Here is a 57,671-nt window from a genome sequence, read left to right as displayed (position 1 = left end):
CGCATCGGAGTCATGTTGTCTCGCTTTGCCTACGAGAACCGGAGTACAGATCACGAAAATTTCGCCTATTGATTTCCAGCCCGCTGGTTTCAACGATGAGATTCGTGCTGGAAGCGGACTGCTCATATTGACAACTCATCGGACAAACCTTCAACTTCCGCTACCAAGGCGAAAATGACCTCCCGCATTCTCAAATGCCACCGAAGGTGAAACTGACGGCGACAAATTGCGGGTTGTCGCCCTTGAAGAAGGCCTCTGCCCGGTGGATTTAAGTCGTATTAGCATTTAAAAGTTCGCGGGACCGAGATCGTACCAGCCCCGGCCTCCGCGAACGTAAACCCTGGCGGCCGCAGCGCATATTTTCTCACGGTTCGCGTCAAATGCGTTCAGCAAACTCGGCTCATCCAACTGGATGCCGGGTTGGATCCGCGTGAGCGCATCTTGGCTGATAAAAAATGACGCCTCGATCGCGCTATCGTGCCCCCAAAACCGGACAACGCGCCGCGTCGGATCATAGGAACGGCTGTGGTTTGGAAAATCAATCACCTGGGCGAGCTCGTTTTGCCGAACAACTTCAATCGGGACTAAGGCGCCCGTCGGCTGAAGCAGACGCGCTGCGGAAGCAACAATCTGCTGCGGCCCCCGTTCCAGAAGATCAACCAGCGCGGCCACCCTGCGTGCGGCGCGACGACTGACGCTGAAGACGTTCTTGGCCTAACGTAAATCCGTACACCGACGGCGTCGGCACTCGAAATCTTAAATACTGAGTCAGCAGGCTGATTGAATCCCCTAGGGCGTTGGGGGTTTGTCCGCTGGTTGGGGCCAGCTTTTTGAGTCGGTCGTAATCCAGCGGTTAGCTTCTTCCTCGGTCGCGAAATTCCCGACATGCGAGACGGGGCCATATCCAGTACTTACGGCGACGGTCCAACGACCATCCTTGATCATTTTCGAGTGAAATTTGGGCTTCTCGCTCATCGCTAGAATACATGCCTGCAGTAGAATGGTTCAGTCCCGCCCTTCGCCGGGCGCGGCCGGCCTGGCTGGGGGAAATGTTGTGGCCGACCGACCGTGCAAGTCGCGGCATCGGCGGACACGGCGACCCACAAACCAATCGGGCTTTCAAGGCAAGGTTCCATACCGTTTCAACCGCGAAACAGTCGCTTCCATTGTCCGACGTCAAACAGATGTTTTTAGAAATGAAAGGTGTTGTCGGGTGATTGGGAAAAGCTTCCCCGCTTTCCCAAAATGATAGCAAACTGGCGCATAAATACCGTCCGCAAATAGGTATATTAAACATGTCGGAAGTTATGGAGCGCATTGTCGGCGCATTGGTTCGATTGATTGCCACGACGTTGCACGATGTGGACACGCGCGTTGCGGATAGCGCGACACCGCCAGGCACCGTTGGTCTCGCCAAACTGCACAAGCCGCTCGATGTTGCACCGGGTCAGCAATCCCGCCATTGCCACAGGCCCCCTGCTAGTTCACGTTGATCGACCAGCAGAAGTCGCGAGACACGCGTTGTAGTGCGCCAGCTCAATGCGCTCAAAGAACATCCGGGACCACGCGAGAAAGGCGCTTTTGGAACGCAATGGGAGCGAATGGATTGGTCTACTGAAGGAGACCTAAATGGCAGAGAGCGATGACGTCCCCGAAGGTGGCAAAAAAGTCCCTTCAAGACCCCACGACACCGGTAGTCAGGCGAATGAAACCGTTGATGGGTTAGATGCCGAGACTGAGGCGTTACGACGCGCCACCGAAGACGCGCCCGTTGGCCCCGGCAAGATTGAGAAAACGGCAGTTTTTGATCGGGCTGATTTAGCGCCTAAAATTTGAGGCCCGTCATGCCGATTGAAAGGCACTCAAACGAAGCACCCCTGGGGGAAAGTGGTCCGTCTGTGCTTGCGCTGCTGACGACCCCCTTGGATCCCGAGATTGTGCGTTTCACTCTCGAACAAAAGATTGAGGGATATCGACAGCAGATTGCGGAGTCTGAGCTTGCACTGATCAAACAACGGAACCGGCGCGACGATCTGCTTAGACGATTGGCTGAGGAAGAAGCTAAGAACAAGATTGAGTTGCCTCTAACGTGAAAGGCCGCCCACTGAGGCTGCCTCACTCCACCGGTTGGCGGCAAAGTCTGTGGTTCAGGTCGAAATGAAATCATGGCGATGGCAGTTTCATCGCTGCCGCCAGTCCGATCATTCCCATGAGCGCAAACAGCAGCATTCTATTTTGGTGGCTGTAGGTCGCACGAGTTAACCCACTGGTCAATATGGGATGCGGTGTCCGCGATACGCGCCTCTACAGTAAGGCGTCTTGCTCCGGACCTGGTTGAAGTCTGGAGGCCTGTGCCTTCAATTGGTCGGAGAAGATTTTGAGCCGATCATTGAGGGAAAGAGCTTGTTTGAAATGACGCCGTAACTGCATGGCGTGCTCCTTTCCATTCCGGAGGAAGGCGGGAGCGCTACCGGCGTTCTCATCACAGACAAAAGCCACGTACCGGGCTGTGATGAACCTAATGTCCGCCTCCCGATATAAGAAAGCGAGTTCCAGGCGAAATTTAAAAATTCAAACCGGCAACCCGTCGTAGTAGGACACTGAGGCTGTCCAAGATTTTAGTATTTAATCGCTCGCGGGTGGTTAGGCTGAGAGGCCTGCGTCCCCTATGCCCCATTCAGCAGGCACACGGCCCCGGTCTAGTCCGCCGGGGCCGTTTCTTTTGACAGCGGGAAGCAGATGAGGACAGCGCTATGGACGGTATTTGTCCGGCTACCGCCTCCTGTGGAAAAAACTCTAGGTTGATCTTGCCGGAGGAGGGATTTTATCACGCACAAATTTAACCGGCCATAGGGGTCGCCGCGAGGTGGCCCCTTTTGATTTGCGAAAAGGGTCTTTGATGACCAAGTCTGTTACAATTTCTGGTCCGGTGCCATGGTCCGCCATGTCAGTGAGGCCGATAGTATCATTCAATATGAGATCGCCGAGGTAGGGAGTGAAGCGCTCTTCCTGGAACTGCGAACGCTGAGAGCCCGTGGTCAGCAGGCAGCCAATTCCCTGCCGCATGATCGCCGGGATTGGTATGATTGATGGTGATTAAGTCAGCACTTCTGACAGGAGCATCAAATGGCTCTCTTAAGACGAGAACTGCATCGTCAGGTAAAAGGCCCTGAGGTCACCCATCTGGATTGTTGCACGCTAGTTTTCGATACCGACGCGAAGAATTTATATGTCGAGCGCGAAGTGGCACATTTAGATGTGACTGTTGAGGGCGCGCTTGAGATCCAAACGGGGACGATGGATATTGCAGATTACCTCAAGCAAGGCGGCCAAACTGCTGGGCACCGCGAGCTATGGCGGTTGCTGAGGACGCTTTTCAAAGAGACCGTCGACAACGATCAGCTGATCCACTAGCCCCTCAACGCCTTGCCAGCGTTTTGGGCTTTCTCAGCCACATCCGCTTGGCCTTTGCCGCAGCACGCTTTTTGAGCTCGACCTTGATCTTTTCGATCAGGGTTGGCTCTGACGTCTGAATTTTAAGGGTGGAGTTCATCGCGCCGCCCTCAGAAAACTGCGTTCAGCAGGCTATTCCGATTCCGGAAGAGGGCAATTTAAAAAGCGCTGCTTGGTCAGTTTCGAAACTCGGTACGCCTGGCGGCTCGTAAGTCCGATCAGACAAAGACGGTCTCCGCCCGACATTAAACCTAATCAGCAAGCTTAATCCGCAGGTTTTCTTGAGGCGCACCATTGCCGCGCTACCGTCATCTCACTGGCCACTAATTTTTGGAGGTGATCTATGCGAGACAAAATTATTAGGGCTTTTCCGCAACGAGACGCAGGACGGACTTCTCAGCGCGCCGCTAAACCAATCGCAACGGAATACGAAAAGGCGCAGGAAGCCTTCCGGAAAAAATTACGAACGATTGAAGGCTGAGCGCTTTGCTAGGGACGCAACGAAGTCCGACGACAAATAACGCGTTTAGCCCCGGCGACGGATGGGGTTTAATTCGCCCTTCGGCATCCCCACATATAGTCCATGACACAATGGCAACCTCCCAAGCGCGAACCTGCAAAGACCAAGGCCGAGCTGCGCGAGATGCTGGCCGAAGCTGTCCGCAATTCTCAGGCTGAGAATAAGCGCCTGCAAAAGGCCAAGAAAGTTAAGGCGGTCTAACTCATATCTGAGTGCAAGAACCTTCGGCTGACCGACCCCGAGGTGCCCCAGCCGGGGTTCCGACACAAGCGGCCTCGGCACGCCGCCCGCGCGGGGCCGTTTTTCTCGTGCGCATGATCACATGCAAAAGCCGCCAAGGTGTTGACCCTCGACGGCTCGTGCCGTTGCATTTGCGTAGAGGTACTGTGTCGAGCGGTGGTCGAACGCAGCCCGTGCTCGCTCTTATTTGGACGCAGGCGACCTTCAATGAGGCCGTTAGGTGCGTTGCCAGTCTCGGGTCAACGATCCCCGATCGTTGTGACATGTGACTGGCGGCGATGCTCTTCAAGCCAGCACTGCTGCCCCATTCGATGAATTGGCAAAAGCAGGCTTTCAATTGCGCGCCCTTCGATCATCATCAGCAATCAAGCTCAGCAACTGCACCATGAAACAATGGTCAAAAAAATACCCGCCAGAGCGACGGGCACTTTTTTAAAAAGTTAGTTTTCGTTTATCGGGCTGGCTGAAGCTTTAGCAGCGCCTCTTGTAAGGCATCGAGAGTCGAAGGTGAGAAGAAGCTTCGCCATCCTCCTCGGCTTCTTCCGCGAAGATAGCCAGCAGCCTACCCGAACAACATCACAGAACTGGCGGCAATAGCGTGCTCGTTGGTTTTGCTGTCGATTCGAACATCGGATACGCACGAGTAGTTTGGCCTGGTAGAGAGAGTGGGACTCCCATCCCCCTCGCCTCGAATACGCAAATTCCGCGGAAAAACAAGGATTCCTTAAAAGCCCGGCCGCATTTTGTGACCACCGCTGTGTACCACCGGACGAGCCGATTCGGCCGTTAAACTCGACCGATTTCGAGGCGATTGAAGATTGGCATCCCGGGCCTAGTCACAGGCGTCCAACCGTCTCGACGATCGCGCGAAATTCCACGGGCTCCTGCAGCAGCTCGCCAAGGGGACGCCGGCAAGGCTGGCTGCCCGAACGGGGCCCCTGATGTCTCGACCGGTAGGCGGTACGCACTCTGTTGATCGCCTGCCAACGCATGCCCACCGTCATATGGTGGCCGCGCATACGAATCTGGCGCAATCGTGATTGACCGATGATTTGCTCGGTTCCTCCTGGCGTGCGAAAAGGGCTCATGGATCCGCGAAAGATCTTTAGCTGGCTAATCACCCTCTCGGTGGCGGCGGGGATTGTTGTCGCGCCCTTATCGGTGCCAGCGATGGCTGCGCCGCAGTCTATGACGGTTACCGATGACATGCAGTCGATGTCGGAGGACATGCCGTGCTGCCCCAATCAGCAGGATCAGAAGGCGAAGGACTGCGGATCCTGTCCCCTGGTTGCGCTCTGCATGCTGACGATCACACTGCCGGACCGTGACGCCTCCGGCGGGATGGTAGATCGCTATTTCTACCGCAGCGTCTTCGCCTTGCCGGACGACTTGCTGATCGACGGACTCGGCGAACATCCTCCGGACCAACCACCTCGAACCATCGTCTGACCGGCGCCTCAACGCCGGATCGTTGACGCACGGCCGTTGATGCCGGGCGCGTCATTGCATGCCGCTTCGGCGGTCCATCAGACGTTTCGAGGAACAGACATCATGAAGACTACCACTGCTGCGGGCGCGTTCGCCGCCGCACTCATCGGCCTTTCGATCGGGGGCGCGCCAAAGCCCGCGCGCGCCGACATCAAGGACTACGAATTCCAACTCGTTGAGCCAACCGTCCAGGCTGGCGCCGACAAGATCATCACCGTCCGGCTGGTCAACAAGAAGACGGGCAAGCCGGTGCCGGATGCCGTCATTTTCGCTTCCCGTCTCGACATGGCGCCTGAGGGCATGCAGGAGATGGTAACGAAGGTTACGCTCATGCCGGGGACGGAGCCGGGCACTTATCGGTTCAAGGCCACCTTCAGCATGGCCGGCCGGTGGCAGTTGTCGCTCGGCGCCAAGGTGCAGGGTGAGATCGGTACCGTCGAAAACAAATTCGTTATCACGGCGCAGAAATGAAACGCGCCGTCATCATTGGCACCGTCGCTGCGGTTTGCGCAGCGGCGGGAGCCGCCTTTATCGCGGGCGCGCTTCCGCGAGCCAGGACTTCGTTTAGTCCTTCAGCGATTTCGTTCGCGGTAGCCGCTGAAGCCGGCGCGACGGTTTACTATCAGGACGCGGACGGAAAACCGTTCTACTCGCTTACACCGAAGAAGACGCCGGATGGCCGCGACTGGCGCGCCGTGCCGGCGAGGGCCGATGTGAGTTTCGACGAACCCGAAGAACCACCAACCGAAAACAAGAGTGCAGCGGCGAAGACCGAACGCAGAATCAAATACTACCGCAATCCCATGGGCCTGCCGGACACCTCGCCGGTGCCAAAGAAGGACTCGATGGGGATGGACTACATCCCGGTCTACGAGGGCGAAGACAGTGACGACGGGTCAGTGAAGCTCTCACCGGGAAAGATTCAGCGCACCGGCGCGAAATCCGAGCCAGTCGTGCGGCGAGCCATCAGGTCGGTGATCCGGGCGCCAGGGACCGTCCAGTTGGACGAACGGCGCGTCTCGGTGGTCGCCCTGCGTTTCGAGGGGTTCGTCGAAAGCGTCGCCAACGTCACGACCGGCGATCACGTCCACAAGGGCCAGCCTCTGATGAACGTCTACAGTCCTGCACTTTCCAGTGCTGCGGCCGAATATCTTTCCGCACTCAACGCAGGCGCCACCGGAAAGGAGCTGAAGGGTGCGCGCAGGAGATTGGAAAATCTCGCCACACCGGAGCCAGCCATCAGGGAACTCGAACGGACGCGCGATATCTCGCTCTCGATTCCTTGGCTCGCGCCGCAGGATGGTGAAATCCTGGAGCGCAACGCGGTGAACGGGATGCGGGCCGCACCGGGCGATGTTCTGTTCAGGATCGCCGATCACCAACTCGTCTGGGTCCTCCTCGACGTCGCCGAGCGCGATCTCGCCCAGGTCACCATCGGCGCGAAAGTGACCATCAGGCCGCGCCCGCTGCCCGGCCGCATGTTCACCGGGAAGGTTTCTCTGATTTATCCGCATTTGAACGCCCAGACTCGGACCGCACGCATCCGGATTGAGGTGCCCAACCCTGATGAGGTGCTGCGGCCGGAGATGTACGTGGATGCTGAGATTGAGACCGGAACGCCGGATCCAGTGTTGGCTGTGCCCGAAAGCGCCGTGCTCGACAGCGGCATGCGTCAGGTCGTCCTGGTCGACAAGGGCGAAGGCCGCTTCGAGCCGCACGAGGTCAAGGTCGGCCGCGGTGGCGGCGGCTATGTCGAGATCACGCAAGGCCTTTCCGAAGGCGAAGCCGTCGTGACTTCGGCGAATTTCCTGATCGACGCCGAAAGCAATCTGAAGGCGGCATTGAAGGGGTTTGCCGAGGCGAACGGTCCGCAAGCGAATGAACCGGTCGGCGGCACGGAGGCACGCCCATGATCGCTCGCGTCATCGCCTGGTCGGCCCGCAACCTGCTGCTGGTGCTGTTTGGCACCGGCTTCGCGGCGGCAGCCGGCGTCTACGCGCTGGTTCACCTGCCGCTTGATGCCATTCCCGATCTCTCCGACACCCAGGTCATCATCTACACGGAGTATCCGGGCCAGGCACCTCAGGTGATCGAGGATCAGGTCACGTATCCTCTGACCACGGCAATGCTCACTGTCCCGAAATCAAAGGTAGTACGCGGCTTCTCGTTTTTCGGCGTCTCGTTCGTCTATGTGATCTTCGAGGACGGGACCGACATCTATTGGGCGCGCTCGCGCGTCCTCGAATTCCTCAATGCCGCGAGTTCTCGGTTGCCGGCCGGCGTGACCCCGACGATCGGCCCCGACGCGACCGGCGTTGGATGGGTCTACCAGTATGCGGTGATGTCGAAGGAGCTGAACCTCGCCGACACAAGGACCATTCAGGACTGGAATCTGAAATTCGCGCTCGCCAAGGCCGAAGGGGTTGCAGAGGTCGCCAGCGTCGGCGGGTTCGTCAAGCAATACAACGTGATCCTCGACCCGCAGCGGATGCGCGATCTCGGGATCACCATGCAGAAGATGCGCGATGCGATCCGCGCCAGCAACGCCGATGTTGGCGGCCGCACCGTCGAGCTGTCGGAGTTCGAGTACGTCATCCGCGGCAAGGGTTACATCAAGAGCATCAATGATCTCGGCAACATCGTGCTGAAGAACGATGGCGGCACGCCGGTTCTGCTGAAAGACGTGGCGCGCGTCGAGCTCGGTCCGGACGAGCGGCGCGGCATCACCGAGCTCAATGGCGAAGGAGAAGTCGCCAGCGGCATCGTGTTGCAGCGCTTCGGAATGAACGCGCTTGATGTCATCAACAACGTCAAGAAGCGATTCAAGGAGATCGCGACTAGCCTGCCTAAGTCGGTCGAAATCGTGCCGGTTTATGACCGGTCGAACCTGATCTATGCCGCCATCGATACGCTCAAGCACACCTTGGTCGAGGAAAGCCTCGTGGTTGCTTTGGTCTGCATCATATTCCTGCTGCACGTCCGCAGCGCGATGGTCGCTATCCTGATGCTGCCGGTGGGCGCGCTGATGGCGTTCGGTGCGATGAAACTGTTCGGTATCGGCTCCAAGATCATGAGCCTCGGCGGCATCGCGATTGCGATCGGCGCCATGGTGGACGCTGCGATCGTCATGATCGAGAACGCGCACAAGCATATGGAGCGCGCCGAACCTGGCCGATCGCGAATTGCGATCCTGATCGACGCGGCCTCGGAGGTCGGGCCGGCGCTGTTCTTCAGCCTGCTGATCATCACCGTCTCGTTCATGCCGATCTTCACCCTGGAATCGCAGGAGGGGAGGCTGTTCGGTCCGCTCACCTTTACAAAAACCTTCTCGATGGCCGCAGCCGCGTTGTTGTCGGTAACGCTGGTGCCTGCGCTGATGGTGATCTTCGTTCGTGGCAGGATCATTCCCGAGCACAGGAATCCGATCAATCGGTTGCTGATCTGGATCTACCGGCCGATGATCAGAGCCGTGTTGCGCGCCAAAACGCTGGTGGTCTTGCTCGCGATGGCCGCGCTTGCCGTGACGATCTGGCCCGCAAAGCAGCTTGGCACCGAATTCATGCCGAACCTGAACGAGGGCACGCTGCTCTATATGCCGACGACCCTGCCGGGCATATCGGTCACGAAGGCGGCCGAACTGCTGCAGACGCAGGACCGGATCATCAAGTCGTTTCCGGAAGTCGCATCGGTCTTTGGCAAGGCCGGGCGCGCCCAGACGGCAAACGATCCGGCGCCCATGGAGATGTCCGAGACGGTCATCAACCTCAAGCCGAAGGAGCAGTGGCGGCCCGGCGTCACCATCGACAGCCTGACCGCCGAGATGGACAAGGCGCTGCAATTCCCCGGCGTCTCTAATGCCTGGACGATGCCGATCAAGGCCCGCATCGATATGCTGTCGACCGGCATCCGGACGCCCGTGGGCGTCAAGGTGATCGGCACCGATCTCGCCGAGATCGACAGGCTCGGCAAGCAGATCGAACAGGTGCTGCGCGCGGTGCCGGGGACTTCGTCCGCCTACGCCGAGCGCGCCATCGGAGGCTACTATCTCGAAATCACCCCGGACCGATTGGCGCTCGCGCGCTACGGCATCATGGTCCAGGACGTGCAGGACACGATTGCAACTGCCCTCGGAGGACAGACAGTCACGACGACGGTCGAAGGCCGCCAGCGCTTCACGGTCAATATGCGCTATCCCCGTGACCTCAGGGACAATCCCAAGAAGATCGCAAGCGACATCCTTGTGCCCATGCCGGCGGGAGGGGCCGTCCCGCTCGGAGAAGTTGCGACGGTCCAACTGACGCGCGGGCCGACCTCAATCCGGACGGAAAACGGGCAGCTTGCGGGATATATCTATGTCGATATCCGCGATCGCGATCTCGGTGGCTACGTCGCTGACGCACAGCGCGCGGTCCAGGCCAGCATCCAGTTCCCGCCCGGCTACTACGTGGTCTGGAGTGGACAGTACGAATATCTGGAACGGGCCGCGGCGCGGCTGAAGATGGTCGTGCCGGCGACGCTGCTGATCATCTTCCTGCTGCTGTATCTCAACTTCCGCACCGTCACCGAAACTCTGATTGTGATGCTGTCGCTGCCGTTCGCGCTGGTTGGCGGGCTATGGCTGATGTGGTGGCTCGGCTTCAACCTTTCGGTCGCGGTCGCGGTTGGCTTCATCGCGCTGGCCGGCGTCGCCGCCGAAACCGGCGTCGTGATGCTGATCTATCTCAATCACGCGTTGGCCAAGATCAGAGCGAAGCGAGAGGAGGAGGGTCGGACCTTGACCCGCTCTGACATCTACGACGCCATCATGGAAGGCGCGGTGGAGCGTGTGCGGCCAAAGATGATGACCGTCGTTGCCATCATGGCCGCTCTATTGCCGATCATGTGGAGCACGGGCGCCGGCTCGGAAATCATGCAGCGGATCGCTGTGCCGATGATCGGCGGAATGGTCTCGTCGGCGCTTCTGACGCTGATCGTGATTCCGGCAATCTTCGGGCTGGTAAAAGGCTTTGGGTTGCCTCCTGTGGACAAGACAGACGCGCCGATGAAGACGAAGACGATCGTGACGAACTTGCGAATCCCGGAGTCTGCCGAATGAAGTGTATGGCCAGAAATGCTGCGGACGATTGAAAGGGCAGCCTGGTCGTAGCGATCGTCATTGCCGCTCTGTTTCTGCAGTCGTCCTTCTCAATCATAAAGGACGCACGAGATGACTTGAGTGAGGCCGCGCGGGCCCCCGGGGAGTGAGCGGCCATGACAAGACAGCACGCCGCATCGGCATTTTAGGAGCTTACTTGCCGACGGCTATGTCGCCCGGCCGCCAACGCGCCAAGCAGATCGTTGAAGCCGGATGCGGCGCGTGAGTCCCCTTCTGACACAATAGAAATGGGCCACGTGCGTTCGGAAGTCGGGTGGCGAAGACAAAGCGGAAATCCAAGTTACAAGTCGTCAGTTCAGCTTTGGAGCCAAAGCGGCAGCAACGAATTTCGCGGTAGGCCTACGATTCAGCTATCTCATTGGCCCGAATTAGCCTTTGCAAGTAGGACACAATTTGACGCTTTTCACGTCTGAGCGGCCTGAAGAACAATTGGTGGGCTGCCGCCAAGCGAGCGATGGCTGCAAAGGCTTTCTTGCGACCGCGCGGGGTGAGCTGGACCTCGCTTGTGCGCAAATCCTCGTTCGAGTTTCGGCGGGAGACTAGCCGCTTACGCTCCAATGCCCGCACCGTCTGAGAGGTAGTCATACGGTCGACCTTAGTCGCTCTCGATAGCAGCGCCTGCGTAACAGGCAAGCCTTCTTCACTGAGGCGTAATACGTTCGCAAGGATTACTGCTTGCGTGCTCGGCAAGTTCAGGTCCCGCAGCGCCAGCGTGAGTTGGCGCTGCCACAACTTTGACACCTGCCATAGCAAGAAGCCGGCTATCGTCTCCGTCTCTTTGCCCAGCTTTAATTTGACGCGATCCATCGCTTGTAAGTATACTTACATTATTCCCAGCGGGGAAGGCTACCGGGTCGAGTAACGCCTATGAATGTTGCCTTCTGGCTCATAGCCGGCATAATCACATGATTGGTCGAGGAAACGCTGCGTGGTTTGGGGCCGTCGCGATCATCTTGATCCTGTTTGGCCTGCTCTTCGTTTTCTGGGGGCTGAGCGTATTTGCCGCGCTCATGCCGCGCGATGTGCTGCTGCCATGGGAGAGTGCTTTGTACGGCTCCATCATGGTTGGCTGGGGCGTGACCCTCCTTTTGACGGGCCGCATTGCGTTTCAGCGAGACGATGCGCAACTGAAGCGAGCGCTACTCACCGGGCTCGCAGCTTGGCTCGCCGTCGAAGCGGCGGCCTCCGCTTGGTTTGGCGTGTGGTTCAATGTCGGAGTTGACATTGCCGTCTTGCTTCTTTTCAGTGTTCCTCTATTGAGGAACTAGCGGCACGAGTCTCAGAGGCTATGTCGCATATTGGCGCTGACATCGCCGGCGCCGCATCGCGGTCGGGCCTTGCTTCGAGCGGGCGCATCGGATGGGCCATCATGGCGTCGAGCGGTGCGTCGTCGGACAGCGACGGATCGGCGAGACCGAGTTCGGCATAGGGCGTACCCTTCTCGCGCAGCAGGGCCCGGATCGTAATGCCCATCTTCGCAGTCCGACTCTTCAGGGTGTCTCGCGTCGGCGGCGTCTTGAGGTACTCGATAACGGTCGGCTCCTGTCCGGACTGCCGGATCATGGCCAGCGTGTTGCGCGAGTCGGGGTTGTGGTAGATCGTGACCGTCATCGTCGTGCCTCCATCGCCGGGCTCCGGCTGTCCGCGCCGGCTTCGTACCAACCTCTCGTCGCCTTCACGATCCGGACGACCGACAACATTACCGGAACTTCGACGAGCACGCCGACGACGGTCGCCAGCGCCGCTCCGGAATCGAGACCGAACAGGCTGATGGCGGCCGCGACCGCGAGCTCGAAAAAATTGCTGGCGCCGATCAAGGCCGCCGGGGCAGCGACGCACCAGCCGACGCCGAACCGGCGGCTGAGCCAGTAGGCGAGACCGGCGTTGAGGTAGACCTGAATCAGTATCGGGACGGCAAGGATCGCGATCACGACCGGCTGCCGGACGATCTGCTCGCCCTGGAAGCCGAACAGCAGAACGAGGGTCGCCAGCAGCGCGACGAGGGAGACCGGCTGCAGCACGCGCAGCGTGCGATCGAACGCACCGGCGCGAAGCAGCGAGGCCCGCCAGACCTGCGCCACCACGACCGGGACCACGATATAGAGCAGCACCGACAGCAGCAGCGTCCCCCAAGGCACGGTGATCGAGGCGACGCCGAGCAGCAAGCCAACCAGAGGCGCGAACAGGAACACCATGATGACGTCGTTCAGCGCGACCTGGCTGAGCGTGTAATGGGGTTCGCCTTCGCAGAGGTTCGACCAAACGAAGACCATGGCAGTGCACGGCGCCGCCGCCAGCAGGATAAGGCCTGCGACGTAGGACGGGATCTGGGAGGACGGCAGGAACGGCGCGAAGACGTGGCCGACGAAGAACGAGCCGAGGAGTGCCATCGAGAAGGGCTTGACTGCCCAGTTGATGAAGAGCGTGACTCCGACGCCTCGCCAGTGCTCCCGTACCTTGCCGAGCGAGGTGAAGTCGATCTTCAGCAGCATCGGCACGATCATCGCCCAGATCAGCACCGCCACGGGCAAGTTGACCTTCGCAATTTCGGCGGCCGCGATCGTGCCGAATACGCCCGGCATGACGTGACCGAGCGCGACGCCGGCGACGATGCAAAGCGCGACCCACAGGGTCAGATATCTCTCGAAGATGCTCATGGTCGACCTCGGGCGTTCAGGCGCGGCTGCGTTGCTTCCGCGTCGGCGGACAACACGGCTGCAGGCTCTCAATCAGTAGTGCGCAGACCTCCGGGCGTCCCCCGCAGCAGTCCTGGAGCAGGTAGAGCGCGACCTTCTGGAATTTGGCGAGATCGGCGCGATAGACGATCGAACGACTATGGCGTTCGGACGAGACGAGACCGGCTCGCGAGAGAATCGAGAGGTGCGCCGACAGCGTGTTCTGCGGCACCTCGAGCGCGCGGGCGAGGTCGCCGGCGGCGAGGCCCTCGGGTTCGTGTTTCACCAGCGTCCGGAACGCTTGGAGACGGGTTGGCTGCGCCAACGCGGCGAGCGCCATTACGGTCTGTTCGATTTCCATATATCCAGAGTTATGGAAATATTGAGCCGACGTCAAGTTGGCGTTTATTTCGAATAATCTAGAAATATCGTTTGACACGCCGCCGGGGGCACGGCAGGATTGCGCGCATGAAACTCGTAGATGCATCGGCCCGTCTCGAAGCGCTGGGCAACCCGACCCGATTGAAGATCTATCGCGCGCTCGTTCGCGCGGGCCGTGCCGGCCTGCCGGTCGGGCGGCTGCAGGAGAAGCTGAAGATTCCGGCGTCCACCCTGTCACACCACGTGAAGGGCTTGGTCGCGGTCGGACTTGTCTCGCAGTCCCGCGAAGCGACGACGCTTCTCTGCCGGGCCGAGTACGCGACAATGCAAGGGTTGGTGGACTTTCTCGTCGCCGAATGCTGCGCCGACGAGAACGAGTGCAAGGAGGCCGCCCGACCGGCGGCCTGATCTTTTTGTGGACTATTTCGGTGATTCCAGAAGGATGGGAGAAACGATATGAGCACGGCGAAGAAGGTGGCGATCATCGGCGGCGGTCCGGTCGGTCTGGCCGCGGCGGCGCACGTCATGGAACGCGGGATGACGCCGGTCGTGCTCGAGGCCGGTCCGGAGGCGGGCCACTCGATCCGGCAGTGGCGGCACGTGCAGTTGTTCTCGCCCTGGGAATACAACGTCGACAAGGCCGCCGCGCGGTTGCTGGCGCCGACCGGCTGGAATTCCCCGGACCCGGCCATCTACCCGACTGGTGCCGAGCTTCTCGAACGCTACGTCGAACCGCTGTCGACCAAGACCGCGCTGCGCGACGTGATCCGGACCAACAGCCGCGTGACCGCCGTGGGGCGTGCCGGTTTCGACAAGGCCAAGACGAAGGGTCGCGAGGCAGCGCCCTTCGAGATCCGTTACCAGAACGGTAAGGGTCCGGAGACGCTACGCGCCGAGGCAGTCATCGACGCGTCCGGAACGTGGAATTCGCCGAACCCGGCCGGCGACGGCGGCCTGCCGGCGATCGGCGAGCGCGAAGCCGCAGCGCGGTTCGCCTACGGCATGCCGGACGTGCTCGGCAGGGATCGGGCACGCTACGCTGGCAAGACCGTAGCGGTCCTTGGCGCCGGACATTCGGCGATCGGGACCCTCACGGATCTGACCACCTTGGCGCAGCAGGCGCCCGGCACGCGGCCGGTCTGGCTGCTGCGGGGAATGGACCCCGCGAAGGCGTTCGGTGGCGGCGCAAACGACAAGCTCGCCGCCCGTGGCGAACTCGGCGCTCATTTCGCTTCGCTCGTCGCGGCCGGCCAGGTTCAGGTCGAGGCCGGCTTCCCGGTCGCCGCCATCTCCGAAGCCGACGGAAAGGTCCGGATCGCGACCTCGTCCGGGTGCTGCGGGCGCAGCGTCCTCGTCGACGAACTGATCGTCGCGACGGGCTTCCGTCCGGACCTGTCGTTCCTGGGCGAGATCCGCCTTCGCCTAGATCCCGCGATCGAGGCGCCGGTCGCGCTGGCGCCATTGATCGATCCGAACGAACACTCCTGCGGCACGGTCCGCCCGCACGGGGCGCGCGAACTCGCTCAGGACGATCCTGGCTTCTACCTCGCCGGCATCAAGTCGTACGGTCGCGCCCCGACCTTCCTGATGATCACGGGCTACGAGCAGGTCCGCTCGATCGCGGCCGATATCGCCGGCGACAAGGAAGCCGCCGCCCGCGTCGAACTCCAGCTTCCGGAGACCGGCGTCTGCACGCGCAGCGGCGTCGAGGGCGCCAGTGCGTCCGGATGCTGCGGCGGACCGGTGCCGGCGAACGTCGACGCCTGCTGCGCCGACGACGCTTCCGCCAAGGCGACGGGCAAGACCGGTTGCGGTTGCGGCTGATGGACCGCGACCGTCTCCGCGTCGTCGCGGCACTTGGCACCGCCCAGACGCTGGCATGGGGATCGAGCTATTATCTACCGGCGATCCTCGCCGGTCCGATCGCGAACGACCTCGGCATCTCGTCGAACTGGTTCTTCGCCGCGTTTTCGGCGTCGCTCGTCATCTCCGGACTGCTGGGCCCCAAGGTCGGGCGGCAGATCGACCGCGTCGGGGGACGTCAAGTGCTTTGCGCATCCAACCTGCTGCTCGCGGCGGGACTTGCGCTGCTCGGCGCGTCTTCGTCGCTCTGGATGATGGCTGGAGCCTGGATACTGCTCGGCGTCGGGATGGGGTTTGGACTCTACGACGCGGCGTTCGGCGCAATCGGCCGCATCTACGGCAGCGACTCACGCGGCGCGATCACCGGGATCACGTTGATCGCCGGCTTCGCGAGCACCGTGGGCTGGCCCTTGAGTTCGTTCGGCTTGGCGACCGTCGGCTGGCGGGAGACTTGCTTCGTCTGGGCGGCGGCCCACATCGTGATCGGACTGCCGTTGAACCTGATGCTGCCTCGAACAGAGCGCGCCGCATTGGCCGAAGGGCCGAAGGTCAGGCCGCACATTCCGATCGACCGCACGATGATTCTGCTGTCGTTCGCGTTCGCCGCGGCGTGGACAGTGACGTCGGCGATGGCTGCGCATCTGCCGCGCATCGTGGAGGCGTTCGGCGCGACCCCGGCACAAGCCGTGTTCGCGGGCATGATGATCGGTCCTTCCCAGGTCGCCGCCCGCGTGCTGGAGGCGAGCGTGCTCGGCCGCTTCCATCCGCTGATGTCGACGCGGCTCGCATGCCTGACGCATCCGATCGGCGCGGCCGTGATCGGCATCTTCGGCGGTGGAGCAGCGGCGACCTTCACGCTGCTGCACGGCGCTGGCAATGGCATTCTGACCATCGCCCGCGGCACGCTGCCGCTTGCGATCTTCGGTCCCGAAAACTACGCCTACCGATTGGGGCTTATCGGTGCGCCCTCCAGGATCGCTCAGGCTCTGGCGCCGCTTCTGATCGGGCTGCTGATCGATCCGTTGGGCAGGGCCGTCGTCGCCGTCACCGCGGCCCTCAGTCTTTCCGCGCTTATCGCCTTGATGCTGCTGCAGGTGCGCGCCCGTTCGGTCGAGACGGCCGCCGCCGAGTAAGGCGTTTCGATCGCAAATCGGCGCGTTTCATGACCGTCAGATCGGCAGCCCGAGTTGCGGCTCCTCTTGGTCGTCGCCTTGCAATGACGAAAGAGATACGCCCAAGAGACGCACCGGCTTTGGAACCGGCATCTCGCTTTGAAGCAGTGCGATCGCCAGGCGTTCGAGGTCGCCGCGACTCGATACCGCAACGGGGACTGACCTGCTGCGCGTGATGATCTCGAAGTCGTTGAATTTCACCTTCAGCGTCAAAGTTCGTCCGCGAGACCCCTTGTCCTCGCAGTGCCGCCAGACCTTGTCGATCAGCGGCTGCAGTTCGGCGGCCATAGCGGCGAAGTCGGTAAGGTCGCTGGAGAACGTGTTCTCGGCGCCGACGGATTTCCGGATGCGGTTAGCGCGGACCTCGCGGTCGTCGACGCCCCTCGAGATCCAGTAGTAGTACGCGCCGGCCTTGCCGAAGTTGGCTTGCATGAACTCCAGCGTCTGATTGCGCATGTCGAGGCCGGTGTGCATGCCGAGCGAATTCATCTTCGCGCTCGTCGCTGGGCCGATGCCGTGGAATTTGCCGACGGGCAGCGCTTCGACGAACGCCGGCCCCATCTCCGGCGTGATGACGTACTGACCGTTCGGCTTGCGATGGTCGGACGCGAGCTTGGCGAGAAACTTGTTGTAGGAGATGCCGGCGGAGGCGTTCAGACCGGTCACCTCCTTGATCTTGGCGCGGATCGCGAGCGCGACGTCGCGGGCCAGCGGAATGTTCTGCAGATTTTCGGTGACGTCGAGATAGGCCTCATCCAACGAGAGGGGTTCGATGATCGGCGTGTGTTCGGCGAAGATCTCGCGGATCTGTTGCGAGACCGCCTTGTAGACCTCGAAGCGCGGTTTCACGAAGATGAGGTCCGGGCACTGCCGCTTGGCCGTCACTGACGGCATGGCCGAGCGGACGCCGAATTTCCGCGCTTCGTAGCTCGCGGCCGCCACGACGCCGCGTTCGCGGGATCCGCCGACGGCGACCGGCTTGCCACGGAGACCCGGATTGTCCCGCTGCTCGACGGAGGCATAGAACGCGTCCATGTCGACGTGGATGATTTTGCGCAATTCAGGCTTTCTTGGATTCTAACCCATTGAAACCATTGATAGCGACGTCATCCCTGCAGCAGGGCTCGGCCCCCCTGGTTGGGTGGTCACGGCGCCGACCCAACGGGGTCTTCCTTGACGCCGCGGGCGACGATCCGGAGCGACCCGTCCGGCAGCGACCGCTGCAGCTTCAGGGCCTCGTCCGGAGGCGCGGTCATCCAGGTCTCGACTTCGTCCTGCGTCGTCAGGATCACCGGCATCGCCTTCGGGTGGATGGCGCCGACTTCGGCGTTCGGCTCCGTCGTCAGGAACGCGTAGAGGTCGTTGTTTGTCTCACCTTCCTTGACCTTCCGAACCGACGTCCAGTTGGTCCAGATGCCGGCGAAGCAAGCGAGCGGACGAGTCTCGTCGAGCGCGAACCAGATGTCGCCGCCCTCGGCCTTGTTGAACTCGCTGAACGAGTTGAACGGCACCACGCAGCGGTTCTCGACGCCGAGCCAGCGCGTCCAGTGCTTGCTCTTCACGTTGCGGATGTTGGTCGTGCCGCCATCCGGCTCCATCCGGAGCAGTTGCTTGAAGTCGACTGGTTTCCCCTTCGCTTCCTGTTTTGCGGCGCGCTTCTTGGTCGCTTCCATCAGGGCTTGTTGCGCGGATGGCATTCCCCACCGCGCCGTTGCGAGTTCGCGGCCTTCGGCACCGGTCCGGACGATCGGCGCCTTGTAGTCCGGAAACACGCCGGGCATCGGCGCGAGGTTGCCGACGTACCGGTTGACCACGCGGAACAGCGCGATGATGGCGGCCTGGTTGGTCGTGATCGAATAGAGGTTGCACACGTCGGCTCCTCGATGTCGTCTAACGCCACATTCCCCGCATGCGGGCACCGATGTCCACCTTGGGCCCTTGGCCAGCCGAACGCGCGGCGACGCCGGCGGGGACAATGGGCCAGGCCGCGCGCTCGAACAGGCCGAGCAGCTTCTCGGGTATGAAGCGTGTCCTCGAAGCATAGAGGTGACGATCGCCCTGTGCGTGCTGGCCGTGGACGAAAAAGCGTTGCGGCACGACTAGATGCAGGTCGTCCTTGGCGCGCGTCATGGCGACATAGAGCAGGCGCCTCTCCTCCTCGATCTCCGCGGAGGTGCCGGCGCCAAGGTCGGAAGGCATGCAGCCGTCCACGGCGTTGAGCAGATAGACCGACTTCCACTCCTGACCCTTCGCGGAGTGGATCGTGGACAGGATCAAGTAGTCCTCGTCGAGCAGCGGCACGCCGGCCTGATCGCTGGTCGCGTCGGGCGGATCCAGGGTAAGTTCGGTCAGGAAACGCTCGCGCGAAGGGTATCCGGAGGCGATCTGCTCGAGTTGGAGCAAATCTGCTCGCCGCGTTTCGGCATCCTCATGGATACGATCGAGATGCGGTTCGTACCAAAGCCGCGCCCGCTCCAGATCCTCGGGCCATTCGGAATATCGAAGGTTGCCCACGGTCTCGACGAAACTCTTCCAGTCGTCGCCGGCGCGCGGCGGTGTCGGCATGCTCGCGAGTGCCGAGAGAGGGGCGGCAGCTTCCGCCATGTGATCGAGCACCCGTTGCGCGGTCGCCGATCCGACGCCGGGCAGCAGATGCAACAGTCGGAAGCCCGCGACGCGGTCTCGCGGATTCTCGACGAAGCGAAGCAGCGCCAGCATGTCCTTGATGTGTGCGGCGTCGAGAAATTTCAACCCGCCGAACTTCACGAACGGAATATTCCGGCGCGTGAGTTCGATTTCGAGCGGGCCGCTGTGACTGGATGTCCGGAACAGGACGGCCTGCTCTTTGAGGAGGGTGCCGGACTCCCGATTCTCGAGGATGCGTTCGACGATGAAGCGCGCCTGGTCAGCCTCGTCGCGGACCGAGACGAGTTGCGGCTTTGTTGCGGACGCCCGTTCGGTCCAGAGGTTTTTGGTGAAGCGTTCCTTGGCGAGGCCAATGACGCCGTTGGCGGCGGCGAGGATCGGCTGCGTTGACCGATAGTTGCGGTCGAGCGTGATGACGTTTGCTGCCGGCGAAAACTGATCCGGAAAGTCGAGGATGTTGCGCACTGTCGCGGCACGGAACGAGTAGATCGATTGCGCGTCGTCGCCGACCACCGTCAGGCCCCGGCCTCCGGGCTTGAGCGCGAGCAGGATCGAGGACTGCAAGCGGTTCGTGTCCTGGTACTCGTCGACGAGGATGTGGTCGAAGCGACCGCCGATGTCGTCGGCGAGGCCGGCGTCGCCGACCATTTGCGCCCAATAGAGCAGCAGGTCGTCGTAATCGAGCACGTTCTGCTTCTGCTTCGCTTCGACGTAGGCTGCGAACAGTTCCTTGAGCTCCGCCGCCCATCCCGAGCACCACGGATACGATGCGCCGATGACCCGTTCGATCGGCATCTCGGCGTTGACGCAGCGCGAATAGATCGAAAGGCACGTCCCTTTCGTGGGAAACCGGCTTTCCGTCTTCGAGAAGCCCTTCTCATGCCTGACCAGGTTCATGAGGTCCGCGGAATCTTCGCGGTCGTGAATCGTGAAGGCGGGATCGAGACCTATCTGCTCCGCATACTCGCGCAGCAGGCGGGCGCCGATGCCGTGGTAGGTGCCGGCCCAGCTAAGTGCGTCCGTCATGATCCCGGCATTGTCGCCCAGGACCTTGCGCGCGATGCGTTCGACCCGTTTTGTCATCTCGGACGCCGCGCGCCGCGAAAACGTCATCAGCAGAATTCTGCGGGAGTCCGCGCCCTGGACGATCAGGTGGGCGACGCGATGGGCGAGGGTGTTGGTCTTTCCGGAACCCGCGCCTGCGATCACCAGCAACGGCGCCGCCGCCGATCCTCCGGCGGAGCCGTGCTCGACCGCACGCCGTTGCTCGGGATTGAGGGTTTCGAGGTAGGCCGTTGCCATCTTCGGCGTCCGTTTCATGGTCGGGAAGGAACGACGGTCGATGATTCCTGCTGTGATCGCAACCATTAGACGTCGGTCCGGGGGTGCCGGGGTTGCCACGCAAGCTGCAGCAGGGTCGCCGACGGGCGCCGTCCAGCTTTGGCGCATTTCCGGCACCGCAGCCGGCTGGCGAGATCGTGCACGAAGGTGGTCGGCGGGTGTTTCATGGCGGCGAGGTCGACGTCGCTCGGCGTCTTGCATCGGGAGCATTGGATCTCAAGCCATGGGAAGCCCCCGTTGATTGCCTGGTCGATGGTCGGCGACGGGTCGATCGGCTGGCCATCGGACCACATCCGCTCGTTCCACGATTCGCAAAGCAGCCGGTCGGCCTGCTGCAGCATGGTCTCGGCCTCGGTCCGCATCTCGGCGGACTGCGCGGCAAGGATGTTAGTCATCGCACGCGCCTTACCGAGCTCCTTGCCTAGGGCCTTGCGGTCGCCGCCGGACAAGGGCGTGGGATGATGTTTCGGCGCCATCCGGACATCCAGGATTCACACGACGACCGGCGGCGCGCCGGCGACTACTCGAACGACGGCCAGCAACCGTCCTCTTCGTGACGGCCGGTCCGCTGCTGACAGGTGTTGTCGAGCAGCCGCTGCCCGACGGTCTTCCACTCGGTTTCGGCGCCGTAGAGGCGGACGGCATCGGCCGTCTGGATCTCGACGATGCGGCCGCAACGGCGGCAGCCGACTCGCAGCAGGTGTCGCGGTATCTCGGACAGCCGCTGCGTCCGGATCGAAAGGCGCGGACTGGCGTCGGCCGCTGCATCTTCCATCATAGAGTGCCAATATTCCGCCGGCACTTCGTCGGCGGGGCCGATGGCCGGTGGTCTTGGCGGATCTCGGCCCAACGCTGCTGAATCGGCCATTCTCTCCATCTGCTTTCGGGTCGGCATGCGCCAGCTTGCGGGTCGGTCGGTCATGTCACGAATAGAACATAGCATGAACAAATGTCGAGTCCGTCGAAAGGCGGAAACCCGAAAATATCTTCCGATCGAGGGGTGGCGGATGTCGGAACCATGGTCCGCCGTTCGTCTTGAGTCCGAACCGCCAATTTTGTTGGAGTACCGCGTCCATGGCCCCCCGCGCGAACTGGAAAGGCTTCCTCCGCCTTTCGCTGGTCACCTGTCCCGTCGCGCTCTATCCGGCCACGTCGGAATCCGAGAAGGTCTCGTTCAATCAGCTCAACCGCAAAACCGGCCACCGCATCAAGTACGCCAAGGTCGATGCCGACACCGGCGAGGAAGTCGCCAACGAGGACATCGTCAAGGGCTACAAGGTCGACACCGACACCTTCGTCGAGGTCACCAAGGAAGAACTCGAGAATGTGGCGTTGGAATCGACGCGGACCATCGAGATCGACGAATTCGTCGACCGTACCGAGATCGATCCCCGATATCTCATCCGTCCCTATTATTTGTGTCCGGACGGCAAGGTCGGCCATGACGCCTTCGCGGTCATTCGCGAAACCATCGGGGAAATGAACAAGGTCGCGATCGGACGCGTGGTGCTGACGAACCGCGAGCACATCATCGCGCTCGAACCGCTCGACAAGGGTCTGATGGGAACGCTGCTGCGCTACCCCTACGAAGTGCGCGATCCGAAGGAGTATTTCGACGACATTCAGGACGTCAAAGTCACAAAAGACATGCTCGATCTCGCCAGGCACATCGTCGATCAGAAATCGGGCAGTTTCGAACCCGACAAGTTCGAAGACCAGTACGAGACAGCCCTAGTCGATCTCATTAATCAGAAGCGTGCCGGCAAACCGATCACGCCGAAGGAACGGCCTCGCGGCGACAACGTGGTCGACCTGATGGAGGCGCTGAAGCGCAGTGTCGGCGGCGCCGCATCGGAGACCAAGGCCTCGAAGAAGTCGACGAAAAAGCCGCGCAGGGTGGCGTCTGGACAGAAGGAAATGCTGATGCCGATCGTCGGCAAGAAGGCATCGAAGGAGGCTGCCGCGAAGAAGCCGGCTGCGAGAGCGCACAGGAAATCGGCCTAACGGGAACGGTTCAACCGATAGCATGTGCCCGACTCTTGTTCGTTCCGACCATGGAAGTCTCAGAGATGCCGAAAGCAGCCATCTTCGACCTGGACGGGACACTGCTGGACTCCGTCGATCTCCACGCCCTTGCCTGGCACGAAGCGATGGCGAAGTTTGGTCACGACGTGACCTTCGAGCAGGCGAGAAGCCAGATCGGAAAGGGCGGCGACAAGCTCATTCCAGTCTTCCTGTCCGCCGACGAACAGCGAGACCACGGCAAGGAAATGGAGGAATGGCGCGGCGAGCGTTTCAAGACGGCGTACCTGCCGCTTGTGCGCCCCTTTTCCGCGGTCCCCGATCTGCTTCGACGCGTGCGGGATGCCGGCGTCCGGGTCGCCATTGCGTCCTCGGCCAAGAAAGATGAACTCGACATGTACCTCGACATCGCGCGTATCGCAGACATGGTCGATGTGAAAACTTCTTCAGATGATGCCAAGGAGTCCAAACCCGCGCCGGACATCTTCGAGGTCGTGTTGAAGAGGCTGAAGATTGATGGTCGCGACGCCGTCGCGATCGGAGACACGCCCTACGACGCCTCAGCGGCGGGGAAGGCCGGCATCGCGACCATCGGAGTGCTCTGCGGCGGATTCACGGAGACCACACTGCGAGAGGCCGGTTGCGCCGACGTCTATCCGGGACCGGCCGCGCTGTTCGCCCGGTTCGAAGATTCGGGTTTGGCGAAATAGCTTTAACTGTCTTTGTCCGGATTTTCCGTCGTCGCCGAGACCGAGCGTTCCGCCGTCGCCGTGCAGGAGGTCGCGGTCTTTATCTTCAATCTTGTCCGCATCTTGGACGACGGCTTCGCGCATCTCGCGCTCCTCCTCCTTGCGGGGCTCGGAGGGCGCCATCTTCGGTTTTCCAAATTTCAGCGACATCACGACTTCCCCTTTCGCGCGGGCGCGCTTTTCCCGCCTACGCGAGCCGCGTCGGCTTCGGTGCGTGTGCCGTTTTCGGATGACGATCGTGCAAGAACACCGCGAGCGAGTTCGCGATAACGCCGTCGTCCACGCTAGACTCTATCGCCCAAACGGGGCGCGCCCGCCGAACCCTGCAATCGTCGCGGACGCACCGTAGCACCCGCCGACCACCGGTATGGACAGAACGGTTCATTCCGACCAGCGGTCGTTTAGCGGCGCAGCTCTGATATCAGCCGGCCACCGAAGGTGCCGCCCGCACCCCATCGGCCGCGACTTCCGAGGCCGCGGATGTTTCTCTTGCCTTCTGCTCGACTGCGTCGAGCGCTGTCGCGAAGGTCTTCGTCGTAGCGGACAAGCCGGGCAGCACCTTTTCCAACTCTTCGGCCGCACGACCGAGAAACAAGGCCATCACGTAGGCCGATTTCGTCTTCTTGGTCAGCCTACGAACCGCATAGTGAAGCTTGGCGCCCGACGGCCGATCAGCATAGCAGATGCAGACGAGTTTCGTTCCGGTGAGATCCAGCGAGAAGAACTTGGCCACCGACATGGCGTCGTATTGCTCCGCCGATGCAGTGTAGCCACGACGCCGAAGCAGCTGCGCAAGCACGATCGCGGCCGCTTCATCGAGCTTGCTGAATCCCGGAATGCAAAGGATTGATCGCGGAGCCTGCCAGACGGGAGGAGTGCTTGTCTCGTCCTCGTCCGATTTAGCGTCCACGAGTGTCGCCAGAGGAGAATCGGAGTTGGAAGAAGGCGCTTCGACGACCTGCACGTCTTCGTGTCCGTCCAGATCGTCGACGAGTTCGCTCACCGTAGCCGTTATGCGATCGAGCCGCTCCGCATCGAGATGCCCGAGCCGGTTGTCCGCTGCAGCCAGCCCCAGACCGCCGGTCAATATAGTGTCGTAGTAGTTCACAAGGGGCGCGGTCTTGAGATACTCACGGGCCTGTTCGACAGCCTCGATCGGATCCCCGGCCAGCATTCTTTGGTAGACCAGCTGCATTGGCGTCAACGCCGGCTGATCGCCCAGCATGATGTCGAGAAACTGCAGTCGGTCGACATGACGTCCCACGACCACAAGACAGATGGTAAGCGGCGTCGCCAGCACCAAGCCGACGGGACCCCACAGCCAGGTCCAGAACGACGCAGCCACGATTATCGCGATGGGCGACAGGCCGGAGCTATGGCCGAAGATCACCGGCTCCAAGACCTGGCTTGCCAAGAGCTCGAGGATGACGAACAGGACCATGGTCAGCAAAAGCATTTCCCAGCCGGATCCCACGGCGGCAGCGAGTATGAGTGGAAAAATCGCCGAGATGAACGCGCCGATGTAGGGCACGAACCGCAGGATCATCGCGACAAGCCCCCACAACGGAGCGGAGGGTACGCCGATCAGCTGCAGGCCGATGCCGATCGCCACGCCGAAGGCGGCGTTGAAGGCGATCTGCGTCAGAAAGAGCCGGCTCAGTCTCTCGCCGGCTTCGTCCAGCGCCGCGGTGGTCCGTTGGATGTCGTCCGAGCCCGCCAGTCGGACGAAACGGTTCCTCAGGTCCTGACGCTGTATCAAGATGAAGATCACGAAGATGACGACGATGCCGGTCGTCGTGAGCGGCGATACCAAAGGAGCGATTATCGCCACCAGCGTGCTCAAGGCGCCCGGGTCCGGCTGCCTGACCTCGACAGGAATCGGTTTGCTGTCTACCGGCTGCTGAAGAACTGGGGTGTTCGATGGACTACCTGCTTTCGTACTCTGAAGCTCCGTCTTGAGATCGTTCAGGACCTCCGATGCCCGCTGCAGCGTACCCGTGCCCCCGCCGGCTATTCCGCGGAGGGTTTCGATCTTGTTTCGAAGCGTCGTTTCATAGCCCGGCAGCGCTTCCGCAAGTTTGCTCGCCTGCGTCACCATCAGGCCGCCGAGGCTGAAGATGATCGCGAAGCCCAGAATGACGACCGCCAGCACGGCCGCGACGCGCGGCAGTCTGAAGGATTGCAAGCGGCTGACGAAGGGGGCAAGCACGAAGCTCAGGAGGACGGCGAGGGCGACCGGGACGAAGATTTCGCGGCCAAAGTACAGACCCGCGATGATGAGCGCGGCGACGCCCATGTTGATCAAGGTCGCGCCTCGCGGCTGTGTCAGCTTGATCTGGGCGGGCATTTCCATTCGCTACTTCCGGTGCAGACCTGGGCGGAAGGTCGGCCTACGCGCAGTGTCGACTGGTTTGAAACCTTTCAGAACTCACGATGTTCCGGCGAGTGCACGGGCGACTAGGCAGACGCCTGCGTGGCGTATATCCGACAGTGTTCTAGATAGGCCACTTCGTGGCTCCCGATCAGCGAAACCACGGAAGACCTGAGCCAGGACGGCTCCTCCCAATTCCTTGAACCAGCCTTTGCGGGTAGCTTCGTCCATCTGACGCGCATGGGCCTTTCCGATGACGCCGGCAAGAAAGCTGGCGGCCTTCATCGCATCCTGAACCGTCAACCGCTCGATGCGTCCGTCCATGGCGGCCACCGGCCGAGATTGCCGGCGTGACAGTCGCCGCAGATCCAGACCGCCTGGCCTTCTGGAAGCCGACCGCGCTTCGCTTCGAACGATTCGTAGTGCTGTCCCTTGCACACGGTGCATGGACATCCATATACCATCCACACAGATGTTATATGGATGGAGCCGAGAATGCCCTCGAATGTCCAAGACCTGAGGCCGAAGCCTCCGGAAACCGAGAAGATCACCATCAACCTTGGCTATGTCGATCTGGGCCACGTGGATCTGATGGTGAAGGACGGATTCTATTCGAACCGCACGGATTTCATCCGGACGGCGATCCGCAATCAGCTCGAGCGGCACGCCGACGTGGTCAAGCAATCCACGGCCCGTAAAGGCCTGGACCTCGGTCTGCGGAATTACACGCGCGCGGATCTCGAAGCTGCGCGGCAAGCCGGCGAGATGCTGCAGATCAACGTGCTCGGTCTTGCGAGCATCGAGCAGGACGTCTCTCCCGATCTCGCCCGCGCCACCATCGCCTCGGTTTCCGTGCTCGGAGCCCTCCATGCCACCCCTGCGGTCAAGGCCGCTCTTTCCGACAGAACAAGGTGAACACGATGTTGAATCAGGACACGCTCCGCGAGGCCACACGGTTGACCCAAGCAGGGCAACTGACCGAAGCCACGGCGCTGCTGCAGCGCATGTTCCGAGGCGAGCGCCCGCCCGCGGAGGCATCGGCCGCGAAGGGTCTCAGCCGTCTTCAGGACCAAAGTCCGCTTACGATCGAACTCAAGGCCAACGGCGTCGGCAACGCCGACCGCGCAGCACCGGCGGAGACGCCGGCCGCCACTGCACGTCGGCACCGGCCGTTGTTCGATCGAGCGAAGGACGGCACCTGGCTCGGCCTGCGGGGCGTCAAGCACGCTCCTGCTTCGATGACCGACATCGCGCCGGTGGGTACGAAGTTCATCGACGGCACCTACAGCAACGAGACCGGAAGCCGGACCTACAAGCTCTTCGTCCCCAGCAGCTACCATCAAGGTCAGCCGCTGCCGCTGGTGGTGATGCTTCACGGTTGCACCCAGTCGCCGGACGATTTCGCAGCCGGCACCAGAATGAACTTCATCGCGGAAGAACAGAACTGCCTGGTGGTCTATCCGGCGCAGCCAAGCGGCGCCAATCCGTCCAAATGCTGGAACTGGTTTCGCGCGGCGGACCAGCGCCGTGACGAAGGCGAGCCTTCGCTGATCGCGGGCATCACCCGCCGTGTCATGCGTGACTATTCGGTCGATCCGAAGCGCGTCTTCATTGCCGGCCTCTCGGCCGGTGGCGCCGCGGCTGCCGTCATGGGTGCCACCTACAGCGATCTATACGCGGCGGTCGGGATCCATTCCGGCCTCGCCTACGGAGCCGCCACCGATATGCCCTCGGCGTTCGCCGCCATGCGACAAGGGAACAAAAGCGATCGTCAAACTGTGGCGGGCGGCCGGATGATCCCGACCATTATATTTCACGGCGACCGCGACACCACCGTGCATCCCGACAACGGCGCCCACGTTGTCGAACATGCCATCGGAGCGACTAAGACTCGAAAGAAGGTGCATCGCGGGCAAATTCCGGGAGGGCACGGGTATACCCGCACGACTCACACCGACGGCGAACGCGAGATCCTGGAGCACTGGAATGTTCACGGCGCCGGCCATGCCTGGTCCGGAGGCAGCCCGGCCGGATCCTATACAGACGTAGAGGGGCCGGATGCAACCAAGGAAATGCTGCGTTTCTTTCTCGATCATCCGCAGCGTGCGCGGAGCGTTGGCCGAGACGAATGCCCCGAAGAAGTCTGCCAAGAAGCCACGTAAGGCGGCGGCCGGCCAGAAGGAAATGCTGATGCCGATCGCCGGTAAGAAGGCATCGAAGGAGGCGGCCGCGAAGAAGCCGGCAGCCAAGGTGCAGCGGAAGTCGGCTTAAGCGGCGACCGTCGCGAAGGAGCGCATCGAGGATGTTGTTCGCTTGCGACCTGATCCGTATGCTCGCCTCACGCCGCCGGTAGGAGCAAATCCCGCACATGAAGTTCTTCTGGTCGTGGCAGTCCGATACGCTCGGCGAGATCGGACGCTATTTCGTGCAAGATGCTTTGCTCGCTGCCATCAAGCAATTGCGCCAGCCGGAGGACGTGCAAGAGCCGACCACCGCCGCCCGTCGCGAGGCAATGGAGCTCACTTCCGATCGTCAGGGGGTCACGGGCAGCCCTCCGCTCGCAGCGACCATCAAGCGAAAGATCGGCGAATGCGAGGTATTCGTCGCCGACATCACGCCGGTTTCCAAGGTGCCGCGGCGGAAGGGCGTCAAGGAAAAGCGAAACATGAACATCAACGTGGGCATCGAGCTCGGCTACGCGATCCGCGCCCATGGTGAGGAGCAGATTCTACTCGTCCTTAACGAGCACTATGGTGACCGAGACTTTCTGCCGTTCCATCTTCAGGATCTGGGCGGACCGATCACCTATCGTCTGTCGCCGGACGCGGCCAAGGAAGATATCGACCTCGAGATGGCCAAGCTGCGGGGAAAGTTCTTGGCTGCGATCCGCGAATTCCTGAAGAAGCCGGTCCCTGCCGAGGCGACGGAATCTTCCTTCAGGCGCGTGCCGTCAACGACGTCGGTGGCTGCTTGGTACGCACCAGGCGAGTCGATCGCCGATTTCGATTCGCAGACGCAATACGGCTTTTCCGACGACAAGGGCGTCTATTTGCGGGTGTCGCCGCGCACTCCGGCACCGCGGCCTTTCACCAGCGGTGAACTGCTCTCGATGGCGCGTCGTCATCAGGTAGGTCTGCTTTGGAGGACTCAAGCGGGCCTTGCGCACGGCAACGCGAAGGGCGTGGTGTCGATCGAGCCGGTCAGCGGCAGCGGGGGTCGCGTGCGAGCCGCGTCGCAAGTCTTCCACAGCGGTGAGATATGGGGCGTCGGCCGGGATTTGCTCGTAAACAACGACCATGGCAGGTTCATTCCCGTTTGGCGTCTCGAAGAGGCGCTGCGTTACGGGTTGGAAGGGTTTGTCAGCTTCCTCGGCCACCTGGGCTTTGAACCGCCCTACGATGGCGAATTCGGCGTCGTGGGGACTAAGGGCTATTCGCTCGTCATCGAGCAGGCCTACGACAATCCTTACGTAATCTACGAAGACGCCTTCACTGACAAGCTTATGAAGCGCTATTGGCGATGTTCGAATCTCTCTTCCGAATGACAGGTCATCCCCGTCCGCGCCACCTGTTCGACTTTCCGCCGAAGCAGCGCTGACGAAAGATTCGGTTGGCCGAAATCGAGGATTAACCGAGGCGCACTAAGGGCCGCCGCCACCGATGACCTTCAGGATCGGGATCATCTCCGACACGCACGGGTTGCTCAGGCCGGAGGCGGAGCGTCGCCTGGCTGGCGTCGATCACATCATTCATGGCGGCGACATCGGACGTCCCGAAATTATAGACGCGTTGCGTCGCATCGCCCCGGTTACCGCGATCCGAGGAAACGTGGATATCGACGACTGGGCGGTTGCATACCTTGAAACCGAGGTCGTGCGACTTGCGGGAAGAGCGATCTACGTTCTGCACGATCTGAAGACTCTGCAGATCGATCCGATCGAGCGCGGCATCGACGTCGTCGTGTCCGGTCATTCCCATGTGCCGAAGATCTACACGGCCGACGGCGTGCTCTACCTGAATCCAGGAAGCGCGGGCCGGCGGCGCTTCGGGCTGCCCGTCACACTTGCGACGATCGACGTGACGCCGGACAACCTGCGGCCGGAAATCCACGATCTCGGCGACTTATGAGCCCGTCGCGAGCCGCGCGGCCAGCTGGTCGGGCGGACACTCGGGACAGGTGTCGCCGTCGAGTCCAAGACTTCCCGCACGTCAGCCACCGCGGCCTCGGGAGAGACCCCGGCGGCGGATAGTGGCGGGCCGCTTCGAGGGCTCGCTCGCTTGCGTGGGGGTCGGCACGGTCCTGCATCCAGCCATGCTGATCGCATTCGCGGATTGCGCCGGCTTCCTGCAACAGCGAGATCGCCCAGCCGCGCAGCGTCCGGATCGCGGGTCGCCTATCCATCAGCATTAGATCTCTCCAACCGGAACGAATCCCTGAGGCCGTCACTCGTTCCCGGCGGTTAGCACGGGGCAGGGATTCGAGATCGTCGTAGCCGCCACCTTTCCACTTGTTCCGCCGCCCTATGCCATACGCTAGGCGGCCAATGCCCGATCATGACGGGCCCCTGCGCGGCAGACGGAATTCCGGTCGTTACGCCTCCCTTCGCGCCGAAAGCGGTGAAAAGTGCACTTATCCCTCGAAAGTCCATGACGAAATTCAAGGATTCGCATTGGCCTTTCGTGACGTGTGTGCAAAAACTTGTACAACCATCATAGGCTGGATGGGCAGGGATCAATGAGGCGGCTGGGAACCTCGGTGGGCAAGCGGAGATGATTACGCTCGATCCCACGCAGGCCGCGGCGCTGCGCAGCGCTGCGATAGAGTCCGTTGCGGTGGACGGTGCTGACGGCACGGGCAAATCGACGCTCGCGATGGCCATCGCCACGCAAGCCGTCGCTGCCGGGCGTTCATGCCTGCTCATCGGCAGAAGTGCAGCTCTCGAGAAGCCATCACCGTTCCGGATGTTGGTGCAAGTGCATCCGGTCCTTTTCGAGAGAGCCCACCATCAGGTCTCTGCAGCGCCCGATAAGCCTGTCGTGGGAAGAGCGGATCCTCTTGGCGCCCGCGCCAATGCCGATCCCTTTGCGGCGCGCACGGCTCTGGCGCTGCTTCGTCGCGTACGCAACCTTTCGCAAACGCATGGCCTTACCGCGGCGGAAATTGAAGAAGCCGGTGCCGCCAATCCACCAAGCGAGGCGACCCGTGACCTCGCCGGTGTCGTGCTGGAAGATGCGACGAAGCTTGCCGACCAGCTTTGGTCCGGCAACGCGCGGTCGGGCCGTTCTCTTGCCGACGTCGCGCAGATACTTGAGAGCGGGGCGTCCGAGGTGCCGCCAAACGAACGCGCGCAGGCGCTGCTCAGTGCGGACGACGTGCAATTCGAATTGCAACTAGGGAGAATGAGGGCCGCGCGTCGCGAAGAGAGAGACGAGCAGTTGGCTTCGGCCGTCGTTTCGCGACTCAAGAGATCGGTCAACACCGAAAAGACCGTCGCCGAATATCGGCAGCATGCGGACTGGATGGCGAGGGTAATGGCAGACGCCATCGACCTGGTCCGCAAGCATGGAAATCTTCAAGCCGCCGTGCAGGCACAGCCCGACGCTGATGGCGCCAAGGCGGTCGAGTACTTCATCCGGATGCGTCCCCGAGAAGGGGCATCAGATGCGCTTCGCCAGTTCCAGGCGGCTCTCCGCGACTATCAGCAGGACGGCAGATCGCTCGAACCAATGCTGCGTCGTTTCGGTAGCCGGACGCTGCAAAGCCTGCAGGCGAGCGAAATCAACGAGCCGATTCCAAGCAGCAATCCGACCGAATTTTCACAACGGATTCGCGAGGCCCGTTCGGCGTCCCGATCCCTTCCGTCCCGACTTGCGCAACTTCGCTCGCGGCTCTCCCCTGCAATGGTCGATCGGTTGGAGAAATCTCCCGTCGAGTCAGCCCTCACGATTCTGGATCAGGCCGGCTCGCCAACCCTGCGCGAGAGGTCGGCGGACGAGGCGCGACAACTACGGCAGCTGTTCACGCAGACCGGATTCGGTGATCCGCTAGAAGCGCCGCCCGACTTCGAAGCGCGCGTCGAGGCCGCGCTTTCCAGCGCTCCGGCGGTTTCGATTTCATCGGATCGTGCTTCAAGCCACCATCCTCCAGTTCTCGATCTTCTGCTGGACGTCGTCGACTTCAAGGCGGGCGGTCGATTCGATGCATGGCCCTCTGCCGTGGTCCGGGCTCGCACCGTCGAAGATGTCGCGCAAGTCGCCGCGGCCGGAGGCAAGTTCGACGTCGTCGTGGTCGATGACGCCGAGGATTTCGTCTCCGAGGAGGCTGCAATCGCCGCATGCTCAGCCGTCGTCCACAGGATCGGCCGATCCGGCGGCGAAGGCGCCTTTTCGTTGCGCACACCGCACCTGCAGAAGGATGCGGAACTTGCCGATGCCGCCCTCGGGCAGCCGGGCCGGTGGCTCGGAAGCCCCGACAGCGTCGGCGTGATCGTGCGAACGGTGCCGAGGTTGAGCGTCGGAGAACTGGAGGTCCTGGCTGGTAAGCTTGCCAAAAACCTTCAGGAGGCTGGCTTCGACACCGCGGCGTCTTCAAGTGACGCAGCCGTCGACTTCCTGGTGACGGGCGTCGCGGAACTGACGGATGAGAATCTGCCACCGCTCGCTCGCCGTGCAAAAAAAGGGCTGATCGTCCTCTGTCATTCCGATCAGCGGAATCGGCTTGAGCGCAAGGCGGAGACGAAAGCTGCGATTCAGGCAGAGTCCTTGGGCTGGCAGGTGCTTCAATCCGCACTCGAAGGAACGGTCATCGAGAAGGGCGGCCGCGTCGCAGTGATCGTCGAGGAGCCTCGTGTCCTCGACGACAGAACCGACGCCACCGTCGCGTATACGACAACAAGGCTTGCCGAGATGGGCTGGCGTCCCGTCGTGGACTGGGTTGGGACGGAAAGGGATCCCGACGAATATGCTCGGCTCCTCGAAGAACGAGCGATCGGCAGGGACAACCGACTTCTTTCGATCGTAAGGGCCTTTGACCCGAGTCCGCCACCAGTAGAGCCGGACGACACGCCTCCAGACGGCACTCGCCGCGATGTCGAAACGCCACCGGCGTTCTCGATTGACACCCCCGTCGATCAGGAACCTTCGCTCCAGACTGCGCTGGAATCTGCCGCTTCGTGCGCCACCGAGGCTCCCGCAGCAGCGGCAGTCGAGACCCACGAACCGGACGCCGATGAGGTGGTTATTCCGGCTTTTCCCGAGGCGGCCGCCGCCGCGCCATGTTCGGAGCCCACTCGATTGCGGAAGGTGCGGGTCGCGCCAAAGCTCCTTGATGGCATGCGGCTTTCGGTCGATGGCCAGAAGATAGTGCTGCCTCATGTCGCACGGCTGGTCGCGGCGACCGCGCTGAACACGGAGTATGCAGATCCCATCTGCATCATCCTTCCTTCCGTCGACCGGGTTGCCCAGTTCACGGCAATCACCGCAGCCCTGGAATGCCTTGCTGTTGACTTCGAAAATGGCCGCGCGCAGTTCATCGAGCGTTATTTCACGCCAGGTGCGCGAGTGCGCTCGCTGCCCGAAGGGTACGTCTTTTTCGTCGGTGCGAAGACCAAGGTCCACGACACCGACGGCACATATCTGGGTTTCGCCGACAAGGAGACCCAGGTCGGCGACGGCAAGCGCTTGGTGCCGAACAGCCAACTCTTCTGGTATGAGCCCACGCAACGCCAGCTTCCGAAAAGCAATCCGACGATCAGGCCGAAAGCACCCCCGCTCACGAAGGTGGACGAACTCGCGGGCGTTGGGTGCTGCGGGAATTCGGGTCTCTATACCAACCGCGTGCTTCTCGTAGGTGCAAGGGCTGAATTCGACCGCGTTCTGGAAAGCCTCGACCTCGAATCGGCCAGCGCCGAAAGCGAAAAGGGATGGGGCCGCCTGTCCGATACCTTCGCCTGGGGCACTTTCGACGACAGCGGGAAGCCGATCTCGCTCTCACCCGAAGGAGCCGGCGGGTCGCCTCTCGTCGCGATAGCTCGCGATCTCTTCGAACTCGAGCGTGCGAGCCTGGCCGCTTCGGTGGAGCCTGGTTCGCAGATCATCCTTACCGATCGCCTGGATATGATCCTGAAGGATGTCGAACTGGCCAATCGCGTCGGGGAGCGGCAACGCCTGATCCTGCTTGTCGATGCACGGCGAAGGGGCGACGCGCTGCAGCTCCGGCGACATGGCTGGAAGGTATGGGAGCCTACCCCCAACGAACTGGTGGACGACAAGGACGATGTCGGCATCCGCACCGGAATCCCGGGCCTCGACAGAACCCGGCACAGTTCGCTTGCGGAGCGTCGACCTGCATTCTCATACATGCCGAAGTCGGCGCCGCATCTCGGGTCGGCCTACGCGAAGCTCGGCGAGATATCGGATATCCTCAATTCCGAAGCTGTCGTCGACGACGAGAGATTCCAGGCGATCGGGGATGCGGTTCGGTCCACCTTCTTCCAGGCGTCCAGCTGGCTTGCTCCGCCGAAAGGCGAACGCCTGTACGCTTTCGAGGCGGTGCTTCGACGACTGCGCGATGAACGCGGCCATGTAACGCGTTTCCTTGGAAAATCGGCCGCCGAGACACTGGATTCCTTCGTCGAGGACGTGGAGAACTTCGCGCTCGTATGCGTAGACGGAGGCGTCACACCGAAAGGCGACGCGCTACTGCAACTCGCGAAGGATGCGACGAACCCCGCCAGAAAGCAGGTTCTCGTCACGGGCTCGCGTCAAAGCAGGGAAGAGGCCGACGAGTTTCTTGCCGCGAATGGCATCAGCCTTCAGTGCAGGCTGGCGTCGGAACTCGCCGATGGCGAGTATTCTCCGGACGTCATTTCGTTCTCGCTGCTTCGCCGGGACATGTTCGAGAAGTTCATCGATCCGTGGCCGTCGAAAGCCATAGTCATGGCCGGATACGATTTCGAGGTCGACATCTACCGGCGAAGAATGCGGTGGCGCGCCTCGCAGAAGAGGAGACTTGAGGTCGATGCCTCCGTGCGTGCGACGCTCACGACGCTTCCGAGCAGTGCGTTCGGTCCACCACGCTTCGGCGCGGTCAGCGAAGACCTCGGGCCCGTAGCCGACGAGGCGACACTCGATCCCATCGATCGTATCTGGGCTGCCGGACGGGACAGCAGACGGCCGATCCAGATCAGGGAGCTCGAGCACGACGAACACAGCGAGGACGCGCAGATCGTACGCTTCGTCGGACGATCCTGGATGCCTATGGCCGCAGACTATCGTCCTGTTTGCCTGCTGCAAGCTGGCAACGACCGATCGAAATCCGGCGTCGAATACGTGGAGGTGGCCGACCTCAAGCCCGGAATGCGCATCATCGTTCGGGAGGGCGGCGAGAAAGATGTCATCAAGGCGATTGCCCAGCAGAGCTGCGGGCAGGAGCGATACGACCGGCTTTGGGAAAAGGCCTCGTTGTGGCGGGATGCCTTGAGGGAATGGGGAACGGACGCGGGCCGCATTGCGAGGAAGCTCCAGGACTGCGGACTGCAGCGGCACATCGTCACCCTGCGTTCATGGGTAACGAACAGGAACCTCATCGGCCCCAGGTCGGAAGACGATGTTCTCGCGATCGCCCGCGCATTCCCCTCGGAAGCCAGAACCGTCGCAGACTGGAAGGACTGTTGGAACGCCATCTCGGAATTGCGCGGCCACCACTTGTCCGCCGGCATGCGACTAACGAACGATCTGGTGGCGCGATGCGGTCGGATGCTGCTAGAGCCGAGTGAGAACGAGACAGCGGTCGAGTTCGATCTTGGGACCGTCTGGATTCTGGAAGTCGCGGAGGTGGAGCCCGGCCATCGAAGTTGTCCGGCAGGCATAGTGAACCGCCTGCAATGGACGAACAGCGCGTGGCAAGATCGCATGTTCGACGAGCGGCTGAAAGTGATGGCAGCCTGACATGGCCACCATGATTCCACCGCTTCCCGCTGCGGACGCGCCGGGCTCCGAGAAGCGCGTTTTCTACGCATTTAAGGTCGCACCGGGCACCGAGAAGTGGACGATCCTTCATTCGCTCGGAATTTCGAGCGGCTGGACGGGCGAGTTCGGCGAGATCGATTTCGTCATCATCATTCCGGAGTTCGGAGTCGTCTGCGCTGAGGTCAAGGGCGGCAGGGTCACGCACAAGGACGGGACGTGGTTCACCCAGCGCTTCGGGGCGACGGTTCAGGAGCGCCTCAAGCGAAGCCCCTTCAGCCAGGCGCAGAAGGGAATGTGGAAGCTCGATCGCTCGCTGGATCTCAAGTTCGGCGTGGGCTCGTGGGAGTCGAGGTGTCCGATCGGCTGGATCGTGATACTGCCGGATGTCGACTGCCCGCCGGTCACGCCGGAGTTCACGCGAGACGAGGTGATCGACCAGAGGGACATGGCCGCGGATTTTGTGGAGAAAATCCGGAACGCCCCATCGCTCGTTAACCTCTCCGAGCGGCGCGATCTGTGTCCGCCGACCGGCGCGACGTGCCGTCGATTGTTGTCGTTCCTGAGGCCCGATTTCGACAGGATCATCGTGCCCGCGACCAGCATTCTGGAGACGGAGCGCAGAATCCTCGCACTCACGGAAGAACAGTATGGCGTCCTCGACGCGATCGCCGACAATCAAGTCTGCATCGTGAAGGGACCCGCGGGAACGGGTAAGACCAACATCGGCATGGAAGCCGCGCGTAGGCTTTCCCTTCAGGGAAAAAGGGTGCTCCTGGCCTGCTTCAACAGGAACCTAGGGTACTGGCTCAGGAAATACGTCGACGATCAAGGCCTGTCCGGCATAGTCGCCGGCCACATGCACGCGCTGCTGCGAGACCGCATAAGTTCGTCGTCGTTCGCCGACGAACTTCCCGCGGCGACCGGCGAAGACGACGCAGATCTCTACGGCCGGATCTATTTCGATCTCGGAGCCTTGGCGGTCGAGGAGGCTGACGAACGATTCGATGCGGTCATCATAGATGAGGCGCAGGACTTCGAAGCCGAAAGGCTTGCCGACGTTCTCAAGGCCTTCACGGGGGGTGCCGTCGACGCTCGGACAATACTACTTGGCGACTTCACAAGGCAGGCACTCTACGGAAAGTCCGCAGACACGCTCGAGAGGTTGAGATCGGCGTTTGCCGGAGCTCCGACTTTCGCCTTGAGCATCAACTGCCGCAACACGCGCCGCATCGCCATGCAGACGGATCTGATGTGCGGCTTCACCGGTACGAAGGTGAGCGACAAGCAGGTCGATGGTGACCTGGTCGAGGTGTTCTTCGAGGCAAGCAATGACGCCGCCATCGCGCGTGCGTCGCACATCGTGACCGTTCTGCGGACGGCGGGCTACCCGGCCCAAGATGTTGTGCTGCTGGGCCATAGAAGGCGGGAGAACTCGTCGGTCAAGGATTCGAAAGCTCTCGGGGGGTGGCGCTTGAGGGATACTTCGTCAGCAGGAGCCGGCGAGCTCGCCTATTCGACCATTCACTCCTTCAAAGGGCTCGAACGGCCGGTCGTCATCGTGATCGACGCGGGTGCTTCCGGATCCGACGAAACGGATTCGTTGCTTTACGTCGCGATGTCCCGCGCACGCGTGCGGCTCTTCGTAATCTGCCCCGAAGAGGCTCGTGGCAGGATCAATCAGCGCATAGCCGATTGGGCTCGGGCACAAACGATGGCGGGAGCCAAATGATCATTGGAAAGAAGGCGGCAACTCCTACGGAAGTGCGGCAAACGGTTCTCGATGCTTTGCGCTCGGAACTGGTCGGACCCTCGCCGGGCTACCCGCTGGTTCAACTGAACGGGGAGGAGATCCTCCGACCTCAGGATCCCCCACGCTACCGGTACGCTTGCGGAATCCTTTTCCCACGGGGCGTGACCTATTCCGGCTCTCTAGGCGCCGCGGAAGATGCCGCCGGGATCGATGCTGCGGACGATATCACGGCGGAAGCGGACGAAGAGGCGGTTTCCGACGCAGCGAGCGACGAGGCCGCCGCCACGGAAACCGCAGTGGACGATACGCCGGAAGTCGACGGTGAAATGGACGCCACTTCCATGTTCCTTCCGAGTTCGATGGGATTCAGCTTCATGGCTGACGTCGTCGGAGGCATCCGCATCGAGGCCTCCTGGGGCACCTACAGCAAGCAGGAAATCGACGGCTATCCGGGACTGCTTCAGCCGGAAGGTGCGAAGCCTGGCAGGAAGTCGGAGCTATGGTTCAGGATCCCCGGCAACAAGACCGTTACGTTGTCTGAGAAGGACCTCGGATCGGGAAAGTTTTCCGAGAAGATCAGCGCGGTGGGGTCGGAAGGCGATCTGTATCTCGATGTCGTGAGCCGGCCTTGGAACGGCCGACGCCTGATAACGGTGACGTTGATAAACGGCACTCCTACCTCGAAGCCGATAAACGAGAAGTGCTTTTTCCAGAGCAAGTGTGCCGTTTTTCCGGAGGGCAATTCGCGCATCCATCCATATCCCGGACGGCCCGAGCGAGATCAAGACCCGGAAGAACGCTCCCTTTCGTTGCTGTACCGGCATCGCCCCAACTATGCGATCGGTCACGGCTGCTCGGTCGACTGGCGCGTCGAGGACCGCACTGTCAGGGAAATAAGCACCGACGTGCTTCCGGTTTTCGAGCAGGCTCCGATTCTTCCGCGTGACACGCTCGACAAGGTCGAACTCTCGATGAAGCGGCTCGCGGATGGAGACCGTGCCGACATCGTAGCTGCCTGTTCGGCCCTGGCCGAGGAATACCGAAAATGGATCGGGGAGCGGGAAAAGCAGATAGAGGCGGATGGCACGTTGACGCCGGAGCTCAAGGTGACGGCCAACAGCCACATGGATGTCTGCCGCGAATGCCTTTCGAGGATCGAGTCCGGCACGAAGATTCTCGGCGCCGACGACATGGCGCTCGACGCGTTTCGCCTGATGAACAGGGCGATGCTCGAGCAGCGCGACCACTACAATCTGTCGGTTATGGGACGGCAATGGGTGGAGGGACCGGCTGGTTCTCCCGTCTCGGAGCCCGCCTACGTCCCGCCGGTTTACTCGAACACCACATGGCGCCCCTTCCAGCTGGCGTTCATCTTGATGAACATCCGCGGATTTGCGGAGGCTGAGCACGCCGATCGCAAAGTCGTCGACGTGATCTGGTTTCCGACCGGAGGCGGAAAGACGGAGGCGTATCTCGGACTTGCCGCGTTCGTCATCCTGCTTCGCCGCCTCAAGAAGGCGGAAGATGCCGGGACGACGGTGCTCATGCGCTACACGCTGCGGCTTCTCACGACGCAGCAGTTCCAGCGGGCGGCCTCGTTGATCTGCGCGCTGGAGCGTATCCGACGCACCGAACCGCAGCGCTTCGGTTTCGTGCCGATAACGATAGGTCTCTGGCTCGGCGGGGCGGTCACGCCCAACCGACACTCCGACGCCGTACAGCAGTATAGCCGGCTAAGCCGCGAGGGCGGCGCCAACCCGTTCATTATTCTCGCCTGCCCCTGGTGCGGCGCCCAGATGGGCGCGCAGCGCTATGGGGCGGTCACGCGCGTGTTCGGATACAAGCTCGAGAAACGTCCAGGAACGGAAGGCCGGGTTCGTTTCGTCTGTGACGATGCCGCTTGCGATTTCTCCGGTCCCGCCGGTCTCCCGCTCGAGGTCGTCGACGAGGGAATCTACGAACGTCCACCCACTCTGGTAATCGGAACCGTCGACAAGTTCGCGATGATGCCGTGGGAGCCGAGGTCGCGAAGCCTCTTCGGCATCGACAATCCCGAAACCGCGGGTCCCCCGTCGTTGATCATCCAGGACGAACTTCATCTGATCTCGGGTCCACTCGGGTCGATGGTCGGACACTATGAAACGGTGATCGACGAGTTCACGACGCATCCCAAGACAGGAATTCCCGCAAAGATCGTCGCCTCCACCGCTACGATCGCGAGGGCGGAGGAGCAGATCAAGAACGTCTACGGCAGGAGGGCGAAGCTGTTCCCGCCGCAGGGGCTCGTGGCCGGCGAGTCGTTCTTCGCGTTCGAAGGCGAACCGGCCGCCGGCCGGGCTTACGTCGGCGTGCTCGCCACGGCGCTACCGTCCCATGTGACCGCGCAGAAGGTCGTTCTCGCGACACTGCTGCAGGCCACTGCGCTCGTCGATGGTCCGGATAGCGCGGTGGACCCGTACTGGACGCTAATGGTCTATTTCAACAGTCTGAGAGAACTCGGACGCGCGTCGACCCTCGTTCAGGCCGACATCCGCGAACATCTCAATTCGCTTTGGGATCGGATAGGCTTGATGGAAGCCATGCTTCCGGGGTCGAAGCCGCTGCGGCGCTTCATCAACAATTTCGACGAATTGACGAGCCGGCTGCGAAGCTCGGACATTCCGGCGATCCTGCAAAAGCTGTTCAACCCGAAGGGCAAGGACGTCGTGGACCTCTGCTACGCCACCAACATGATCCAGGTCGGCCTCGACGTGCCCCGGCTGAGCCTGATGTGCGTGGTCGGCCAGCCGAAGGGGGCGTCCGAATACATCCAGGCTTCCAGCCGCGTCGGCCGCGGCAAGGGGACACCGGGACTGGTCGTCACCAACTACAATCCATTCAAGCCCCGCGACCGTTCGCACTTCGAGAGTTTCCGCTCGTTCCATGAGAACGCCTACAAGTTTGTCGAGGCGACGAGCGTGACGCCGTTCTCCATCCCCGTCTGCGAACGGGCAATTCATGCGCTTGCGGTCTCGCTTGCGCGCTTCAGGTATCCCGAACTCCGCGACAGCCCTGTGCGGGGCGTGGCCGCCAGGCGCGCGGATATCGTTCGTACGATCGTCGAAAGGATCAAGATCGTGGCACCCGACGAACTCGGACGGGCCACGACGATTCTCGATCGTTTTCTGGACGACTGGGAGCGGAGAAAGCCCCAGTTCTACGGAGGCATCGGCGGTCAGCAGGACGATCCCCTGCTTTGGCCCGCGGGAAAGCCGATCCGCCCCGATATCGCGTATCTCGGCCCGAGTCTGAAGCAGACACCCTCGTCGATGCGGAACGTCGATGCGGAATGCGTTGCAGTGCCAATTCAAGCGTACGGAGCGGAGGCGACGACGTGAAGCCCGCATGGAAAACAAAGAAGGGGGCGTTCGGCGCCAAGAAGAGTCCGCCGCCGGCACGACCGGTTCGCCGCGCCCAGTTGATCGCGCCCTTCGGCATCGGATCGATGAACGATTTCCGGAACGACGAGGCCTTGATGTGCGCAGGCCTCGACAACTGGTTCATAACCTTGCCGGAGCAGACTCTCAGAATCCAGGAGGAGCGGCTTGCGGCGCGGCTGAACCGGGAGTTCTTCGTCAGACCGCCGGAATTTTCCGAAGAGGCGGGACCTAAATACAAGATACCCCACGTCCGCTTTCCATTGTGGCACTACTGTCCCCGGTGCTTCAGGATGAAACGGACGACCCTCTTCGGCGGCCAACCGGTGTGCGAAGAGAAAAGCTGCTCGAGGTCAGGACGTGGGCGGCGCATGATCCCGGCGCGCATCGTGACGGCCTGCGAATCGGGACATATCGAGGATTTCCCGTTCCGCAAATGGATCGGCTGCACATGCGCCAGCGATGTCGATGCCGAGATGTACTTCAAGGCCGGACGCAGCGCTGCGAGCCTTGCGGGCATCAAGATCGAATGCACCAAGTGCAAGCAGAAGCGGTCGCTTGCGGGCGCGTTCGAGAAGGAATCCCTTTCCGCGGTGAACGCGACCTGCTCGGGAGCGCAGCCGTGGCTCGGACGTGAGGTCGGATTGGAGTCCTGCGGCGCTGCTCTCCAGACGGTGCAGCGGGGCAGTTCGAACGTCTACTTTCCGGCCGTCCAAAGCTCGATCTACATTCCTCCGGCGCAAGCGGCCGAGAACGATGACATCAGGCGCGTACTGGACACTCCCGCCATTTGGATGGGCATTTCGTCAGGCACGATCGACGGGAAGGTCAATCCCCAGGTCGTCGCCGCCTTCGCCGCCATGATGGGAGTGGACGCCACAGCCCTCGCGGCCGCGGCGCAGGCGCGGCTCGACGGGTCTACAGGCCAGCGGATCGCCGTCACGGAAGAAGAATTTCGATGGCAGGAATACGACGTGCTGTGCAACGCCGCTACCGACCCTGCGGACGAGCTTTTCGTCGAGCGGCGCAGCGGAAAAGACTATGGATGGCTCGGCAATTACGTGCGGCAGGTGGGTCTCGTCAGGAAGCTCCGTGAGACACGGGTCCTCACCGGCTTCTCGAGGCTCATGCCAAAGTCGGATCTGAGCGACCCGGCAGTCCAGCGCCTCTCGATCGATCAAACGCTTCCGTGGCTTCCCGCGATCGACGTACGCGGAGAGGGGATCTTCATCGAAATCGATGCCGAATCCATCAAGAAGTGGATGAGCGGCACCAAGGCGGCTGGCCGGGTCGGCCCGCTGGTCGCCGATTTCAACGCGCGTCGGACCGCCCGGATGCTTTCGCCGCGAAATGTCGATGCGCGCTTCATGATGATCCACACGCTGGCGCATGCGCTGATCAAGGAGTTGACCTTCGCCTGCGGTTACGGTTCGGCGTCCCTTAGGGAGCGGCTGTATTGCAATCTGGCCAACGAAAAGCAGCCTATGAACGGCCTTCTTATCTACACCGCTTCCGGCGACTCGGAGGGCACGCTCGGCGGCCTCGTCGAACAGGCGAGGCCCGATCGTCTGCCGAGGCTGTTCGAGGATGCCCTCCGACGCGCTCGCTGGTGTTCGAACGACCCGATCTGCATGGAATCACCTGGCGATGGCACGGTGTCGTCCAATCTCGCCGCATGCCACGGCTGTTCGCTGCTTCCGGAAACCAGCTGCGAAGAGGGCAACAGGCTGCTTGACCGAGGGCTGATCGCGGGCAAGATCGACGATACACTCCTCGGCTTCTTCAATGGCGCCCCGATCCCCTAGGAAGAAAGTGGCTTCAACCCCGGTGCGACTTCGCCGGGGGGACATCATGAGCGTCGCTACCCGCAGCGCGTTAATGTCGCGGATCCGAGGCAAAGGCACCAAACCGGAGCGAGCGGTCGCAGAACTCATGGCCGGTGCCGGTCTGACGTGGGACGAACAATGCAGGGACCTGCCCGGGCGACCCGATTTCGTGCTGAGGGATTTCAGGATAGCGATCTTCGTCGACGGCGATTTCTGGCACGGATGGCGCTTCCCCGCCTGGCGGTTGAAGCTGTCGGAGCATTGGGAACGCAAGATTGAGGGGAACATCAAGCGTGACATCCGTAACTTCCGGGCTCTCCGGCGAGCGGGATGGAAGGTCATTCGCATCTGGGAGCACCAAATACGGGAATCGCCCGCCCTCTGCCTCGAAAAGATTTTGCTGGCGAGAGCCTCGCGCCACCTGGCGGAATGCCGACCGGCTAGGCATGGTGAACCGGAACGCAGGCTTGGCGGACGTGTCCGGAAAATCGAAAAGCACCGATAAAGGTTAACGGCCGAATGATCGTCGCCTCTGTCTGCGGATCTGTAGGTTGCGTTTTTATGGATGAACGGATGACCTCATGAGAGGAATGGACCTGTTTTCCGGCGGAGGCTGCGGAAGCGCCGGCGCGCGTCATGCGGGCCTGACCATGGTGGCCGCCGCGGACGCGTGGGACATTGCCGCCAGGACCTATCAGGACAACTTCAAGGAGGCCGAAGTCGTCACTGCCCGGCTCACAGACAGCAGTGGACCGGAGTTGTTCAGCCGCCTCGGCAAGATCGACATGCTCATCGCTTCGCCGGAGTGCACGCACCACTCGATCGCGAGAGGCAACAAGCCGGTCGACGAGGAAAGCCGCCGTTCCGGCTGGTACGTCATGAACTTCATCCGGAAGCTGGATCCCCGGTGGATCGTTCTCGAGAACGTCACTCCCATGCGCCATTGGTCAGGATTCGACCATCTCATCACCGAACTAAAGAAGATCTACAAGCTCCGGATAGAACCGCTCGACGCGGCTGATTTCGGCACGCCTCAAAACCGGAAGCGCCTGTTCATCATGGGCGACAAGCTCGCGACGCCTTCGCTGGTGAAGCCGATCATCAGAAGCGAGCGGGATGCATCCAGCATCCTGGATCGTGCCGGCGCGTACGCCGCCGAACCCGTCTACAACGGCAAGCGGGCCGCCTCGACGATCGGGCGCGTGGAGCGCGGCATCGCCGAACTCGGACGCAAGAAGGACTTCCTGATCGTCTATTACGGTTCGGACCGGGCCGGTGGCTGGCAACGCCTGGACCGCCCGCTGCGGACGCTGACGACCCTCGATCGTTTCGGCCTCGTCCAATGGATCGACGGCGAACCGACCCTTCGGATGCTTCAGGTCCCCGAGCTGAAGCGCGCCATGGGGCTTACCCACCTGAAGGATCACCACGGCGAGGGCGTCAAGTTCGGACTTGAAAACGGCACGCGGCGCGACAAGATCAAGGTGCTGGGCAACGGCGTGTGCGCCCCGGTTATGCGCGCCGTCGTCGGTTCGCTGATCGGCGGCGGTGCGAGCGATCTGCTTGAGGAGGATCTTCGTCCCCGGCGGACCGGAAAGACGGCCGTGCGTCGCAGCGGCAAAAAATCGGTGCGGCATTGATTCTGCGATCCCCACGCGGACGCGAATCGCCGACAGTCGCCCCGAGCCATACGGTTTCGGAGAAGGCGGTTGACCGGACGTATCATTCCCTTCGCCGAGCTCGCGCGGTCGCCCCTGATCGTCGACGCCATCTACCAGGGTGACCGAAGAGGAAGTGCTGCGGACGATCCGCTTCCACGGCTGCTGGACGTCTCGAACCAGGGAGGCTTCCGGTACCGGGGAAGTCTCGACAATCTCAGCCTCGTCGTCCTTAAGACCTTGCTCGACGATCCGGATTGGCCCGACGCGCTCGATCGGGAAAGCGGCACGTTCATCTACTTCGGCGACAACAAGAGCCCCGGGCGCGGTCTCCATGAAACGCGCCGGTTCGGCAACGAACTGCTCCGCCGATTCTTCGACGGCCTTCATTCGGGAGATAGCGGCCGGCGCCTCGTTCCCCCAATCTTCGTATTTTCCGGCACCGGCGAATGGCGTGACGCCCGCTTTCTGGGGTTGGCCGTTCCCGGCAACCCGGACATCCAGAACTTCGACGATCTGGTCGCCGTATGGCGGTCGAGCGAGGGGCTCAGATTCCAGAACTACCGTGCACGTTTCACGATCCTGGATGTCGCGGAGGTTTCGCGCACCTGGATCGACGATCTGGTCCAGAACCGAGACCCGCTCGCGCATGCTCCCGGTGTCTGGGCGGACTGGGTCCGTACTGGTCGCTATCGGCCTCTGACGGCGGTCAGGTCTATCGAGCACCGAAGTCGGGCCGAGCAGCTTCCTGCGTCGCCTGAAGATTCGGCGATGATCGCGGCGGTTCATGCGTTCTTCCGGGAAAGGCCTCATGACTTCGAGCGCTGCGCGTCGAGCCTGGCGAGGATGTTGATACCCGACATCGTCGATCTGGACGTGACCAGACCTTCGAGAGACGGAGGGCGGGACGCGATCGGAAGGATGCGGATTGGACGCGGACCAAGCGCAGTCCTCGTGGATTTCGCCCTCGAAGCCAAGTGCTACGGCCTCGGCAACTCCGTCGGCGTGCGCGAGATGTCGAGATTGATCTCCCGGCTTCGGCACCGACAGTTCGGTGTCTTGGTGACGACGAGTTTCGTCGACGGCCAGGCGTACAGAGAGATCAAGGAAGATCAGCATCCGATCGTCGTCGTGTCCGCGATCGACATAGTGAGCGTGCTGAAATCTCACGGTCACGGAGACGTTGACGCCGTGCGGAGATGGCTTGTCGCCGAGTTCGACGACCGAGGATTGGAAAGCTGACGGATAAGCCAAAGCGCATGTCAATCATCGACAAGATCATCATGGCTGAGGACTGGCCAGAATCCGAAGCGTCATCCCCAGGTATCCATGAGAAGCGACTGCGTCGCGGAGAAAAGTTCGAGGCGGCTCTGTTCAGCTTTCGCCTTGGAGAAGCTCGGCTGAACGATGATCGCGTGGAATTCATAGTGGAGTTTCTGCCAACGGTTCAGCCAACCGACGACGTTCGCGCGGCTCCCCTTTTCGAAACGGCTGGGCCGGCCAGCACTCCTGCGATCGCCTTCCCGCTTAAGAAGGTGGTTGAGGAAGATGTCCGGACGCTTGCGCCAGCGGATCGACTTCTGCGTCTGGCCGCAGACTTCGTATAGATCACCTAGCCGAGCGCCGGCCTTAGGGTCGGCCGAATATTTGCAATGATAGAGCTCCGCGACCATCTTGGATCCGGCCAGCCGGATCGCGACGACGTCGGCGGATTCGCCGGCACCGTCGTCGTCGACGATCACTTCGTGGAGATCGCCTTGGGCCAGCAGGCCGTCGATGATGCGGCGCTGAATGGAGTCCGGACGCTTCTCGTCACGCTGGGATTCTTTCGTGATATCGACGCCGCGCCAGTCCGGCGTCTCGATCCTGTTCAGATCGAACGATGACCGCTCCGCATCGCGCGGCAGCATGAAGAGCTCGTCGAGCAGAAGCATGTCGCCGTCGGCGAAAGCCATTGCCGTCCGGCGATTCGCATACACGGTAGCGGAGAGTTCTAGATGACGAACACGGTGATAAGGCTGCTCGCCCGAAAGCAAGAGCTGGTAGAACGTCTCGACCAAAACCCCAACGCTAACAAGCGGGCGGACATGGTGCGGATGCTGGCGAGGTTCGACATAGCGCTGAACCTCATCGATGGTCCTGGCGATCCTCCCTAATCGGCGTTCGCAAATATCCCTGAGGTAAAGGCCAATTCCGATCTCATTTAGCAACGATGCTGGTCATCGCGAGTTAGCGTACATGACAGCGAAGCATCAAACTGACGCGCCCGTCGCAAAGCCTAACTCAGTCAATGAGCTGCGATTGCTGATGTCGGAGGTGATCTCGCTACGAGAGCGGGTGGCCCAGGTGGAACTTGAGCGGGGCGGCGGATTTCGTCCAACCGAAGAAGGAGAGAGCCCCTCTCGGTAGGGAAAGTGACGCAGGCGGCTCGCCGAGAGTTCCGAGGCGGGAACACCGTAGCAGTACGGAGTATAGAGAAGCTGTCGAAAACTCTAATCTGTATGGTGCCGGGGGCGCCATTTCATTCCGAATAAATTTTCACCGGCAGGGCCGCTGCAAGGCGGCCCTTCAAATTTCCGAGCACGAAGAATTGCAAGTGCCAGCCGACAGCTTGTTGAAGCAAGCGCAAGAGCTGCCGCCGGGCGCACATCGTCAAGGTTTGCTCAAAGATATAGAAGCTTCGGCAGAGCTTGGACGTTCTCAAAAACCAATATGAAAACCGCCTACCGAGCCAACCCAAAATCTCGCGCACTACCTATGCAGCCCTTTGGGCATTCGCTCAAATCGAGATCACCGCCGGAAGCACGCTCTATAACAATGGCGACGGTTCGACAACGTTCGGCATCGTGGACATGCTCGGTTGGTTGCCCGTGGGTTGGGACAAGATGGGGCGCAGCATCGAAGCGGTCAAGGCGGTGCCCTGGACCGCCCTGCAGGAGTTGAAGGGAGACGCCGAACTTCTGAAGAAGATCGACGCCGCCGAGACCATGCTTCGCTCGCTGCGGAAGGCGCTTTCCTGACTGCTGCCGCCCGGGCAAAGAATCGCGGCTGATCTGCCACGATCGATTTCTTCCAAGGCGGTGCCGCTCGGACTTGATGAGGTGAGGCTGGACTCGCACGAGTTGCCTCGCTGCATCAGCGCCATCATCGATAAGGAGGTTCCACAAATCACAAGCCGACGATCGTAAGGTTGGTCGCAGATGAAGCCCGGCGCAGGCGCAAGTGTGGCAAAGGCGGAGCAAAAAGTTCATCTCGTAGCAAATTGCCAACGCAGTTGGGCCGCGCGCACGACTTTGCTGTCTTACTTTCGTTATTTAAACACCGGCTCGGAACTCGAGCGTTCCCTTTCCGTCGCTCACGTCTTGGACCGCCGAGGTCGCGCGGACCCGTCGAGCAGTTCAGGTAGCCGAACCTCAAGGGCTCCGGCTATCTCCTCAAGGACAAGGAGCGTGGGATTGGCTCGGCCGTTCTCGATCAAACTGACGGCGGCCTGCTCTATCTTGACCTCGGCTGCTAGATCATCCTGCGTCCATCCGCGCAGTTTGCGAAGCTTCCGCACGTTCGTCGCAAGCGACTGGGCAGCCGCAGAGTCGCGAGTGGGAAATCTCTCGCCGAATTCCTTCCGGGTTTTGTCGGCACGGTCCTCCGTTGTACCCGCCGAGTGGCGGGTCAGAACCTTCTTGCCGAATCTCCTCCGTGCCATATCGGCACGGTCGTCCGCTCCACCAATTTTAGTCTATGTGATTTATCATATATTTAGAGATTGTCCGTATCCATATTGGGACAAGGAGTTCAAGCATGAGCATGTTCGAAATCGACGGCGCGATCACTGCGATCGGGCAAAGCATCTTCGACAACGAAGTCGTCGTGTACGCCTATCTGGAGATCACGGACACCGCAGGAACCCGGACGATGATTGAAAAGGTCGCAGTATGTAATGACGTGGGGGCGGTGCTCGGAATGGGCCTGTCCGGCCGATACTATGTCGATCAGATCTTTCGGCGTTCGAACTCGTTTCGCTGCCAATTGTGGGGAGTAAAGACGGACCGGGTGGCGGTGATCGACCGAAGGAATCTACGGGCCCAGATCGGCTTTCTCAAGATTCTCTACGGAATAGTGACGATTCCGATTCTGGGGCTTGGCTTCTTCCTGATCGTGTCGGGAATCCGCCTGTTGATCCTGTCCGCCAGTTACGATCGGCAAAGGACGTTCGTTGGCAGCCGCAATGGCTCGGTACCACCGCCACTGCCGGCGCGAGTGGTACGGATATGAGGTTCGCTGCGATAGCTGTCGCCTCCCTGCTTTTTACTGGCACGTGCTTTGCGGAGGAAGAAAGCGTCTATACCGCCACGCACGGACCAAATTGCCGGGAAAGGTCGCGGGAGTACGTCGGCGCGTGGATCTGCCCCGGGCCGTCGGGCTACGTCGCCGAATTCCACGATGAGGGCAATCTGGCAGCCGTCGCAATACGGTCAGCGCGACAAAAGCCGGCTTCCGCCGCGTACCGTTGGCGCGGACGAGGGAAGGTGTTCGGCGACATGCTCGAGTGGCGTCTAGTCGACGGCTTTCCGAGCGCCGCCGTACTGAGGATCTGGCGTGGGGACCTGAACGAACAGGGGGAAGAGCGGGAAGTGCAGGAACTGGTAGTCTTCAAAATTACCTCGAGCGGCTTCTGTCGTGTCGGATCGATCGACACCCGCCGGCCCGGCGCCAACGAAGCCGCGCAGCAAAGAGCGATGAAAATCTCGGGCGAACAATGCGCGGACCAGGAATGAGCCGCGAGTGTGGTCGGCAGGGCTGAGGTGAGTACTGGAAATCTCGACTATCTGTTTGAAGGCAAGACGAGGCGATGTGAGTATTCGATAGCCGGAGCGTCGTCGTTCAGGTGGATGCAAATGAAGTCGATCGGGTGCCTGGAAGGCATGAGGCCGAAAATCTCTTGCTGACCTGGAAGTCTAATCGCGTCAAACGTACGCGCTATTGACTCCAGGGCACCGGCGCTCTCGTACTTCGCGACGAGCAATCCCCAGCCGGAATGGCGGACGAAGAAGTCCGCGGGACATTGTATCGGCGTGAATCCAGGGTCGCAGAACAAGGCTCGTTCCCCGCGGCCGCCCGGCGGCCACCATCTGACGACGGCGAATGCGGGAAATTCCGGAGCCTGACGCGGCGGCTCAGCACAGCTCGATCGCCGCTGCGGCGAGGCGGTCGGACCAGCGGCTCGAAATGAAAGGCGGCCCGCGGTCCCCGTAATGCCATCCCCAAGGGGCTCCCCGGCTGCCTCGCTGGAGCAATATACATTTTTCCTTACCTCTTGTTGTTTCATTTGGGAGAGCTGCGCCGGCGGCAAACTATCAGTGCACACGGAACGCCTCCCATGGGCTACTTGACGGCTCAGCGCGAACCTCCCTATCTGCGGGGAACCACGGCAAATAGATCGATGGCCTCGGCAATGCCCTTCAGATCGCGCTTGCCGCGCTCGGAGAAATCGACATCTGCGCCAGCGACCAGATCCTTCACGGTCCGGGTCACGAGGCACTCGTTCGGCTCGGCCAGCGCCGCAACCCGCGCAGCGACGTGTACGGCAATACCGCGCACGTCGCGGTCACGGATTTCGACCTCACCCGTGTGCAACCCGGTCCGAATTTCGATGCCGAGCGACCTGACCGAAGCAATTAGCGCCAATGAGCATTGAATTGCTCGCCCTGGTCCGTCGAACGTCGCCAGAAATCCGTCGCCGGTCGTCTTGACTTCAGCGCCACGGAATCGCGCCAACTCACGCCGAAATACCGCGTTGTGAACGTCGAGAAGGTCGCGCCAGCGTCTATCGCCCATGGTTTCAGCATGCCTAGTCGAGCCGACAATATCGGTAAGAAGGACTGTCGCTAGGACGCGATCGTCGCTAACCGCAGGCCTTAGGCCGGTGAGAAATTCGACGACCTCGTCCGTGAGTTGATCGGCGTTGTCGCCAAAAAATGGCAAATGTTCGGTCCCCGGCAATTCCAATAGCCGGGCATTCGGGATGCCGTTAGCCAAGTAGCGCCCGCCCTCGACATTCACTACCGGATCGTCGGTCCGGTGAACTACAAGCGTCGGGACACGTACGTAGCGCAGTATCCCAGAGATATCGATCATCATGTTCATACGCATCAGGGCTGCTGCCGCGGCGGGACTCGCGCTCGCCCGCTCTCGCTTCGCGAACCATTTGTGGAATTCGGCGTCGTCCTTCTTTGATGGTGCCCATACGCCGATGTTCGCCCCGGTCCCCCAGCCCGCCTCTACATACTCAAAGAAACTCTCAAGCCTATCGGACGTTGGGAACCACGAGTTGAATTTTGCGAACGCTCCCCAGAGAACGAGTGCACTGCACCTCTCGGGATAATGCGCCGCGAATACGGTCGCGAGCGAGCCACCCTCCGATAGCCCCATGATTGCTGCCTGCTTCGAGCCGGCCGCGTCCATGACCGCCCGCACGTCATCCATGCGTTCATCCATTGTCGGGAGAATTTCGAGGCGATCGGACAAGCCCGTGCCGCGCTTGTCGAACGTGATAACGCGGGCGAAATTGGCAAGCCTGCGCAGCCAGCGCGCGAAGTGCGGTTCCTCCCAATCGATTTCGATGTTTGAGACAAATCCTGGGACGAAAACGAGATCGATATCGCCGTTACCGAAGACTTGGTAAGCAACGTGGACGCTACCACTTTTCGCGTATCGCGTGGTCGGCAACATGGAGACTCCGTCAAGCTATCATATCAGCTTCTCGCCGCCCTGATCTCGCTGCCGGTTTTGATCGACTGGTTCCCAGCCGGACTAAAGATATCCATTATCTATTTAGGGGAATCGCCCGAAATTCAGATGTGGCGTGCGGACGCGGTGATGGCCGGCGGTCCAAGTCGCACTAGGCAACACCCTCCTTCCTGTCGTCCTGCGTGAGCCCGGCATTTTTCCGGTGCTCTAGGGGCGTCGCGCCGCATAGTGAACCCAAGTTTGATGGCGGTCCATGCTTTCTCGACTTCTGGTTTTGGCCCGGCATAGCGAACCGAATGTCCTCAGATACCCGTCCTTTGGTGTTTCTGCCAAATTTCATCAATATACGCTCGAACTTCAATAGTAATGTGCTAGATGCAGCCGAGAACGTAGAGTGCCCGTCCTTATTTGGCAGGACAGGGCTGAGGGTACGTATCGGTGGGGCGGGCTCAGCGGCGAGATCGTGGATTAGCGCTCCGCGCCGCCTTGCGCGTGTCTAGGCTGCTTGCCTGGAAGGCTTTCCCCGAGGGCCCTGCCTACGTGCTTACGCGATTGTCGAGAGGCTTGCTTGCCCCGAATGACGATGTTGCGGCACGATACTCCAAAAAGCTAATGAAGAGATGGGGATGGCGTCAACACGCGGGGATCGAAAATGCTACAATTGCCTTCGTCAAGTGTCACCAACAAAGAAATTGCATAGGATGCTTGGATAGGTGGGAGCATGGCTAAGTCCAAGGTAGACCAGTCCGATCGGCTCCGTGCTGAAACAGACGGACGGAGACGCCGTGGTCTAAAGGCGCGGGGCAACGTGCTCGGTCGAGCAATAGATGTCGCGTCCAAAAACGGGCTCGAGGCATTGACGCTCGGAAGTTTAGCGTCGGACCTTGGTATCAGCAAAGGCAATATCACTATCCTCTTCGGTGACAAGGAGGCTCTTCAATTGAAGACGCTGGACGCTGCTATCGATATCTTTACCACCAAGGTGGTGCGTCCAGCGATGATCGAGTCCTCTCCGATTCTGCAACTTCAAAAATTGTGCAGTTTATGGTTCGACTCGGTGGAACAACGCCTCTTCCCGGGCGGATGCATAATATCAGCGATGAGCAATGAATATCGTGCCCGACGGGGGCCGATACACGAGCGGGTTAAGTACCACCGGGATGCGTGGCACGCATTATTCGCCAACACTGTTCGGGCTGCGATAAAGGAAGGAGAGATTGATCCAGTGCAAGACGTTAATCAGCTTGTTTTTGAGCTATTGGCATACCAATTGGCTGCGAATACAGCATCCCTACTCGGGGACAAGCGGTTCTTTTTGATCGCGAAACGCTCCACCCGAGCTCGAATCGCTGGCATCCGGATCGACTAGCTGGGTAGACGCCGAACTTCGCAGGCGCGCAAAGACGAGCTGCAGAACCCTGATGCCGCTGGTCGATGCGGCCGAGCGCGTTCATCCTGATGACAGAGAAGGTGCCGGTCCTGGCCAAGGGCACGACCCGGACCGGCGGGCTCGGGACCTATGTGAGGGACGACCGCCCGTTTGGCGGCCACGATCCACCGGCAGGCGTGTTCTTCTATTCGCCGGATCGTGGCGGAAAGCAACTTCCCAGCCTTGCCAGCCGCAACACCGCGATCCGAGCAGCGTCTACGATATGTCCGCCAATCTGGGCACGCGGTTGCGTCGGCTTCCGCTTCCGGTGAGCCGAAGACCAGTACGATGGAGTCGCGAACGGGATATCGCGGCGGCCTGAATTCCTTACCGGTGCTCGTCAGTACAGAGGCACTGAGCTTCCGCAAAATGAAAGGGCGGCAGACTGCTCTGCCGCCCCGTCCGCAGTCTCAAGAGAACAATTACTTCAGATTGGTCATCGCGGTCAGGTCAGCCGAGAGCTTGACGATGCCGGCCGCACCGCACCAGTTGGAACCTGCGCCGCCAGGATTGATCGAGGTGACGTTGGTCGTTCCGGAAGCGTTGAAGGCACTGGTAAAGGCGTTGCAGTTACCCTTCGACAGGTCGGAGTCGGAATAGCGAAGATCGAGCGTGAACACCTTGTAGGTGAAGCCGATGCCGATGTTCCATGTGTCATAGCTGGCGTAGGGGATGCCTCTCGCGAAGTTACCCAGGGCGCTGACGACGCCGTAAAATGCATCCGATGTACCGAGCCACTGCCGGCCGACCTCGCCGGACACATACATGCCGACGCCGCTGGTGCCGAAGGTGGTGCTCGGCGCAGTGTACTTGCCGGTGATCGACGCGTAGTCGCCCCAGGCGCCGGAGTTCAGGAAATTCGGCGAGTAGTATTCGTTGACGCCGAACTGCCAGTTGTCGTTGATGGTGTAGTTAACCTTGCCGTAGACTTCGACGAAGCTCACGTCCTTCTTCATCACGTTGCCGTTGGCAAGGAAGATCGTGCTCGTGCTGACCGGGCAAACATTGCCGCCGGGAAAGCCGCCGGTGAGGAAGTTGTCGGCGCAATTCCCGCCCGGATAGAGGTAACCCCAGACACCGAAATCGAACGCGAAAGCACCGAAGGTCGGTCGAATACCGCCATAGACGTCGACTTCAGCGGCAGCACGGTTCGCGAAGGAGATGCTTTCGACAGAGGTGCCGATATACAGCTGCAGGTCCTTGGTGAGATTGTAGCGCGGCTCGAAATAGGCCGCGACCGAAAGGTTGTGATTGGACTGGGTGACCCCGCGAAAGATGTAGTCGCTCATGACAGCGCTGCCGAATGCGATATCCCAAGGATCGAACGGCGCCAGGGGTGGCGCTTTGACAGCCTTAAGAGGCATATCTGCCGCAAAAGCCGAACCCGCCATCGCCAGCACGGCGGCGGCCAAAACCATCTTCTTCATTTTAGATCCCCATCCCATTTCAAAAGTCAGTCCGAGAGCAATCGCGTATAGGTAGCCGTTAGCCAGGGAAATCAACGTCGGCTGCGACATGATCTGAAGCCGGCCAATCGGTTGCAACTCTACCTCGATTTCGTTCACACCGGCCTTAGCCGCATCGGAGCCGTCAAAAGGGCGATAGGCGGTCGCTGGCCACGCGGAAAGACAAATCACCGCTGCTCGGAATCGACCGATCCCGACCAAACTGCTGTGCAGAACCTTGCTGAGATTCTGGCGTGAGGCAGTGATCTTACGCGTCACCGTGACATCGAGACGACCGCGTTCGCCGGTCACTACGGTCTTTCTGAAGTTCAGTTCTTCGGTGCCCGCGAAGCCGCAAACGGTCAGGTTATCAACCTTGCGACCACGTTCGGTAAGACGGCCCACCAGTCCGCGCAAAGTGAAATTCTTCTTCGTTCGCTCCAGCAACCAGGTAAGGCGCTCGCTCGAAATCGACGTGAGGGTGTGCCTGCCGATCTGGCATGGCCCAACACCACAGGTCTTCCGCAAGTGCCGTATCCAACCAATGGCCGTATTGCCGCCCACGCCAATGTGCCCCACCGCCCCGTGACCGGACATGCCGCCGCTCTCGACCGCAGCAGCCAGCTCGCGAAGATAGCCAAAATATAGTGTTCTCATTCATGCTGGCCTCCTTCCCAGCGGCATGTTGAATCAGAATCAATCTGATTCGGGAATCCAAAAATCGACCCATGATCAAAATTAAGTACGGTCGTACGTATACAGAATAATACAATTTTAGTGTTCTAGCTCTATTTTGTGCTCAACGTTCTCAAGTGATGGAGGCTTGTTCCACTATGAAGCTGCGCTTGTCGATTTCACGTGCGATTTTCGCTTTCGGTCTGGTCACTGCAATCGGTCTGGGTGCAATCATTTTTACGAGTATCTACGCACTCAGCGAACTCAAGGTGAGCGGTCCCCTCTACAACAAGATCAAGCTCGGCAATGACCTTGTTGCGGATATTCTGCCTCCGCCGGAATACGTGATCGAGGCGTATCTTGAAGCGACCCTTGCGCTAAATGATCCCGCGTCGCTTGCGACACGTCGTGGCCGGTTGGTTCAGCTAAAAAAGGAATACGACGAGCGCCGCGAATTTTGGTCGAAATCGGACCTTGATCCAACGATCAAAGCGAAGCTTATCGAGAAATCAGATCGCGAGGTGCAGCGCTTTTGGACCGCCATTGAGCAGGTATTCCTGCCGGCTTTGTCCAAGGCTGATGCGGTTGCCGTAGCGAAATCCTATTCAGAGGTAACAGCGGCCTATTCGGCCCATCGGGCTGTCATCGACGATATTGTCAAGCAGACTAACGACGAAAACGCAGCAACTGAAACCAGTGTGACTGGACGCGTGAATACCTTCACCATGATCGTATGGGGCGTCTCTGGACTGGTCTTCCTCATTTTCGGCGCCGGAATTTTTGGTGTCGGTTTGGGAGTGATCCAACCTATTTCGCGGATGACGGCAGTGATGGAGCACCTTGCCGATGGGAAACTGGATACCAAAATACCGTCGTTGACCCGTACGGATGAGGTCGGTGCCATGGCCAAGGCGGTTCAGATTTTCAAAGAAAATGCCCTGCGCGTTCAGACTATTGAATCCGAACAGGCCGTCTTGAGGTTGAAATCCGAGAAAGATCGCAAAGAATCAATGGACAAGGTTGCCGACGGCTTTGAGAAGGCAATTGGTAAGATCGTTCTGACCGTGTCGTCTGCATCGACCGAACTGGAGGCTGCGGCCAACACGCTGACCAAGACCGCTGAGAAGACGCAGGAACTGTCCACTGCCGTAGCTGCGGCTGCAGAAGAAGCTTCCACAAACGTGCAGTCGGTTGCCTCGGCCAGCGAAGAGATGGCGTCTTCTGTCAACGAGATAAGCCGTCAGGTTCAAGAGTCGGCCGGGATAGCCAGCGGCGCTGTAGCCCAGGCTGAGAAGACAAACGACTGTGTTAATGAGTTGTCGGAGGCGGCAAAAAAGATCGGCGACGTCGTTGATCTCATCAACACCATCGCCGGACAAACCAATCTGCTGGCGCTGAACGCGACCATTGAGGCTGCGCGCGCCGGCGAGGCCGGACGGGGCTTCGCCGTGGTGGCATCGGAGGTCAAATCACTTGCGGAACAAACGGCTAAAGCGACTGGCGAGATTGGGCAACAGATTTCTGCAATGCAGGCTGCGACCCAAACCTCTGTTCTGGCGATCCGGGAGATTACCAACACCATCCGCCGTATTTCCGAGATCTCATCGACGATTGCGTCGGCGGTCGAGGAGCAGGGCGCAGCGACCCAGGAAATCTCTCGCAATGTACAGCAGGCCTCGCAGGGTACGACCTTGGTGGCGTCGAATATCACCGACGTGCAGCGTGGATCAAGCGAAACCGGCTCCGCCTCATCGCAGGTACTCGCTGCTGCCCAATCGCTCTCCGGGGAAAGCAATCGGCTGAAGGCGGAGGTGCAGAAATTCCTGTCAACCGTTCGCGCAGCCTGACGGCGACCATGGCTTGGTCCCATCAGGGCCAAGCTTATGCCCGATCTCAAGACAACGGTTGGCATCCAACCGCAACACTAAATGTTTGGACGGCGTATCATCATGGATGATCTTTTGAGGGAATTCCTGACTGAAGCCAACGAGAGCCTCGATACGGTCGACAGCGAGTTGGTGCGCTTAGAGCAGGATCCCAATAACGCGAAGATTCTCGATAACATTTTCCGTCTTGTTCACACCATCAAGGGGACCTGTGGCTTTCTTGGATTGCCGCGTCTGGAAGCGCTGGCCCATGCGGCCGAGACGCTGATGGGCAACTTCCGGGATGGGATGCGCGTCACCGCGGACGCCGTGACGCTGATCCTGTCGACGATTGACCGGATCAAGGACATTCTCGGTCAGCTTGAGGCCAACGAAGCCGAGCCGGAAGGCAACGATCAGGATCTGATCGTGCAGCTTCATCAACTGGTCGAGCGCGGCATGGAGGCCATGACGGCACTGGCACCGGTCGCGCCCGCCGTCCAGCCCGCCATCGCGGAGGGCAATCCGGTCCCACAGATCCTGGAGCGCGAGCTGCGCCCGGGCGAAGTTTCGCTCGACGAACTCGAGCGCGCTTTCCGCGAGACAGAGGCCGAGGTTGTAAAGCCTGCGGCAAAGGTCGCTCCGCCGAAAGCCGAAGTCAGCGCCCCGCCGCCTGCCAAGGCCGAAGCGAAACCGGCTGCCGCGCCCGAGAAAGCGTCGAAGTCGGCGGCCAAGAAAGCCAAGACCGTGGTCGAAGCGGACGCCAGCGAAGCCGACCGCGTCGCCAACCAGTCGATCCGCGTCAATGTCGACACG

The 57,671-nt window shown here is 61.0% G+C and carries 48 protein-coding genes and 2 pseudogenes; 32 read left to right on the top strand and 18 right to left on the bottom strand.

Features of this window, described 5'->3' with window-relative positions; translation table 11 throughout:
• Positions 1-285: 285 nt before the first annotated feature.
• Complete coding sequence (locus tag M6D32_RS07900) at positions 286-672, bottom strand: DUF1488 domain-containing protein (RefSeq protein WP_298255040.1); 387 nt, start codon at positions 670-672, stop codon at positions 286-288.
• Positions 673-1,629: 957 nt separating this feature from the next.
• On the opposite strand from M6D32_RS07900, the gene M6D32_RS07895 reads away from it, so the two are divergent.
• The 3 genes from M6D32_RS07895 to M6D32_RS07885 all read left to right on the top strand — a co-directional run bounded on the left by M6D32_RS07895 (position 1,630) and on the right by M6D32_RS07885 (position 3,414).
• On the top strand, positions 1,630-1,836 hold the full coding sequence (locus M6D32_RS07895; RefSeq protein WP_298255038.1) for a hypothetical protein: 207 nt from the start codon (positions 1,630-1,632) through the stop codon (positions 1,834-1,836).
• A gap of 8 nt (positions 1,837-1,844) precedes the next feature.
• Positions 1,845-2,093 carry a hypothetical protein gene (locus M6D32_RS07890; RefSeq protein ID WP_298255037.1) on the top strand — a complete coding sequence of 83 codons (249 nt, stop codon included), beginning with the start codon at positions 1,845-1,847 and terminating at the stop codon, positions 2,091-2,093.
• Between the two features lie 1,033 nt (positions 2,094-3,126).
• Entirely contained in the window at positions 3,127-3,414 is a 288-nt protein-coding gene (locus tag M6D32_RS07885) for a hypothetical protein (protein ID WP_298255035.1), read from the top strand.
• Positions 3,415-3,418: 4 nt separating this feature from the next.
• Here the strand turns inward: M6D32_RS07885 and M6D32_RS07880 are convergent, their stop codons facing one another.
• Entirely contained in the window at positions 3,419-3,553 is a 135-nt protein-coding gene (locus M6D32_RS07880; RefSeq protein WP_298255033.1) for a hypothetical protein, read from the bottom strand.
• 483 nt (positions 3,554-4,036) lie between these two features.
• Here M6D32_RS07880 and M6D32_RS07875 point away from each other — a divergent pair, with 483 nt between their 5' ends.
• The 5 genes from M6D32_RS07875 to M6D32_RS07855 all read left to right on the top strand — a co-directional run bounded on the left by M6D32_RS07875 (position 4,037) and on the right by M6D32_RS07855 (position 10,796).
• Entirely contained in the window at positions 4,037-4,174 is a 138-nt protein-coding gene (locus tag M6D32_RS07875) for a hypothetical protein (RefSeq protein WP_298255031.1), read from the top strand.
• Positions 4,175-5,401: 1,227 nt separating this feature from the next.
• Positions 5,402-5,662 carry a hypothetical protein gene (locus M6D32_RS07870; RefSeq protein WP_298255029.1) on the top strand — a complete coding sequence of 87 codons (261 nt, stop codon included), beginning with the start codon at positions 5,402-5,404 and terminating at the stop codon, positions 5,660-5,662.
• A gap of 102 nt (positions 5,663-5,764) precedes the next feature.
• Complete coding sequence (locus M6D32_RS07865) at positions 5,765-6,172, top strand: FixH family protein (RefSeq protein ID WP_298255027.1); 408 nt, start codon at positions 5,765-5,767, stop codon at positions 6,170-6,172.
• Positions 6,169-7,614 (top strand): efflux RND transporter periplasmic adaptor subunit, encoded by a 1,446-nt coding sequence (locus tag M6D32_RS07860; RefSeq protein ID WP_298255025.1) that lies wholly within the window; start codon positions 6,169-6,171, stop codon positions 7,612-7,614. The genes M6D32_RS07865 and M6D32_RS07860 overlap by 4 nt, the downstream gene beginning before the upstream one ends.
• Positions 7,611-10,796 carry a CusA/CzcA family heavy metal efflux RND transporter gene (locus tag M6D32_RS07855; protein ID WP_298255023.1) on the top strand — a complete coding sequence of 1,062 codons (3,186 nt, stop codon included), beginning with the start codon at positions 7,611-7,613 and terminating at the stop codon, positions 10,794-10,796. The genes M6D32_RS07860 and M6D32_RS07855 overlap by 4 nt, the downstream gene beginning before the upstream one ends.
• Before the next feature lie 399 nt (positions 10,797-11,195).
• Here the strand turns inward: M6D32_RS07855 and M6D32_RS07850 are convergent, their stop codons facing one another.
• Positions 11,196-11,663 (bottom strand): MarR family transcriptional regulator, encoded by a 468-nt coding sequence (locus M6D32_RS07850; protein WP_298255021.1) that lies wholly within the window; start codon positions 11,661-11,663, stop codon positions 11,196-11,198.
• A 98-nt stretch (positions 11,664-11,761) separates the two neighbouring features.
• On the opposite strand from M6D32_RS07850, the gene M6D32_RS07845 reads away from it, so the two are divergent.
• Positions 11,762-12,124, top strand: coding sequence for a hypothetical protein (locus M6D32_RS07845; protein ID WP_298255019.1), 363 nt, complete (start codon positions 11,762-11,764; stop codon positions 12,122-12,124).
• Here the strand turns inward: M6D32_RS07845 and M6D32_RS07840 are convergent.
• The 3 genes from M6D32_RS07840 to M6D32_RS07830 are packed head-to-tail and all read right to left on the bottom strand — an operon-like array spanning position 12,099 to position 13,892.
• On the bottom strand, positions 12,099-12,467 hold the full coding sequence (locus M6D32_RS07840) for an ArsC/Spx/MgsR family protein (protein WP_298255017.1): 369 nt from the start codon (positions 12,465-12,467) through the stop codon (positions 12,099-12,101). The two genes, M6D32_RS07845 and M6D32_RS07840, sit on opposite strands and share 26 nt — an antisense overlap.
• Entirely contained in the window at positions 12,464-13,513 is a 1,050-nt protein-coding gene (arsB, locus tag M6D32_RS07835; protein WP_298255015.1) for an ACR3 family arsenite efflux transporter, read from the bottom strand. Before arsB ends, M6D32_RS07840 begins: the two co-directional genes overlap by 4 nt.
• A gap of 16 nt (positions 13,514-13,529) precedes the next feature.
• On the bottom strand, positions 13,530-13,892 hold the full coding sequence (locus M6D32_RS07830) for a metalloregulator ArsR/SmtB family transcription factor (RefSeq protein ID WP_298255014.1): 363 nt from the start codon (positions 13,890-13,892) through the stop codon (positions 13,530-13,532).
• A gap of 107 nt (positions 13,893-13,999) precedes the next feature.
• Here M6D32_RS07830 and M6D32_RS07825 point away from each other — a divergent pair, with 107 nt between their 5' ends.
• The 3 genes from M6D32_RS07825 to M6D32_RS07815 are packed head-to-tail and all read left to right on the top strand — an operon-like array spanning position 14,000 to position 16,908.
• Positions 14,000-14,320 (top strand): metalloregulator ArsR/SmtB family transcription factor, encoded by a 321-nt coding sequence (locus M6D32_RS07825; RefSeq protein WP_298255013.1) that lies wholly within the window; start codon positions 14,000-14,002, stop codon positions 14,318-14,320.
• Positions 14,321-14,368: 48 nt separating this feature from the next.
• On the top strand, positions 14,369-15,736 hold the full coding sequence (locus M6D32_RS07820; protein ID WP_298255011.1) for an FAD-dependent oxidoreductase: 1,368 nt from the start codon (positions 14,369-14,371) through the stop codon (positions 15,734-15,736).
• The gene (locus tag M6D32_RS07815; protein WP_298255009.1) at positions 15,736-16,908 is read left to right on the top strand and encodes an MFS transporter; all 1,173 of its coding nucleotides are present in this window, start codon (positions 15,736-15,738) and stop codon (positions 16,906-16,908) included. The genes M6D32_RS07820 and M6D32_RS07815 overlap by 1 nt, the downstream gene beginning before the upstream one ends.
• A gap of 36 nt (positions 16,909-16,944) precedes the next feature.
• Here M6D32_RS07815 and dinB read toward each other — a convergent pair whose 3' ends face one another.
• The 5 genes from dinB to M6D32_RS07790 form a co-directional block, all read right to left on the bottom strand.
• The gene (dinB, locus tag M6D32_RS07810; protein ID WP_298255007.1) at positions 16,945-18,006 is read right to left on the bottom strand and encodes a DNA polymerase IV; all 1,062 of its coding nucleotides are present in this window, start codon (positions 18,004-18,006) and stop codon (positions 16,945-16,947) included.
• An 86-nt stretch (positions 18,007-18,092) separates the two neighbouring features.
• On the bottom strand, positions 18,093-18,818 hold the full coding sequence (locus M6D32_RS07805; protein WP_298255005.1) for an SOS response-associated peptidase family protein: 726 nt from the start codon (positions 18,816-18,818) through the stop codon (positions 18,093-18,095).
• Positions 18,819-18,837: 19 nt separating this feature from the next.
• Positions 18,838-20,895: an ATP-dependent helicase gene (locus M6D32_RS07800; protein ID WP_298255003.1), complete on the bottom strand. Its 2,058-nt coding sequence runs from the start codon at positions 20,893-20,895 to the stop codon at positions 18,838-18,840.
• Positions 20,896-20,960: 65 nt separating this feature from the next.
• A complete protein-coding gene (locus M6D32_RS07795) occupies positions 20,961-21,410 on the bottom strand; it encodes a hypothetical protein (protein WP_298255001.1) in 450 nt (149 codons plus the stop codon).
• 44 nt (positions 21,411-21,454) lie between these two features.
• Complete coding sequence (locus M6D32_RS07790; protein WP_298254999.1) at positions 21,455-21,856, bottom strand: hypothetical protein; 402 nt, start codon at positions 21,854-21,856, stop codon at positions 21,455-21,457.
• Positions 21,857-22,008: 152 nt separating this feature from the next.
• On the opposite strand from M6D32_RS07790, the gene M6D32_RS07785 reads away from it, so the two are divergent.
• Together M6D32_RS07785 and M6D32_RS07780 are read left to right on the top strand one after the other, a co-directional pair.
• On the top strand, positions 22,009-22,938 hold the full coding sequence (locus M6D32_RS07785; protein ID WP_298254997.1) for a Ku protein: 930 nt from the start codon (positions 22,009-22,011) through the stop codon (positions 22,936-22,938).
• Between the two features lie 65 nt (positions 22,939-23,003).
• The gene (locus M6D32_RS07780) at positions 23,004-23,666 is read left to right on the top strand and encodes an HAD family hydrolase (RefSeq protein ID WP_298254995.1); all 663 of its coding nucleotides are present in this window, start codon (positions 23,004-23,006) and stop codon (positions 23,664-23,666) included.
• A 460-nt stretch (positions 23,667-24,126) separates the two neighbouring features.
• On the opposite strand, the gene M6D32_RS07775 is transcribed toward M6D32_RS07780, so the two are convergent.
• On the bottom strand, positions 24,127-26,058 hold the full coding sequence (locus M6D32_RS07775) for an AI-2E family transporter (RefSeq protein ID WP_298254993.1): 1,932 nt from the start codon (positions 26,056-26,058) through the stop codon (positions 24,127-24,129).
• A 75-nt stretch (positions 26,059-26,133) separates the two neighbouring features.
• Positions 26,134-26,400, bottom strand: a complete 267-nt coding sequence (locus tag M6D32_RS07770; RefSeq protein ID WP_298254991.1) for a hypothetical protein — start codon at positions 26,398-26,400, stop codon at positions 26,134-26,136.
• A 171-nt stretch (positions 26,401-26,571) separates the two neighbouring features.
• Here M6D32_RS07770 and M6D32_RS07765 point away from each other — a divergent pair, with 171 nt between their 5' ends.
• The 4 genes from M6D32_RS07765 to M6D32_RS07750 all read left to right on the top strand — a co-directional run bounded on the left by M6D32_RS07765 (position 26,572) and on the right by M6D32_RS07750 (position 30,203).
• Positions 26,572-26,991 (top strand): CopG family transcriptional regulator, encoded by a 420-nt coding sequence (locus M6D32_RS07765; RefSeq protein WP_298254988.1) that lies wholly within the window; start codon positions 26,572-26,574, stop codon positions 26,989-26,991.
• A gap of 5 nt (positions 26,992-26,996) precedes the next feature.
• Complete coding sequence (locus M6D32_RS07760; protein WP_298254986.1) at positions 26,997-28,238, top strand: PHB depolymerase family esterase; 1,242 nt, start codon at positions 26,997-26,999, stop codon at positions 28,236-28,238.
• Positions 28,239-28,444: 206 nt separating this feature from the next.
• Positions 28,445-29,620 carry a hypothetical protein gene (locus M6D32_RS07755; RefSeq protein ID WP_298254984.1) on the top strand — a complete coding sequence of 392 codons (1,176 nt, stop codon included), beginning with the start codon at positions 28,445-28,447 and terminating at the stop codon, positions 29,618-29,620.
• A 115-nt stretch (positions 29,621-29,735) separates the two neighbouring features.
• Entirely contained in the window at positions 29,736-30,203 is a 468-nt protein-coding gene (locus M6D32_RS07750) for a metallophosphoesterase family protein (RefSeq protein ID WP_298254982.1), read from the top strand.
• Here M6D32_RS07750 and M6D32_RS07745 read toward each other — a convergent pair.
• A pseudogene (locus M6D32_RS07745) lies at positions 30,198-30,483 on the bottom strand (hypothetical protein). The gene M6D32_RS07750 and the pseudogene M6D32_RS07745 sit on opposite strands and share 6 nt — an antisense overlap.
• Before the next feature lie 362 nt (positions 30,484-30,845).
• Between M6D32_RS07745 and M6D32_RS07740 the strand changes: the two are divergent.
• The 7 genes from M6D32_RS07740 to M6D32_RS07710 all read left to right on the top strand — a co-directional run bounded on the left by M6D32_RS07740 (position 30,846) and on the right by M6D32_RS07710 (position 45,936).
• Complete coding sequence (locus M6D32_RS07740; protein ID WP_298254980.1) at positions 30,846-36,023, top strand: DrmE family protein; 5,178 nt, start codon at positions 30,846-30,848, stop codon at positions 36,021-36,023.
• 1 nt (position 36,024) lies between these two features.
• Positions 36,025-37,773: an ATP-binding domain-containing protein gene (locus tag M6D32_RS07735; protein WP_366145824.1), complete on the top strand. Its 1,749-nt coding sequence runs from the start codon at positions 36,025-36,027 to the stop codon at positions 37,771-37,773.
• Positions 37,774-37,955: 182 nt separating this feature from the next.
• Positions 37,956-41,171, top strand: coding sequence for a helicase-related protein (locus M6D32_RS07730; RefSeq protein WP_298254977.1), 3,216 nt, complete (start codon positions 37,956-37,958; stop codon positions 41,169-41,171).
• The gene (locus tag M6D32_RS07725) at positions 41,168-43,015 is read left to right on the top strand and encodes a DUF1998 domain-containing protein (protein ID WP_298254975.1); all 1,848 of its coding nucleotides are present in this window, start codon (positions 41,168-41,170) and stop codon (positions 43,013-43,015) included. Before M6D32_RS07730 ends, M6D32_RS07725 begins: the two co-directional genes overlap by 4 nt.
• 46 nt (positions 43,016-43,061) lie before the next feature.
• A complete protein-coding gene (locus M6D32_RS07720) occupies positions 43,062-43,541 on the top strand; it encodes a very short patch repair endonuclease (protein WP_298254974.1) in 480 nt (159 codons plus the stop codon).
• A gap of 85 nt (positions 43,542-43,626) precedes the next feature.
• Positions 43,627-44,676, top strand: a complete 1,050-nt coding sequence (locus M6D32_RS07715; protein WP_298254972.1) for a DNA cytosine methyltransferase — start codon at positions 43,627-43,629, stop codon at positions 44,674-44,676.
• A gap of 69 nt (positions 44,677-44,745) precedes the next feature.
• Positions 44,746-45,936, top strand: coding sequence for a restriction endonuclease (locus M6D32_RS07710; protein WP_298254970.1), 1,191 nt, complete (start codon positions 44,746-44,748; stop codon positions 45,934-45,936).
• 71 nt (positions 45,937-46,007) lie between these two features.
• Here M6D32_RS07710 and M6D32_RS07705 read toward each other — a convergent pair whose 3' ends face one another.
• Positions 46,008-46,754, bottom strand: coding sequence for a hypothetical protein (locus M6D32_RS07705; protein ID WP_298254968.1), 747 nt, complete (start codon positions 46,752-46,754; stop codon positions 46,008-46,010).
• Between the two features lie 630 nt (positions 46,755-47,384).
• On the opposite strand from M6D32_RS07705, the gene M6D32_RS07700 reads away from it, so the two are divergent.
• Positions 47,385-47,714, top strand: coding sequence for a hypothetical protein (locus M6D32_RS07700; protein WP_298254966.1), 330 nt, complete (start codon positions 47,385-47,387; stop codon positions 47,712-47,714).
• A gap of 335 nt (positions 47,715-48,049) precedes the next feature.
• Here M6D32_RS07700 and M6D32_RS07695 read toward each other — a convergent pair whose 3' ends face one another.
• The gene (locus tag M6D32_RS07695) at positions 48,050-48,397 is read right to left on the bottom strand and encodes a helix-turn-helix transcriptional regulator (protein WP_298254964.1); all 348 of its coding nucleotides are present in this window, start codon (positions 48,395-48,397) and stop codon (positions 48,050-48,052) included.
• Positions 48,398-48,498: 101 nt separating this feature from the next.
• On the opposite strand from M6D32_RS07695, the gene M6D32_RS07690 reads away from it, so the two are divergent.
• Positions 48,499-48,966 (top strand): hypothetical protein, encoded by a 468-nt coding sequence (locus tag M6D32_RS07690; RefSeq protein ID WP_298254962.1) that lies wholly within the window; start codon positions 48,499-48,501, stop codon positions 48,964-48,966.
• Complete coding sequence (locus tag M6D32_RS07685; RefSeq protein ID WP_298254960.1) at positions 48,963-49,469, top strand: hypothetical protein; 507 nt, start codon at positions 48,963-48,965, stop codon at positions 49,467-49,469. The genes M6D32_RS07690 and M6D32_RS07685 overlap by 4 nt, the downstream gene beginning before the upstream one ends.
• A gap of 634 nt (positions 49,470-50,103) precedes the next feature.
• On the opposite strand, the gene M6D32_RS07680 is transcribed toward M6D32_RS07685, so the two are convergent.
• Positions 50,104-51,423, bottom strand: coding sequence for an adenylate/guanylate cyclase domain-containing protein (locus tag M6D32_RS07680; RefSeq protein ID WP_298254958.1), 1,320 nt, complete (start codon positions 51,421-51,423; stop codon positions 50,104-50,106).
• A 739-nt stretch (positions 51,424-52,162) separates the two neighbouring features.
• Here M6D32_RS07680 and M6D32_RS07675 point away from each other — a divergent pair.
• Together M6D32_RS07675 and M6D32_RS07670 are read left to right on the top strand one after the other, a co-directional pair.
• Entirely contained in the window at positions 52,163-52,810 is a 648-nt protein-coding gene (locus M6D32_RS07675; protein WP_298254956.1) for a TetR/AcrR family transcriptional regulator, read from the top strand.
• A 67-nt stretch (positions 52,811-52,877) separates the two neighbouring features.
• Positions 52,878-53,037: pseudogene (locus M6D32_RS07670) on the top strand (IS66 family transposase); the annotation flags it as partial.
• Positions 53,038-53,292: 255 nt separating this feature from the next.
• Here the strand turns inward: M6D32_RS07670 and M6D32_RS07665 are convergent.
• The gene (locus tag M6D32_RS07665; protein WP_298255077.1) at positions 53,293-54,297 is read right to left on the bottom strand and encodes a TorF family putative porin; all 1,005 of its coding nucleotides are present in this window, start codon (positions 54,295-54,297) and stop codon (positions 53,293-53,295) included.
• 851 nt (positions 54,298-55,148) lie between these two features.
• Here M6D32_RS07665 and M6D32_RS07660 point away from each other — a divergent pair.
• Both M6D32_RS07660 and M6D32_RS07655 read left to right on the top strand, forming a co-directional pair.
• Positions 55,149-56,837, top strand: coding sequence for a methyl-accepting chemotaxis protein (locus M6D32_RS07660; RefSeq protein WP_298254954.1), 1,689 nt, complete (start codon positions 55,149-55,151; stop codon positions 56,835-56,837).
• A 102-nt stretch (positions 56,838-56,939) separates the two neighbouring features.
• Positions 56,940-57,671 (top strand): Hpt domain-containing protein (locus tag M6D32_RS07655; RefSeq protein ID WP_298254952.1); only part of this gene is annotated, 732 nt, incomplete at its 3' end.

It is taken from the genome of Bradyrhizobium sp., from assembly GCF_027307225.1.
GTDB lineage: Bacteria > Pseudomonadota > Alphaproteobacteria > Rhizobiales > Xanthobacteraceae > Bradyrhizobium.
The sequence above is the reverse complement of the archived record's forward strand: the minus strand, read 5'-3'. Positions and strand labels throughout refer to the sequence as shown.

Coding starts and splice junctions, on each gene's coding strand:
- M6D32_RS07765 (WP_298254988.1), top strand. CDS start 26,572: ATGCCCTCGAATGTCCAAGACCTGAGGCCGAAGCCTCCGGAAACCGAG.
- M6D32_RS07870 (WP_298255029.1), top strand. CDS start 5,402: ATGACGGTTACCGATGACATGCAGTCGATGTCGGAGGACATGCCGTGC.
- M6D32_RS07660 (WP_298254954.1), top strand. CDS start 55,149: ATGAAGCTGCGCTTGTCGATTTCACGTGCGATTTTCGCTTTCGGTCTG.
- M6D32_RS07715 (WP_298254972.1), top strand. CDS start 43,627: ATGGACCTGTTTTCCGGCGGAGGCTGCGGAAGCGCCGGCGCGCGTCAT.
- M6D32_RS07860 (WP_298255025.1), top strand. CDS start 6,169: ATGAAACGCGCCGTCATCATTGGCACCGTCGCTGCGGTTTGCGCAGCG.
- M6D32_RS07695 (WP_298254964.1), bottom strand. CDS start 48,397: ATGGCACGGAGGAGATTCGGCAAGAAGGTTCTGACCCGCCACTCGGCG.
- M6D32_RS07770 (WP_298254991.1), bottom strand. CDS start 26,400: ATGGACGGACGCATCGAGCGGTTGACGGTTCAGGATGCGATGAAGGCC.
- M6D32_RS07665 (WP_298255077.1), bottom strand. CDS start 54,297: ATGAAGAAGATGGTTTTGGCCGCCGCCGTGCTGGCGATGGCGGGTTCG.
- M6D32_RS07885 (WP_298255035.1), top strand. CDS start 3,127: ATGGCTCTCTTAAGACGAGAACTGCATCGTCAGGTAAAAGGCCCTGAG.
- M6D32_RS07790 (WP_298254999.1), bottom strand. CDS start 21,856: ATGACCGACCGACCCGCAAGCTGGCGCATGCCGACCCGAAAGCAGATG.
- M6D32_RS07680 (WP_298254958.1), bottom strand. CDS start 51,423: ATGTTGCCGACCACGCGATACGCGAAAAGTGGTAGCGTCCACGTTGCT.
- M6D32_RS07830 (WP_298255014.1), bottom strand. CDS start 13,892: ATGGAAATCGAACAGACCGTAATGGCGCTCGCCGCGTTGGCGCAGCCA.
- M6D32_RS07820 (WP_298255011.1), top strand. CDS start 14,369: ATGAGCACGGCGAAGAAGGTGGCGATCATCGGCGGCGGTCCGGTCGGT.
- M6D32_RS07845 (WP_298255019.1), top strand. CDS start 11,762: ATGATTGGTCGAGGAAACGCTGCGTGGTTTGGGGCCGTCGCGATCATC.
- M6D32_RS07785 (WP_298254997.1), top strand. CDS start 22,009: ATGGCCCCCCGCGCGAACTGGAAAGGCTTCCTCCGCCTTTCGCTGGTC.
- M6D32_RS07880 (WP_298255033.1), bottom strand. CDS start 3,553: ATGAACTCCACCCTTAAAATTCAGACGTCAGAGCCAACCCTGATCGAA.
- M6D32_RS07795 (WP_298255001.1), bottom strand. CDS start 21,410: ATGGCGCCGAAACATCATCCCACGCCCTTGTCCGGCGGCGACCGCAAG.
- M6D32_RS07720 (WP_298254974.1), top strand. CDS start 43,062: ATGAGCGTCGCTACCCGCAGCGCGTTAATGTCGCGGATCCGAGGCAAA.
- M6D32_RS07740 (WP_298254980.1), top strand. CDS start 30,846: ATGATTACGCTCGATCCCACGCAGGCCGCGGCGCTGCGCAGCGCTGCG.
- M6D32_RS07735 (WP_366145824.1), top strand. CDS start 36,025: ATGGCCACCATGATTCCACCGCTTCCCGCTGCGGACGCGCCGGGCTCC.
- M6D32_RS07755 (WP_298254984.1), top strand. CDS start 28,445: ATGAAGTTCTTCTGGTCGTGGCAGTCCGATACGCTCGGCGAGATCGGA.
- M6D32_RS07890 (WP_298255037.1), top strand. CDS start 1,845: ATGCCGATTGAAAGGCACTCAAACGAAGCACCCCTGGGGGAAAGTGGT.
- M6D32_RS07690 (WP_298254962.1), top strand. CDS start 48,499: ATGTTCGAAATCGACGGCGCGATCACTGCGATCGGGCAAAGCATCTTC.
- M6D32_RS07800 (WP_298255003.1), bottom strand. CDS start 20,895: ATGGCAACGGCCTACCTCGAAACCCTCAATCCCGAGCAACGGCGTGCG.
- M6D32_RS07675 (WP_298254956.1), top strand. CDS start 52,163: ATGGCTAAGTCCAAGGTAGACCAGTCCGATCGGCTCCGTGCTGAAACA.
- M6D32_RS07750 (WP_298254982.1), top strand. CDS start 29,736: ATGACCTTCAGGATCGGGATCATCTCCGACACGCACGGGTTGCTCAGG.
- M6D32_RS07855 (WP_298255023.1), top strand. CDS start 7,611: ATGATCGCTCGCGTCATCGCCTGGTCGGCCCGCAACCTGCTGCTGGTG.
- M6D32_RS07895 (WP_298255038.1), top strand. CDS start 1,630: ATGGCAGAGAGCGATGACGTCCCCGAAGGTGGCAAAAAAGTCCCTTCA.
- M6D32_RS07815 (WP_298255009.1), top strand. CDS start 15,736: ATGGACCGCGACCGTCTCCGCGTCGTCGCGGCACTTGGCACCGCCCAG.
- M6D32_RS07865 (WP_298255027.1), top strand. CDS start 5,765: ATGAAGACTACCACTGCTGCGGGCGCGTTCGCCGCCGCACTCATCGGC.
- M6D32_RS07685 (WP_298254960.1), top strand. CDS start 48,963: ATGAGGTTCGCTGCGATAGCTGTCGCCTCCCTGCTTTTTACTGGCACG.
- M6D32_RS07780 (WP_298254995.1), top strand. CDS start 23,004: ATGCCGAAAGCAGCCATCTTCGACCTGGACGGGACACTGCTGGACTCC.
- M6D32_RS07840 (WP_298255017.1), bottom strand. CDS start 12,467: ATGACGGTCACGATCTACCACAACCCCGACTCGCGCAACACGCTGGCC.
- arsB (WP_298255015.1), bottom strand. CDS start 13,513: ATGAGCATCTTCGAGAGATATCTGACCCTGTGGGTCGCGCTTTGCATC.
- M6D32_RS07825 (WP_298255013.1), top strand. CDS start 14,000: ATGAAACTCGTAGATGCATCGGCCCGTCTCGAAGCGCTGGGCAACCCG.
- M6D32_RS07850 (WP_298255021.1), bottom strand. CDS start 11,663: ATGGATCGCGTCAAATTAAAGCTGGGCAAAGAGACGGAGACGATAGCC.
- M6D32_RS07760 (WP_298254986.1), top strand. CDS start 26,997: ATGTTGAATCAGGACACGCTCCGCGAGGCCACACGGTTGACCCAAGCA.
- M6D32_RS07875 (WP_298255031.1), top strand. CDS start 4,037: ATGACACAATGGCAACCTCCCAAGCGCGAACCTGCAAAGACCAAGGCC.
- M6D32_RS07775 (WP_298254993.1), bottom strand. CDS start 26,058: ATGGAAATGCCCGCCCAGATCAAGCTGACACAGCCGCGAGGCGCGACC.